This window comes from Pilimelia anulata (genome assembly GCF_014647895.1).
GTDB classification, from domain to species: domain Bacteria; phylum Actinomycetota; class Actinomycetes; order Mycobacteriales; family Micromonosporaceae; genus Pilimelia; species Pilimelia anulata.
This window is the reverse complement of sequence record NZ_BMQB01000007.1, coordinates 169,596-225,509: the sequence shown is the minus strand read 5'-3', so window position 1 is coordinate 225,509 and position 55,914 is coordinate 169,596. Positions and strand designations below refer to the sequence as shown.

Annotated in this window: 55 protein-coding genes (2 of these 55 running past the window's edge); 26 read left to right on the top strand and 29 right to left on the bottom strand. The window is 75.3% G+C overall.

Features of this window, described 5'->3' with window-relative positions:
- From cphA to IEY94_RS17020, 3 genes are all read right to left on the bottom strand, one after another.
- Positions 1-1,874 carry the 5' portion of a cyanophycin synthetase gene (gene cphA / locus IEY94_RS17030; protein WP_189171171.1) on the bottom strand. 856 nt of this gene lie to the left of the window's left edge, so only the first 1,874 of its 2,730 coding nucleotides appear in the window; it begins with the start codon at positions 1,872-1,874; its stop codon lies off the left edge, out of view.
- Positions 1,871-2,737: a cyanophycinase gene (locus IEY94_RS17025; protein ID WP_189171170.1), complete on the bottom strand. Its 867-nt coding sequence runs from the start codon at positions 2,735-2,737 to the stop codon at positions 1,871-1,873. The genes cphA and IEY94_RS17025 overlap by 4 nt, the downstream gene beginning before the upstream one ends.
- Positions 2,738-3,021: 284 nt before the next feature.
- Positions 3,022-6,294, bottom strand: coding sequence for a cyclic nucleotide-binding protein (locus IEY94_RS17020; protein ID WP_189171169.1), 3,273 nt, complete (start codon positions 6,292-6,294; stop codon positions 3,022-3,024).
- A gap of 215 nt (positions 6,295-6,509) precedes the next feature.
- Between IEY94_RS17020 and glpK the strand changes: the two genes are divergently transcribed.
- Positions 6,510-8,006 carry a glycerol kinase GlpK gene (gene glpK / locus IEY94_RS17015; protein WP_189171168.1) on the top strand — a complete coding sequence of 499 codons (1,497 nt, stop codon included), beginning with the start codon at positions 6,510-6,512 and terminating at the stop codon, positions 8,004-8,006.
- 129 nt (positions 8,007-8,135) lie between these two features.
- Here glpK and IEY94_RS24025 read toward each other — a convergent pair whose 3' ends face one another.
- The 5 genes from IEY94_RS24025 to IEY94_RS16985 all read right to left on the bottom strand — a co-directional run bounded on the left by IEY94_RS24025 (position 8,136) and on the right by IEY94_RS16985 (position 13,819).
- Positions 8,136-9,554 carry a S1C family serine protease gene (locus IEY94_RS24025; RefSeq protein WP_268244854.1) on the bottom strand — a complete coding sequence of 473 codons (1,419 nt, stop codon included), beginning with the start codon at positions 9,552-9,554 and terminating at the stop codon, positions 8,136-8,138.
- Positions 9,555-9,621: 67 nt separating this feature from the next.
- Positions 9,622-11,427 (bottom strand): sensor histidine kinase, encoded by a 1,806-nt coding sequence (locus IEY94_RS17000; protein ID WP_229784132.1) that lies wholly within the window; start codon positions 11,425-11,427, stop codon positions 9,622-9,624.
- Complete coding sequence (locus IEY94_RS16995) at positions 11,424-12,137, bottom strand: response regulator transcription factor (RefSeq protein ID WP_189171167.1); 714 nt, start codon at positions 12,135-12,137, stop codon at positions 11,424-11,426. Before IEY94_RS16995 ends, IEY94_RS17000 begins: the two co-directional genes overlap by 4 nt.
- A gap of 81 nt (positions 12,138-12,218) precedes the next feature.
- On the bottom strand, positions 12,219-13,037 hold the full coding sequence (locus IEY94_RS16990) for a lysophospholipid acyltransferase family protein (RefSeq protein WP_229784130.1): 819 nt from the start codon (positions 13,035-13,037) through the stop codon (positions 12,219-12,221).
- Complete coding sequence (locus IEY94_RS16985) at positions 13,034-13,819, bottom strand: GNAT family N-acetyltransferase (RefSeq protein ID WP_189171166.1); 786 nt, start codon at positions 13,817-13,819, stop codon at positions 13,034-13,036. Before IEY94_RS16985 ends, IEY94_RS16990 begins: the two co-directional genes overlap by 4 nt.
- Before the next feature lie 89 nt (positions 13,820-13,908).
- Between IEY94_RS16985 and IEY94_RS16980 the strand changes: the two genes are divergently transcribed.
- From IEY94_RS16980 to IEY94_RS16955, 6 genes are all read left to right on the top strand, one after another.
- On the top strand, positions 13,909-14,580 hold the full coding sequence (locus tag IEY94_RS16980) for a hotdog fold domain-containing protein (RefSeq protein WP_189171165.1): 672 nt from the start codon (positions 13,909-13,911) through the stop codon (positions 14,578-14,580).
- A 76-nt stretch (positions 14,581-14,656) separates the two neighbouring features.
- Positions 14,657-15,877, top strand: coding sequence for a hypothetical protein (locus IEY94_RS16975; protein WP_189171164.1), 1,221 nt, complete (start codon positions 14,657-14,659; stop codon positions 15,875-15,877).
- 131 nt (positions 15,878-16,008) lie between these two features.
- Entirely contained in the window at positions 16,009-16,917 is a 909-nt protein-coding gene (locus IEY94_RS16970; protein ID WP_189171163.1) for an ABC transporter ATP-binding protein, read from the top strand.
- Positions 16,914-17,711: an ABC transporter permease gene (locus IEY94_RS16965; RefSeq protein ID WP_189171162.1), complete on the top strand. Its 798-nt coding sequence runs from the start codon at positions 16,914-16,916 to the stop codon at positions 17,709-17,711. Before IEY94_RS16970 ends, IEY94_RS16965 begins: the two co-directional genes overlap by 4 nt.
- Positions 17,712-17,994: 283 nt before the next feature.
- Positions 17,995-21,735 (top strand): multifunctional oxoglutarate decarboxylase/oxoglutarate dehydrogenase thiamine pyrophosphate-binding subunit/dihydrolipoyllysine-residue succinyltransferase subunit, encoded by a 3,741-nt coding sequence (locus IEY94_RS16960; RefSeq protein WP_189171161.1) that lies wholly within the window; start codon positions 17,995-17,997, stop codon positions 21,733-21,735.
- A gap of 1 nt (position 21,736) precedes the next feature.
- Complete coding sequence (locus tag IEY94_RS16955; RefSeq protein WP_189171160.1) at positions 21,737-21,916, top strand: DUF6104 family protein; 180 nt, start codon at positions 21,737-21,739, stop codon at positions 21,914-21,916.
- Between the two features lie 60 nt (positions 21,917-21,976).
- On the opposite strand, the gene IEY94_RS16950 is transcribed toward IEY94_RS16955, so the two are convergent.
- Both IEY94_RS16950 and IEY94_RS16945 read right to left on the bottom strand, forming a co-directional pair.
- Positions 21,977-22,147, bottom strand: a complete 171-nt coding sequence (locus IEY94_RS16950) for a hypothetical protein (RefSeq protein ID WP_189171228.1) — start codon at positions 22,145-22,147, stop codon at positions 21,977-21,979.
- A gap of 108 nt (positions 22,148-22,255) precedes the next feature.
- The gene (locus IEY94_RS16945; protein ID WP_189171159.1) at positions 22,256-22,690 is read right to left on the bottom strand and encodes an NUDIX hydrolase; all 435 of its coding nucleotides are present in this window, start codon (positions 22,688-22,690) and stop codon (positions 22,256-22,258) included.
- A gap of 40 nt (positions 22,691-22,730) precedes the next feature.
- Here IEY94_RS16945 and IEY94_RS16940 point away from each other — a divergent pair, with 40 nt between their 5' ends.
- Both IEY94_RS16940 and IEY94_RS16935 read left to right on the top strand, forming a co-directional pair.
- Positions 22,731-23,225, top strand: a complete 495-nt coding sequence (locus IEY94_RS16940; protein WP_189171158.1) for a GNAT family N-acetyltransferase — start codon at positions 22,731-22,733, stop codon at positions 23,223-23,225.
- Positions 23,226-23,260: 35 nt separating this feature from the next.
- Positions 23,261-24,190, top strand: coding sequence for an alpha/beta hydrolase family protein (locus IEY94_RS16935; protein WP_189171157.1), 930 nt, complete (start codon positions 23,261-23,263; stop codon positions 24,188-24,190).
- 26 nt (positions 24,191-24,216) lie between these two features.
- Here IEY94_RS16935 and IEY94_RS16930 read toward each other — a convergent pair whose 3' ends face one another.
- Complete coding sequence (locus tag IEY94_RS16930; RefSeq protein ID WP_189171156.1) at positions 24,217-25,404, bottom strand: NAD(P)-dependent malic enzyme; 1,188 nt, start codon at positions 25,402-25,404, stop codon at positions 24,217-24,219.
- A 172-nt stretch (positions 25,405-25,576) separates the two neighbouring features.
- On the opposite strand from IEY94_RS16930, the gene IEY94_RS16925 reads away from it, so the two are divergent.
- Positions 25,577-25,996, top strand: a complete 420-nt coding sequence (locus IEY94_RS16925) for an ATP-binding protein (RefSeq protein ID WP_189171155.1) — start codon at positions 25,577-25,579, stop codon at positions 25,994-25,996.
- Here the strand turns inward: IEY94_RS16925 and IEY94_RS16920 are convergent.
- The gene (locus tag IEY94_RS16920; protein ID WP_189171154.1) at positions 25,965-26,846 is read right to left on the bottom strand and encodes a FadR/GntR family transcriptional regulator; all 882 of its coding nucleotides are present in this window, start codon (positions 26,844-26,846) and stop codon (positions 25,965-25,967) included. The two genes, IEY94_RS16925 and IEY94_RS16920, sit on opposite strands and share 32 nt — an antisense overlap.
- Positions 26,847-26,959: 113 nt before the next feature.
- Positions 26,960-27,403 carry a hypothetical protein gene (locus IEY94_RS16915; RefSeq protein ID WP_189171153.1) on the bottom strand — a complete coding sequence of 148 codons (444 nt, stop codon included), beginning with the start codon at positions 27,401-27,403 and terminating at the stop codon, positions 26,960-26,962.
- 144 nt (positions 27,404-27,547) lie between these two features.
- On the opposite strand from IEY94_RS16915, the gene IEY94_RS16910 reads away from it, so the two are divergent.
- Both IEY94_RS16910 and IEY94_RS16905 read left to right on the top strand, forming a co-directional pair.
- Positions 27,548-28,477 carry a diacylglycerol/lipid kinase family protein gene (locus tag IEY94_RS16910; protein ID WP_189171152.1) on the top strand — a complete coding sequence of 310 codons (930 nt, stop codon included), beginning with the start codon at positions 27,548-27,550 and terminating at the stop codon, positions 28,475-28,477.
- Between the two features lie 477 nt (positions 28,478-28,954).
- Positions 28,955-29,206, top strand: coding sequence for a WhiB family transcriptional regulator (locus tag IEY94_RS16905; protein WP_189171151.1), 252 nt, complete (start codon positions 28,955-28,957; stop codon positions 29,204-29,206).
- Positions 29,207-29,303: 97 nt separating this feature from the next.
- On the opposite strand, the gene IEY94_RS16900 is transcribed toward IEY94_RS16905, so the two are convergent.
- A complete protein-coding gene (locus IEY94_RS16900) occupies positions 29,304-30,884 on the bottom strand; it encodes an MDR family MFS transporter (RefSeq protein ID WP_189171150.1) in 1,581 nt (526 codons plus the stop codon).
- Between the two features lie 232 nt (positions 30,885-31,116).
- Between IEY94_RS16900 and IEY94_RS16895 the strand changes: the two genes are divergently transcribed.
- Positions 31,117-31,671 carry a TetR/AcrR family transcriptional regulator gene (locus IEY94_RS16895; RefSeq protein WP_229784128.1) on the top strand — a complete coding sequence of 185 codons (555 nt, stop codon included), beginning with the start codon at positions 31,117-31,119 and terminating at the stop codon, positions 31,669-31,671.
- Positions 31,672-31,715: 44 nt separating this feature from the next.
- On the opposite strand, the gene IEY94_RS16890 is transcribed toward IEY94_RS16895, so the two are convergent.
- Entirely contained in the window at positions 31,716-31,931 is a 216-nt protein-coding gene (locus tag IEY94_RS16890; protein ID WP_268244853.1) for a biotin/lipoyl-binding carrier protein, read from the bottom strand.
- Here IEY94_RS16890 and IEY94_RS24365 point away from each other — a divergent pair.
- Positions 31,837-32,196 carry a 50S ribosomal protein bL37 gene (locus tag IEY94_RS24365; protein ID WP_373291309.1) on the top strand — a complete coding sequence of 120 codons (360 nt, stop codon included), beginning with the start codon at positions 31,837-31,839 and terminating at the stop codon, positions 32,194-32,196. The genes IEY94_RS16890 and IEY94_RS24365 overlap by 95 nt on opposite strands.
- 19 nt (positions 32,197-32,215) lie before the next feature.
- On the opposite strand, the gene rsrA is transcribed toward IEY94_RS24365, so the two are convergent.
- The 3 genes from rsrA to IEY94_RS16875 all read right to left on the bottom strand — a co-directional run bounded on the left by rsrA (position 32,216) and on the right by IEY94_RS16875 (position 34,146).
- Complete coding sequence (rsrA, locus tag IEY94_RS16885) at positions 32,216-32,503, bottom strand: mycothiol system anti-sigma-R factor (RefSeq protein WP_189171147.1); 288 nt, start codon at positions 32,501-32,503, stop codon at positions 32,216-32,218.
- A gap of 11 nt (positions 32,504-32,514) precedes the next feature.
- On the bottom strand, positions 32,515-33,183 hold the full coding sequence (locus IEY94_RS16880) for a sigma-70 family RNA polymerase sigma factor (protein WP_373291308.1): 669 nt from the start codon (positions 33,181-33,183) through the stop codon (positions 32,515-32,517).
- A 318-nt stretch (positions 33,184-33,501) separates the two neighbouring features.
- A complete protein-coding gene (locus IEY94_RS16875; protein WP_189171146.1) occupies positions 33,502-34,146 on the bottom strand; it encodes an alpha/beta hydrolase family protein in 645 nt (214 codons plus the stop codon).
- A gap of 222 nt (positions 34,147-34,368) precedes the next feature.
- Here IEY94_RS16875 and IEY94_RS16870 point away from each other — a divergent pair, with 222 nt between their 5' ends.
- Positions 34,369-34,569 carry a hypothetical protein gene (locus tag IEY94_RS16870; RefSeq protein WP_189171145.1) on the top strand — a complete coding sequence of 67 codons (201 nt, stop codon included), beginning with the start codon at positions 34,369-34,371 and terminating at the stop codon, positions 34,567-34,569.
- Here the strand turns inward: IEY94_RS16870 and IEY94_RS23655 are convergent.
- Together IEY94_RS23655 and IEY94_RS16860 are read right to left on the bottom strand one after the other, a co-directional pair.
- On the bottom strand, positions 34,566-34,967 hold the full coding sequence (locus tag IEY94_RS23655; RefSeq protein ID WP_189171144.1) for a WhiB family transcriptional regulator: 402 nt from the start codon (positions 34,965-34,967) through the stop codon (positions 34,566-34,568). The genes IEY94_RS16870 and IEY94_RS23655 overlap by 4 nt on opposite strands.
- A gap of 557 nt (positions 34,968-35,524) precedes the next feature.
- On the bottom strand, positions 35,525-36,235 hold the full coding sequence (locus IEY94_RS16860; protein WP_189171143.1) for an SOS response-associated peptidase: 711 nt from the start codon (positions 36,233-36,235) through the stop codon (positions 35,525-35,527).
- A gap of 140 nt (positions 36,236-36,375) precedes the next feature.
- On the opposite strand from IEY94_RS16860, the gene aroA reads away from it, so the two are divergent.
- Together aroA and rsgA are read left to right on the top strand one after the other, a co-directional pair.
- Positions 36,376-37,689 carry a 3-phosphoshikimate 1-carboxyvinyltransferase gene (gene aroA, locus IEY94_RS16855; protein WP_189171142.1) on the top strand — a complete coding sequence of 438 codons (1,314 nt, stop codon included), beginning with the start codon at positions 36,376-36,378 and terminating at the stop codon, positions 37,687-37,689.
- A 31-nt stretch (positions 37,690-37,720) separates the two neighbouring features.
- A complete protein-coding gene (gene rsgA, locus IEY94_RS16850) occupies positions 37,721-38,686 on the top strand; it encodes a ribosome small subunit-dependent GTPase A (protein ID WP_189171141.1) in 966 nt (321 codons plus the stop codon).
- A 99-nt stretch (positions 38,687-38,785) separates the two neighbouring features.
- Here rsgA and IEY94_RS16845 read toward each other — a convergent pair whose 3' ends face one another.
- Positions 38,786-39,316, bottom strand: a complete 531-nt coding sequence (locus IEY94_RS16845) for a DUF2087 domain-containing protein (RefSeq protein WP_229784125.1) — start codon at positions 39,314-39,316, stop codon at positions 38,786-38,788.
- Between the two features lie 193 nt (positions 39,317-39,509).
- Between IEY94_RS16845 and hisN the strand changes: the two genes are divergently transcribed.
- The 6 genes from hisN (at position 39,510) to IEY94_RS16815 (ending at position 44,117) form a co-directional block, all read left to right on the top strand.
- Positions 39,510-40,319: a histidinol-phosphatase gene (gene hisN / locus IEY94_RS16840; RefSeq protein WP_189171139.1), complete on the top strand. Its 810-nt coding sequence runs from the start codon at positions 39,510-39,512 to the stop codon at positions 40,317-40,319.
- Positions 40,320-40,402: 83 nt separating this feature from the next.
- Complete coding sequence (locus tag IEY94_RS16835; RefSeq protein WP_229784177.1) at positions 40,403-41,257, top strand: hypothetical protein; 855 nt, start codon at positions 40,403-40,405, stop codon at positions 41,255-41,257.
- Positions 41,258-41,306: 49 nt separating this feature from the next.
- Positions 41,307-42,299: an SDR family oxidoreductase gene (locus tag IEY94_RS16830; protein WP_189171137.1), complete on the top strand. Its 993-nt coding sequence runs from the start codon at positions 41,307-41,309 to the stop codon at positions 42,297-42,299.
- A 4-nt stretch (positions 42,300-42,303) separates the two neighbouring features.
- Positions 42,304-42,699: an ATP-binding protein gene (locus IEY94_RS16825; protein WP_189171136.1), complete on the top strand. Its 396-nt coding sequence runs from the start codon at positions 42,304-42,306 to the stop codon at positions 42,697-42,699.
- A gap of 327 nt (positions 42,700-43,026) precedes the next feature.
- The gene (locus tag IEY94_RS16820; protein WP_189171135.1) at positions 43,027-43,515 is read left to right on the top strand and encodes a hypothetical protein; all 489 of its coding nucleotides are present in this window, start codon (positions 43,027-43,029) and stop codon (positions 43,513-43,515) included.
- Positions 43,491-44,117 (top strand): trypsin-like serine protease, encoded by a 627-nt coding sequence (locus IEY94_RS16815; protein WP_189171134.1) that lies wholly within the window; start codon positions 43,491-43,493, stop codon positions 44,115-44,117. Before IEY94_RS16820 ends, IEY94_RS16815 begins: the two co-directional genes overlap by 25 nt.
- Before the next feature lie 47 nt (positions 44,118-44,164).
- On the opposite strand, the gene IEY94_RS16810 is transcribed toward IEY94_RS16815, so the two are convergent.
- Complete coding sequence (locus IEY94_RS16810) at positions 44,165-44,743, bottom strand: hypothetical protein (RefSeq protein WP_189171133.1); 579 nt, start codon at positions 44,741-44,743, stop codon at positions 44,165-44,167.
- A gap of 109 nt (positions 44,744-44,852) precedes the next feature.
- Entirely contained in the window at positions 44,853-45,851 is a 999-nt protein-coding gene (locus IEY94_RS16805; protein ID WP_189171132.1) for a prolyl oligopeptidase family serine peptidase, read from the bottom strand.
- Between the two features lie 556 nt (positions 45,852-46,407).
- Between IEY94_RS16805 and IEY94_RS16800 the strand changes: the two genes are divergently transcribed.
- Positions 46,408-48,186 (top strand): S8 family serine peptidase, encoded by a 1,779-nt coding sequence (locus IEY94_RS16800; RefSeq protein WP_189171131.1) that lies wholly within the window; start codon positions 46,408-46,410, stop codon positions 48,184-48,186.
- Between the two features lie 49 nt (positions 48,187-48,235).
- Here the strand turns inward: IEY94_RS16800 and IEY94_RS16795 are convergent, their stop codons facing one another.
- From IEY94_RS16795 to macS, 4 genes are all read right to left on the bottom strand, one after another.
- Complete coding sequence (locus IEY94_RS16795) at positions 48,236-49,666, bottom strand: permease prefix domain 1-containing protein (protein WP_229784124.1); 1,431 nt, start codon at positions 49,664-49,666, stop codon at positions 48,236-48,238.
- Positions 49,663-50,025, bottom strand: coding sequence for a PadR family transcriptional regulator (locus tag IEY94_RS16790; protein WP_189171130.1), 363 nt, complete (start codon positions 50,023-50,025; stop codon positions 49,663-49,665). The genes IEY94_RS16795 and IEY94_RS16790 overlap by 4 nt, the downstream gene beginning before the upstream one ends.
- Positions 50,026-50,306: 281 nt before the next feature.
- Positions 50,307-50,969 (bottom strand): response regulator, encoded by a 663-nt coding sequence (locus IEY94_RS16785; RefSeq protein ID WP_189171129.1) that lies wholly within the window; start codon positions 50,967-50,969, stop codon positions 50,307-50,309.
- A complete protein-coding gene (gene macS / locus IEY94_RS16780; protein ID WP_229784122.1) occupies positions 50,966-52,102 on the bottom strand; it encodes a MacS family sensor histidine kinase in 1,137 nt (378 codons plus the stop codon). The genes IEY94_RS16785 and macS overlap by 4 nt, the downstream gene beginning before the upstream one ends.
- 167 nt (positions 52,103-52,269) lie before the next feature.
- Here macS and IEY94_RS16775 point away from each other — a divergent pair, with 167 nt between their 5' ends.
- Positions 52,270-52,713, top strand: a complete 444-nt coding sequence (locus IEY94_RS16775) for an ATP-binding protein (protein ID WP_268244852.1) — start codon at positions 52,270-52,272, stop codon at positions 52,711-52,713.
- 5 nt (positions 52,714-52,718) lie between these two features.
- Complete coding sequence (locus IEY94_RS16770) at positions 52,719-53,171, top strand: MaoC family dehydratase (RefSeq protein WP_229784120.1); 453 nt, start codon at positions 52,719-52,721, stop codon at positions 53,169-53,171.
- Between the two features lie 306 nt (positions 53,172-53,477).
- Here the strand turns inward: IEY94_RS16770 and IEY94_RS16765 are convergent, their stop codons facing one another.
- Positions 53,478-55,544, bottom strand: coding sequence for a S1 family peptidase (locus IEY94_RS16765; RefSeq protein WP_189171128.1), 2,067 nt, complete (start codon positions 55,542-55,544; stop codon positions 53,478-53,480).
- 231 nt (positions 55,545-55,775) lie between these two features.
- On the bottom strand, positions 55,776-55,914 hold the end of the coding sequence (locus IEY94_RS16760) for an IPT/TIG domain-containing protein (RefSeq protein WP_189171127.1). It continues 2,024 nt past the right edge of the window; only the last 139 of its 2,163 coding nucleotides appear in the window; its start codon lies off the right edge, out of view; the stop codon is at positions 55,776-55,778.

Genomic DNA, 55,914 nt, shown 5'->3' with positions numbered 1-55,914 from the left:
GTGCCGCCGACCCGGACCCGCTCGGCGACCAGCGCCTTGACGTCGGCGATGTCGGCGACGCTGTCCAGCCCGTCCTGGCCGACGTGGTCGCCGGTGATGTTGGTCAGGATGCCCACGTCGGTCAGGTCGTAGCCGAGGCCGCGCCGGACGATGCCGCCGCGGGCGGTCTCCAGCACGGCCGCCTCGACCGTCGGGTCGTCCAGCACCAGCCGGGCCGAGCGCGGGCCGGTGGCGTCGGCCCGCTGGATCAGCCGGCCGCCGACGTACACGCCGTCGGTGGTGGTCGCGCCGACCCGCAGGCCGTGCCCGGCGAGCAGGTGGGCGGTGAGCCGGGTGACGGTGGTCTTGCCGTTGGTCCCGGTGACCGCGACGGTGGGGATCCGGCCGGGCGCGGCGACCGGGGCGCCGGCGGGGCAGCGGTCCGGGTACAGCATGTCCACGACGGCCGCGCCGACATCCCGCGGGCGGCCCTCGCTCGGCTCCAGGTGCATCCGCAGGCCGGGCGCGGCGTTGACCTCGACCACGCCGCCGGACGGGCGGCGGCCCCCGTCGTCGGGCGGCAGCGGCCCGCCGATGTCCGGCAGCCGCAGGTCCACCCCGGCGATGTCCAGGCCGACCAGCCCGGCCACCCGGCGGCACAGCTCGGCCACGTCCGGGTGCACGCGGTCGGTGACGTCGCGGGCGACGCCGCCGGTGGACAGGTTGGCGTTGCGCCGCAGCCACACGGTCTCGCCGGCCGGCGGGACGCTGGCCGGGGTGTACCCGGCGGCGCCGAGCAGGGCCAGCGCGGCGTCGTCCAGGGCCAGCCGGGTGAGCGCGCGGGCGTGGCCGGCGCCGCGGCGGGGGTCGGCGTTGGCCCGGTCGACCAGCGCGGCCACGGTGGCGGCGCCGTCGCCGGTGACGTGCGCGGCGATCCGCTCGGCGGCGGCGATCACCGCGCCGTCCACCACCAGGACCCGGTAGTCGCGGCCGGCGAGCTGCTGCTCCACGACCACGTCCCCGCCGAAGCCGAGGGCGGCGGTGAACGCCGCGCGCAGCTCGGCCGGCGTGGTCACGTCGAGGTGCACCTGCTGCCCCTGCCGGCCGTGCGCCGGCTTCACCACGACCGGCGCGCCGAGCGCGGCGAACAGCTCCCGGGCGGCGACGTACGAGTCGGCCCGCCCGCCGGCCGCCACGGGCACGCCCGCGTCGGCGAGGAGCTGCCGGGTCAGCTCCTTGTCCCCGGCGACGTCGATGCCGATGCCGCTGGTGCCGTCGGTCAGCGCCGCCCACACCCGGCGCCGGTGCACGCCGTGGCCGAGCTGGACCAGGCTCAGCCCGCGGTGCCGCTCGACCGGGATGCCGCGGCGCCGGGCCGCGCCGATGATCGCGGCGGTGCTCGGGCCGACCTCCTCGGCGGCGTACCGGTCGCGCAGGCCGGGCAGCGCCGCGGCGTGCCGGGGCGGGCGGCCGGCGAGCAGGTCGGCCAGCAGCGCCGCCGAGGTGCGCAGGAGGAGTTCGGGCAGGGGCGAGTCCAGCGGCTCGTCCACCGGGCACTCCATGATCACGTCGTACCGGCCGGGCGCCCCGGCGTACGTGGTCCGGCCGAAGTTGACCGGGCGGCCGATCAGGTTGGACAGCTCGATCGCGGCGTGCTCGGCGACGTGCCCGAAGTACGTGCCGCCGTACAGCCGGGTGACGAACCCGCCCGGCCGCCCGGCGGCGCAGTGGTGGTGGCGCAGTCCCGGCAGGGCGGCCAGCAGGGCATCGGCGAAGCCGGCGAAGTCGGTGGTCTCCCGCTCGGTCAGCTCGCCCAGCTCGACCCGGGCGACGGCCACCGGGCGGTACAGGTACTGGTTGGGCCCGCGCAGGGTCCGGACTCGCTCGATCTTCACGCCGATGTTCCCCAATCCTGCGTATTCGCCGGCGCGGCCAGCGGTACCGGCGCGCGGGCGGTGAGGTCGAACCGGTGCCCGGCCGGCAGCACGTGCAGCCCGACGCCGGACAGCGCGATCAGGCCCTCGTCGTCCGCCGGGGTGCGGATCATCGTGGCGTGGCCGGCGTCGATGACGGTGACCGCGCCGGAGCCGATCACGTCGAAGCAGCAGCCGTCGACGACGATGGCGGTGTCCTCGTCGATGCCCAGGCCCAGCTCGTGCGGGTACAGCGCGATGGCCGACAGCAGCCGGTTGAGCCGGCCGCGCTCGGCGAAGTGCATGTCGATGAGGACGCCGGGCAGGAACTCGAGCCCGGGTCCGGTCTGGACGGCCTCGGTGCTCACGCTGTTCAGCCGGCCGCCGCGGACCATCGTGCCGGACATCATCGCCGCGCCCGCGCTGGTCCCGGCGAGGACCACGCCGCCGGCGTCCACCCGCCGGTGCAGCAGCGAGTCGACCTCCGAGCCGCCGATGGTGGAGATGATCTTGCGCTGGTCGCCGCCGGTGAAGAAGACGCCCGTACAGCACTGGAGTGCATCGACAACCGCCGCGCTGTTGGCGTCGGCGCGGCTGCGGATCGGCACGGCGTGCGCCCGGCCGGCGCCGAGCCGGGTGAACGCGTCGACGTACTCGTCCTCGAGCACCTTGGGCTCGGCGCTGGCGGTGGCGACCACGGCCAGGTCGGCGGCCGGGCCGCCGGCGAGCGCGACGAACCGGGCCAGGATGCCGTCCAGGGCGTCGTCGCGGCGCTCGGCCCCGCCGATGATCACGAGCTGGCCGCGGGTGCCGCTCGCCGCCGGTTCGGGACCGCCCTCCGCCACCGTCGCCCCCTCCGCGGGCGCGCGCCGCCGCGCGCCGATCGCGAGGCGATATACCCGGTCCGGATCGGCTCAACCGCGGCCGCCCGCTCCGACGTTCCGCACCGTACGGCCGCCGGCGTCCGACCCCGCGGGCGGGCGGGGCGCGGCCCGGTGCCGCCCGCGGACGGGTGCCGTCCGCGGACGGGGCCGCCCGGTGCGCTACGCCCGCGGGTGCGGGCCGGGCCTCACCGCGCGGGCGGGGCGGTCGGGGTGGCGCTGGGGGTGGCGGTCGGGGTGGGTGTGCTTCAAGTCGGCTTGCAGGGGTTCAGGCTGATGCTCGTCCCGGACCGACCGGTGTTGCCGGCCTTGTCGGTGACCGTGGCGCTGATCGCGATCTTCCCGCCGGTCTTGTGCCCGTCGGCGTACCCGACCTTGAACGACCCGGTCCACCGCCCGCCGTCGCGGGTCAGCGTGACCTCGCCGGCCGCGGCGCTGGTGCTCCACCCCACGGTCACCGCGAGCGCGCCGGCCCCGTCGGTCGCGTCGGCGGCCGAGACGGTGACGGTGGCGGTGTCGGCCATGATCCGCTCCGGCGGCTTGCACGCCTCCGCCGGCGGCGGCCCCTGGTCGATGGCGTCCGGACTGGCCGACAGGCCGGTGATCCGCGGCGCGACCTTGTCCGGCTGCGGCTTGGTCGGCCCGGTGGTGGGCCGCGACGGCGGCGTCGTCGGCGCGGACGTCGGCGACGGCGTCGGACTCGGCGTGGCCGACGGCGTGGGGCTCGGCGACGCGCTCGGCGAGGTGGTCGGCGTCGCGGTGGCGGTCGGCGCGAACGTCGGCGGCAGCGTCGGCGGCGTCTCGGTCGGGAACCCGGTCTCGGCGTCGCAGGCCACCTCGCCCGCGCTCGTCGCCAGCGGGGCGCCGTCGCGCAGCACGCCGCCGCGGACCACCGCGGTCCGGTCGGCGGAGACCGCGTACCGGGCGGCGCCGGCGTTGGTCAGCAGCCCGGCGCTCCCCCGGACGGTCAGCGACAGCGCCGGGTACGCCGTGCTCGTCGCGGCGGTGTCCGCGATCAGCGTGCCCTGGGCCAGCTCCAGCTCCGCCCGCGGCCCGGCGGCCCGCTCGCCGCCCAGCGCGCCGACGACCAGCTCGCCGCCCGCGCAGAGCTGGGTGGTCGCGCCGCCCCGGTACGTGAAGGTGGCGGTCGCCCGGTCCGCGGCGGTGACCCGGTCCCCCGCCGCCAGGTACGCCCGGTCGCCCGCGTCCAGCCGGCGGGGCGCGCCGCCGACGACGGCGTCCACCGCGCCCTTCTCGGCGGTCAGCAGCAGCCGGTCGTCCGGCAGCTCGGACCAGGCCGCGGCCGGCAGCGCCTGGCTGCCGCAGAGCACCAGCGCGGTGACCAGCACCGGCGTCACCAGCCACCAGAGGCCGCGCTGGAAGCCGCGGTCCCGGTCCCGGGCCGGCGCCGGCGGCGGTCCGGGGGGCGCGGCCAGCGGCGGGTACGCGTCCGTCGGGTGCGGTCCGTCCGCCGGGGCGGCGCCGGTCGCGGCGATCACGCCCGCGCCCGCGAACACCCGCACCGGCGGGACCGCGCCGTGCGCGTCGGGCAGGCCCGCACCCAGCACCGACGAGACCAGCAGCGGCGAGCCGGCCTGCGCGGCCAGCGTCCACAGCCGGACCGGCGTCCGGGCGACGCCCACCTCGGTCTCGGCGCCGTCGCCGAGCGGGCCGATCAGCGTGCCGCGGCGCAGCCCGCGCCCGTCCGGCAGGGTGACCTCGCCGGAGGCGATGACGACGGCGTCCCGGTCCGGGGTCAGGGTGACCGGCTGGCCGGGGTTCAGGAAGGTCGGGGTGGCCGCGGCGGCCAGGCCCAGCCGGTCCTCCTCGGGCAGCCACTCCAGCGCCGGCGTGTCCGCGAACAGCAGCTCCGCCTCGCCGCGCTCGGTCGCGCCGGGGTCCGGGATCGGCGGCGACATCGCCGCTACGACGGCGCTCGCCGGGATCGCCAGCAGCTCGGTCTCCCGGCCCACGTACCAGGTCAGCGGCGACGACGTGCCGCGCAGCGCGGGGGCCAGGCCGATGATCCCGCCGGCGCCGATCCGCTGCCGGACCGTACCGGCCACGTCGCCGGGCGCCCGCGCCTCGGCCACCCCGGCGACCACGACCAGCACCCCGGCCGGCACCCGCCCGGCGACCGCGACGACCTCGCCCGCGGCCGGCACCCGCCAGACCGCGTGCCCGGCCAGCCCGGCCAGCGTGCCCTCGGGCAGCCCCGCCAGGATCGTCCGGCGCAGCGCGGTCAGCCGCCGGGACACCTCGCCGGCCGCGCGCCGCGCGCCGGCCCGGCGGCGCAGCAGGCGGGCCACCCAGCGGCCGACCGCGTACAGCAGCGGCGCGGTGAGCGCGCCCAGCGCGACCAGCAGCAGCAGCTTCCCGCCGGGCCCGTCGTCCCACAGCCCGAGCGCGAGGCCGGACGCCCGGTCCCGCCACAGCCGGACGGCGAGGTTGGCGGTGATGACGAGGTGGCCGAGCCCGGCCAGCCCGTACAGCGCGACGAGCCGCCCGTCGCCGTCCAGCTCGCGCCACGGCGTCGCCCGCCCGCGCACCCGCGCCGAGAGCCAGGCCAGCCCGCGCACCCGCAGCCCGGGGATCTCCAGCCAGTCGGCGAGCAGGTAGTGCCCGTCCAGCGGCAGCAGCGGGCACAGGTTGATCAGCGTCTGGAAGTAGCAGACGAACGCCAGCGCGAACGCCACCGGCGCCACCGGCGGCAGCACCAGCCCGACGAGCTGCGCGGCGCCGGCCAGCACCAGGGTGGCCGCCGGCCCGGCCGCGGTGACGGTGAGCCGGGCCCGCCGCCCGGCCAGCCACGCGTCGGTGGTGTCCACGAACACCGAGGGGATGCCGAAGTACAGCAGCACCCCGCCGGCCGGCACCTCCCGCCCGGCGTGCTTGGCGGCGAGCGCGTGCCCCAGCTCGTGCACGGCCAGCGCGAACACGTGCAGCAGGAGCAGGATCAGCAGCCCGGTGCCGTACGAGCCGCCGGTCCGGAACAGCGGGTGCACCCCGGTGCTCCACGCCCACGCGAACAGCACGACCCCGAGGACCGCGACGACCGCCTGGGCGAGCACCGCCGGCTTGCGCAGCAGCCAGCCCAGCCCCCGGTACGCCAGCGTGGCCGCGCCGTCGATGTCGGCCACGGCGATCCGCCGCCCGCCGAGCACGGCCAGCAGCCGCGCGCCGAGCGAGCGGGCGGGGGCCGGCGCGGGCGGGTCGCCGTCGAGCATCCGGTTCGCGGCCAGGTCGGCGATCACGCGGACCACCTGCTCGGACGCGAGCCGCCCGGTGGTCCGGGTGTACTCGGCGATGAGCTGGTTGACCGACCGGCTGCCGTCCATCAGCAGGGTCAGCTCGGCCTCGGCGGCGGTCAGCCGCAGGTAGTGCGCCCGCGCGGTGGGGTCGGGCGAGCGCAGCATGACGTACGGCTCGCCGCGCACGGAGGTGTGCGCGACCCGCTCGACGCCCGCGCGCAGCACCGGCCGCGCGCGGTGCGGGTGCAGCAGGTCGTCCGCTGCGGACACGTCCGGCATATCGGGGCTTCCGGGCGCACGTCCGGCGAGGACCTGCCACACATCGGTTCGGCTCTCCACGACTGACATCGGTCCATGCCTCCCAGCGCCTCGCCCGGAGGCTAACCGACATCGACCGCGACACGCGAGATACGCCGGTCGCATCGACCCGCGCCACTGGCGGAATCGGACGGGTACCGGCCCGGAACTTCCCTGTTTACCGGGCTATGGTCCAGACTGTCCGGGTGACGCGTTACATCGCCGCCATCGATCAGGGCACCACGTCCTCCCGCTGCATGGTGTTCGACGCCGCCGGCGCGATCGTCTCGCAGGCCCAGCGCGAACACGCCCAGCGCTACCCCCGCCCCGGCTGGGTCGAGCACGACCCGGTGGAGATCTGGCACCGGGTCGAGGCCGTCACCCGCGGCGCCCTCGACCGGGTCGGCCTCGCCCCCGCCGACCTCGCCGCCATCGGCATCACCAACCAGCGCGAGACCACCCTGCTCTGGGATGCCCGCACCGGCGAACCCATCGGCAACGCGATCGTCTGGCAGGACACCCGCACCGACAAGCTCGTGGCCGAGCTGGCCGCCGACGGCGGCCAGGACCGGTTCCGCGACCGCTGCGGCCTCCCCCTGGCCACGTACTTCTCCGCCCCGAAGATCCGCTGGCGGCTGGACCGTGACCCCGAGCTGCGGGCCAGGGCCGCCGACGGCGGCGTCCGGTTCGGCACGATGGACACCTGGCTGATCGAACGCCTCACCGGCGAGTACTGCACCGACGTCACCAACGCCAGCCGCACCATGCTGATGAACCTGTCCACCCTCGACTGGGACGACAGCCTGCTGGCCGCCTTCGACATCCCGCGGGCGATGCTGCCCGAGATCAGGTCGTCGGCCGCGGTGTACGGCGAGGCCCGCCCGTTCGGCGGCGTACCGGTGGCGGCGGCCCTCGGCGACCAGCAGGCCGCCCTGTTCGGCCAGGCCTGCTACACCGCCGGCGAGGCGAAATGCACGTACGGCACCGGTTCGTTCCTGCTCCTGCACACCGGCACCGCGCCGACGGTGAGCGAACGCGGCCTGCTGACCACGGTGGCGTACCGGATCGGCGACGAGCCGGCCGCGTACGCGCTGGAGGGCTCCATCGCGGTCACCGGCGCGCTGGTCCAGTGGCTGCGCGACAACCTCGGCATCATCGGCAGCGCCCCCGAGGTCAACACCCTGGCCGGCCGGGTCCCCGACAGCGGCGGCTGCGTGATCGTCCCCGCCTTCTCGGGGCTGTTCGCCCCGCACTGGCGCCCGGACGCCCGCGGCGTCATCGCCGGCCTCACCGGCTTCGTCACCCGCGAACACCTGGCCCGGGCGGCGCTGGAGGCGACGGCCTGGCAGGTGTACGACGTGGTCGAGGCGATGAACGCCGAGGCGGCGACGGACCTCACCGCGCTCAAGGTCGACGGCGGGATGACCGCCAGCGACCTGCTGATGCAGTTCCAGTCCGACGTGCTCGGGGTACCGGTGCTGCGGCCGTCGGTGGCGGAGACGACATGCCTGGGCGCGGCGTACGCGGCCGGGCTGGCGGTGGGGTTCTGGCCGGATCTGGACGCGCTGCGGGCGAATTGGGCGGAGCAGCGGCGGTGGACGCCGACGATGGCGGCGGGGGTGCGGGACGAGGGGCTGCGCCGCTGGCGCAAGGCCGTCGACCGCACCCTCCACTGGCTCGACTGAGGCGTCCCGGCGCCGGTATCGAGGGTCGGCCCGCTCGCCTGACCGGCCCGCGGGACCGGTCAGCGTGCGTCGGCGGGGCGCGACCGCCCCCGTGGTCGCGCCCCGCCGACCGGGGAGGGGATGAAGCGCCTAGTTGGACTCGCCCAGCGTGACCGTCGTCTTCGCGGCCGTCCCGCTGCGCGTGTAGCTCACCGCCAGCTTGTCGCTGACCTTGCCGGCCTGGACCGCCGACACCAGGTCGTCCGCCTTGCCGATCTTCCGGCCGCCGAACTCGGTGATGATGTCGCCCTTCTGCAGCCCCGCCTTGGCCGCCGGGCTGGTCGGCGCGACCGCGGTGATCAGCGCGCCGCCGGACTCGGCGTCGGTCAGGTTCACCCCGATGTACGGGTGGCTGACCTTCTGCCCGGACTTGATCTGCTCGGCGACCGTCTTGGCCCGGTTGCTCGGGATGGCGAAGCCGACGCCGATGTTGCCCTGGCTGCCCGCGGTCGCGATGGCCGTGTTGATGCCGATGACCTCGCCGTTGAGGTTGACCAGCGCGCCGCCGGAGTTGCCGGGGTTGATCGGCGCGTCGGTCTGCATGAGGCCGGACAGCGTCTGGCCCTGGGCCGGCGAGCCGAACGGCGACTCGTTCTCGCCGCCGCCGGCCTGGATGGTCCGGTTCATGAAGCTCACGATGCCGGCGGTCACCGAGCCCTGCAGGCCGAGCGGGCTGCCGATCGCCATGACCGTGTCGCCGACGCGCATGCCGCTGCTGTCGCCGAACTTGGCCGGCTTGAGGTCGGTCGCGGCCACCTTGACCACGCCGAGGTCCGTGCGGGGGTCGGTGCCGACGACCGTACCGGGGAGGGTCCGGCCGTCCTTGAACGCGACGCTGACCCGGCCGTTGGTGCCAGCGGCGGCGATGACGTGGTTGTTGGTGACGACGAAGCCGTCCGCGCTCATCACCACGCCGGAGCCCTCGCCCTGGCCGGTGCTGATCGCGACGACGCTGGGGGTGACGCCGTCGGCGATGCCGGCCAGCGAGTCGCGGTTCAGGACGGCGGCGGGGGCGCCGTTGCCGGCGCGGTCGAGGGTGGTGACCGGGCCGTCGTCGCTCATCGCGTGGGTGATCGCGGCGCCGGCGACGCCGGAGCACAGGGCCAGGGCGATCGCGCCGACGCCGAGACCGACGACCAGGCCGGTGCGGCCGCGCTTGCGGTTCGGGGCCGGCTGCTCGACGGTCGGCTGGGCGCCGGTGCCCTGGAGCCAGGGCGCGGCGCCGGCCGGGTAGCCGCCGGCGGTGCTGATGTGCGGCTCGGTCGGCGCGGCCGGGCGGTCGTACGCCGGCTGGTACCCGGAGGGGGAGGTCCAGGTCGCCTGCGGGTACGCCCCCGGCTGGCCGCCCGGCCGGTCGGCCGGCGTGCCGACGCCCGCGGGCACCGGCGGGGTCTCGGCGGTGACGCCGGCCGGGTGCGGTACCGGCGCCCGGGCCGGCTCCGGCGTCCCCGGCGGGCGGAGCGGCTCGGTGCGGTGGGTCTCGCCGTGCGGAGCGTCGTGATCGGTCATGCCCTTAACTCTCCCCGATGGTTCTTGGCCGCGCCTGAACCGGCCCTGGACGTTGACTGTGAACGAACTACTCGTCGGTAGTATTTCGGGCGACCAGCGGCAGGCGCACCCGGAACGTCGCCCCCGCGCCCGGCGCCGACTCGACCGACACCGCGCCGTCGTGCGCGGCGACGATCGCGGCCACGATCGCCAGGCCGAGGCCCGTGCCGGTGTGCTCGCCGGCGTGCCGGCTGCGCGCGGCGTCGGCCCGGTAGAACCGCTCGAACACCCGCTCGGCCTGCTCCGGCGCCAGGCCGGGGCCGGTGTCGGCGACCTCGACGACCGCGTGCCCGTCGCCGCCGTCGCGCAGCCGCAGCGTGACCGCGGCGCCGGCCGGGGTGTGGGTGAGGGCGTTGGTCATGAGGTTGCCGAGGACCTGGCGCAGCTTCGCGTCGTCGCCGCTGACCGTCAGCCCGGCCGAGCCCGGCGGCAGGTCCAGCGTGACCGAGCGGTCCGGGGCGATCACCCGGGCGGCCTGGACGGCGTCGCTGGCCAGTACCGCCAGCTCGACCGGCTGCCGGGCCACCGGGCGCTGCCGGTCCAGCCGGGCCAGCAGGAGCAGGTCCTCGACCAGCAGGCCCATCCGGGCGGCCTCGTCCTCGATCCGGCGGACCAGCCGGGCGCCCTCGACCGGGTCGGCCGCGGCGGCCTGCCGGTACAGCTCGGCGAAGCCGCGGATCGTGGTCAGCGGGGTGCGCAGCTCGTGCGAGGCGTCGGCGACGAACTGCCGCATCCGCCCCTCGGACCGCTTCGCCCGCGCCTCCGACCCGCGGGCGTCGGACTCGGCCGTCCGGGCCGCCCGCTCCGACTGCGCCCGCGCGGTGAACGCGCTCTCGATCTGGACCAGCATCGCGTTCAGCGCCCGGGACAGCCGGCCCAGCTCGGTCGCCGGCTGGCGCGCGCCGGGCTCGGGGTCGGGCACCCGCTGGCTGAGGTCGCCGGCGGCGATCGCGGCGGCCGTCCGCTCGATCTGGACCAGCGGGCGCAGGCTGGTACGGACCAGCGCGGCGCCGAGCGAGGCGAGCATGATCAGTACGCCGCCGCCGACCAGCACGTCGATCCAGACCAGCAGGCCGACGGCCCGGTCCACGTCGTTCAGGTCGCGGGCGACGACGAGCATCCGCTCATCCTCGTCGTCCTCGTCGTCCCGGTCGGTCGGGAGCAGGACGAGCACCCGCCACCGGGTCGAGGTGCCGACCGCGCTGACGGTGTACGGCTGGTTGACCAGCCGCCGCGCCTCGGCCGGGTCCGGCAGCGGCGGCAGGTCGGTGAGCCGGCGGTTGCCGGCGTGCGTCTGCGTGCGCCGGGTCGGCGGGATGCCGGCGGAGTCGGTGATCGAGATGACGAAGTCGCTGGGCAGCAGCTCCTCGCGGCTCCGGCCGACGTACCGGGGGACGTTCACCGCGGTCGTGCGCAGCTCGTCGTCGATGGCGTCGGTGAGGTACGAGCGCAGGGCGAACACCCCGCCGAAGCTCGTCACCACGAGCGCGGCGAAGACCAGGGCGAGGACGGCGGCGACGAGCTTGACCCGCAGCGGCGTCCGGCGCAGCAGCCCGGCGGCCCGCTCGACGGGCAGCCGGGGTACCGCGCCGACCCGCGGCCCGCGACCGCCGCGCCGGCCGGCCGGGGGCGGCGCGGCGTCGGACCGCGGCGGTACGGCGTTCGCTCCGCCCGGCACATCGGTCGGGGCGGGGCCACCCGGCTGCGCCGGCGGACCGGGGGCGGACGGTGCCGCGCCCGCCGCGGCGGGCGGATGCGGGGGTGGCGGCGCGGGGGCGGGCGGGGTCGCGGGGTCGGGGGGCGGCGCGGACCCCCGGCCGGGGTCGGCGGTCATGCCGCCGGCTTGCGCAGGACGTACCCGACCCCACGCAGCGTGTGGATCAGCCGCGGCTCCACATTGTCGATCTTGCGACGGAGGTACGAGATGTAGGACTCGACGATGTTGTCGTCGCCGCGGAAGTCGTAGTTCCACACGTGGTCGAGGATCTGCGCCTTGGACAGCACCCGATTGGCGTTGAGCAGCAGGTACCGCAGCAGCTTGAACTCCGTCGGCGAGAGCTGCACCTGCCGCCCCGCCCGGTACACCTCGTGCGTTTCCTCGTCCAGCTCCAGGTCGGCGAAGCTGAGCCGCGGCGTGGTCGCCTCGCCGCCGGTCCGGCGCAGCACCGCGCGGATGCGGGCCGTCAGCTCCTCCAGGCTGAACGGCTTGGTCACGTAGTCGTCGCCGCCCAGGGTCAGCCCGCGGATCTTGTCCTCGGTGGCGTCCCGGGCGGTGAGGAAGACGACCGGCGTACGGGCGCCCTCCTCGCGCATGAGCCGGATGACCTCGAAGCCGTCCAGGTCGGGCAGCATGACGTCCAGGACGACCAGGTCGGGCTTGGCCTCGCGGGCGGCGTCGACGGCGTTGCTGCCGTTGCTCGCGGTGGTGACGTCGAACCCGGCATAGCGCAGGCTGGCGGAGAGCAGCTCGAGGATGCTCGGGTCGTCCTCGACGACCAGCAGCCGGGCTTCGGGGTCGGAGCGGGAACCAGCGACGCTAACCATGCGCCCATTCTGTCCCCGCTCCCTGACCCCATCCTGCGCCATCGCTGAAAGAAACCCGGGAGCCGCCGGACCCCGGCGGCGCTACGCGGCGACGGCCAGGTGGACGGCGGCCTCCGCGGTGGCCGAGAGGGCGCGCCGGTCGGCCTCCGGCGTCGGGTACAGGGCGGGCTGGAGCGTCAGTGACACCGCGAGCGCCCGCCCCCCGGCGACCCGGCGCAGCGAGTCGACGAAGCTGTCCTCGCCGATGAACGCCGGCTCCCGGGTGGGCCCGTCGGCGGCCGCGTACCGGACCCGGACCGGCAGCACCGGCACCCCCGCGTCCAGCGCCGCCTGGAACAGCGCCGGCCGGAACCGCCCGCCGACCGGCCCGCACCAGGTCGTCCCCTCGGGGAAGCAGGCGACCGGCGCGCCGGACCGCAGCCGGTCGGCCACCGCCGCGACGACGCCGGGCAGCAGCCGCGGCCGGGACCGGTCCAGGAACAGGGTGCCGCCGCGCACCGCCAGCCAGCCGAGCAGCGGCCAGTCGCGGACCTCCCGCTTGGCGATGAGCCGCGCGGCCGGTACGACGGCGAGCAGCGCGACCACGTCCAGCCAGGAGACGTGGTTGGCCACCAGCAGCGCCGCCCCGCGCGGGGCCCGCCCCCGGACGGTGAGCCGGACGCCGAGCGCCCGCAGCACCGCCCGGGCCCACCGGCCGACCAGCGCCGGCCGCCAGCGCGGCACGGCCATCGGCGCGAGCAGCGGCAGCGTGACCAGCAGGACGCCGGCGAGCGCCAGCAGCCGCCACCCGCCGCGGCCGGGCGCCGGCGCGCTACCGGCCCGGCAGCCGGCGCCGCACGAGGAGCGCGGCAGCCAGAGCGAGCCGCCGCCGGGCGCGTGGCCCGCCGGCGCGACGCTCACCGCGTCGCGCCGAGGAAGTGCCGCCGGTACCGCGGGTCGATGCGGTCGACGGACAGCAGCACGTACAGGTCGGCCACGCCGAACGCCGGGTCGTACGCGGGCTCGCCGCAGACCCACGCGCCGAGCCGCAGGTACCCGCGCAGCAGCGGCGGGATCGCCGCCCGCCCGGCCCGCTCGTCGGCCGCGGCGACCGCCGCGGCGACGCCGGGCTCGGCCAGCCAGGGCCGGCGCGGGGTGACCCGCATGGCCGCCGGCCCGAGGTGCTTGGCGGCGATCGCCTTCCAGACGGCCGCGGCGGCGTCGGTCCCGCCGGGCCCGTTCAGCGGTACGGACGCGCAGCCGCCGAGCCAGCTCAGCCCGTGCAGGTGCAGGTACCGGGCGATGCCGGCCCAGATCAGGTTGATCACCGCGCCGGACCGGTGGTCCGGGTGGACGCAGGAGCGGCCGGCCTCGACCACGTACGGGCGCAGCCCGTCCAGCCGGCTCAACTCGAACTCGGTGTCGGCGTACCGGCCGCCGGCCCGGGCCGCCGCCTGCGGCGGCAGCATCCGGTAGGTGCCGACGATGGCGCCGGTGCTGTCCTCGCGGACGACGAGGTGGTCGCAGTACGCGTCGAACTCGTCGACGTCGATCCCGTCGGCGTCACCGGCCAGCGTGGCGCCCAGCTCGTCGGCGAACACGCGGTGCCGCAGTTGCTGCGCCGCGGTCACGTGGTGCGCGTCGTCGGTGAGCAGCAGGGTGTACCCGCTCGTGCGGGTCGGGGTGGTCAGAAGAACTGCCATACGTCGATGGAAAGCGTCTGACCTGCCGAAACGATGTCGATCGGGATGCGGCCCGGCGACGGCTGGATGAACGGCGGTACCGTGCCGGGGTGCGCATACCCGGACGTTTCAACGGCCCACCCGACTCCGCCAACGGCGGCTGGACCGCGGGCCTGCTGGCCGCCGCCCTGAACCCCGACCCCACGGCCACCGCCACGATCACCCTCCGCCGGCCCCCGCCCCTGGACACCGACCTGACCATCGGCCGCACCGCCGGCGGCGGCCTGACCCTGACCCACGGCGAGACCCTGATCGCCGAGGCCACCCCGGCGGCCGCCGTCACCGACCCGGTACCCCCGGTCGACCCGGTCGCGGCTGCGGAGGCGGCGACCCGGTACCCCGGCAGCACCGACCACCCGTTCCCGACCTGCTGGGTCTGCGGGCCGGGCCGGGCCGCGCGCGACGGCCTCCACCTGACGCCGGGCCCCCTCCCGGACGGGCGCACGGCGACCCCGTTCACCGCCCCGGACGACGTCACGCCGACGCACGTCTGGGCGGCCCTCGACTGCCCCGGCGGCTGGTCGGTCCTCACCCCCGGCCGCCCCTACGTGCTGGGCCGCATGACGACCACCGTCACCGCGGTACCGCGTCCGGGCGAGCAGTGCGTGGTGGTCGGCACCTGCCTCGCCACCGAGGGCCGCAAGGCGCGGGTCAACACCACCCTGTACGACAGCTCGACCACCCCCCTCGCCACCTCCACCGCGGTGTGGATCGCGCTGTGATCCCGGCGGGCACGGGCAGGCGGTTCCGCCGGGGGCGGCGCGCCGTCCGTGGGCCGGGAAAGGTGCGGGAAATCGGATGATCAAGAGCACGGGGTCCGCGGCGGTGGCAGCGGCGGTGGCGCTGGCCGGATGCGCGTCCTGCTCGCTGTCGACCGGGTCGGACTTCTTCGACCGCGCGGTGGTGCCGCACAGCGAGGTGAAGCTGGGCGACGCGGTGATGGCCTTCTTCGTCGGGCCCCAGAACTCCGAGATGTTCACCCCGATCGGGGAGGTGCACGAGCCGGGATACCTGATTCTGGTCAACGGCGACGGCTCGTTCCGCGCCGTGCGGACCAAGCGCATGGACATGATGAGACCGGCGTGGTCGGACCACGGCCTGTACTTCACCGACGAGAGCAGCGACTACCACCTGACGGCGGCCGGGCTGCGGAAGACGGACAACCCCAAGACCACCGCGCAGAACCTGATGTTCGCGCTGCCCGCCGGCGGGGCGGTGGGCGTCCACAACGGCGGGGGCGACAGCGACCGCGGGTACAACAACCAGGTCGCCGCAATCACCGCCGACGGCTCCCGGCTGCACGACGTGCAGGGCAACTACTTCACCGGCGCGCTCTGCGGCGGTGAGATTTTCGGGCTGGCCGACAACACCGGCACCCACGCCGCCGAAGCGTCCGCCTCGCCCGGCACCACGGCCGACCCGGCCGCGCGGCCGCAGATGCTGGCCCGGCTGTACCCGGCGGAGAGCGGCGAGAAGGTCATCGCCTGGCGGCCGTTCTTCAGCGGCAGCACCGTCATCGGACAGGTTCCGTGCCGCAACGGCGTGCTGGAGTTCCTATCCGAGGACGGCAACGGCTCCGGCATCGCGCGACCATCGATCGTCTCCTGGGACACTCGTACGGGCAGGGCGCGGATCCGCCCGTTGACCTTCGCCGACGGCACCGAACCGAGTTCGGACGACTTCGACTACGCCGTACAGGATCTGCGCGGCAACCAGCTGCATTGGGTGAACGGCGACGGCCGGGTCTTCTCCACCGACATCGCCACGGGCCGGACCACCACCCGCTTCAACACCGGCCTCGCCACCGGCGTGCACGACATGCAGACGCTCTACGCCTTCTCCGCCGGTCGGCTGCACACCGTCAGCACGATCCGGGAAGCGAAGGGCAACCTCACGTACACCGTGTTCGACCGCACCGGTGGCGAGATCGTACGCAGGGTCGACATCCCCATTCCCCACACCGAGATCAGCATCTCCTACCTCAGCCTGTCGCACATGGCGGCCCGCCCGGACGCCTGACGGCGGTGCCGGCCGCCGCCCCTCCCCGCCCGAGCACACGAAAGAACACGCAACAAGTCCAATCAACCGAGATCCACCACCAACCCCGACAACCCACCTAGGCTCCACGACAACCCCGCGAGAGGAGCCGGATGTCCGACGGCAGGATCACCGTCACCAACCTCACCAAGCGCTACGGCCAGCTCCCCGCCGTCGACAACCTCTCCTTCACCGTCGAGCCCGGCCGCGTCACCGGCTTCCTCGGCCCCAACGGCGCCGGCAAGAGCACCACCCTGCGCATGATCCTGTCGCTGGCCCGCCCGACCGCCGGCACCGCCACGATCGACGGCCTGCCGTACCACCGCCTGCCCACCCCGATCCGCCGCGTCGGCGCCGTGCTGGAGGCGTCCAGCGCCCACCCCGGCCGCTCCGGCCGCGACCACCTGCGGGTGATCTGCGTGGCCGCCGGCCTGCCGGCGAGCCGCGCCGACGAGGTGCTCGCCACGGTCGGCCTGAGCCCCGCCGCCCGCCGCCGGGTGAAGGGCTACTCGCTCGGCATGCTGCAGCGGCTCGGCATCGCCGCGGCGCTGCTGGGCGACCCGCGGGTGCTGATCCTGGACGAGCCGGCCAACGGGCTGGACCCCGAGGGCATCCACTGGCTCCGGTCGCTGCTGCGGTCGCTGGCCGAGCAGGGCCGGACCGTGCTGGTCTCCAGCCACCTGCTCGCCGAGATGCAGCTCCTCGCCGACGACGTCGTGATCATCGCCGCGGGCAGGCTGGTCCGGCAGGGGCCGGTGGGCGAGGTGGTGACGGCGGCGCAGCGGCCGGCGCTGCTGGTCCGGACGCCGGACGCCGCCGAGCTGTCGGCCGCGCTGCGCGCCGCCGGGGCGACGGTGACCGCGGACGGGGCGGGGGCGCTGCACGTCACCGGCGTGGACGCCCCGATCGTGGCCCGGACCGCGCTCGCCTCGCGCATCGAGGTGCACGAGCTGACCCCGGAGGCGCCGGACCTGGAGCGCGCCTTCCTCGATCTGACGGCCGGACGGGCGGACGTGCGATGAGACTGCTGCGGGCCGAGCTGCTGAAGCTGCGGACCACCCGGCTGTGGCTGGTGCTGTCGGCGGTGGCGCTGGTGATGTGGGCGGTGGCGCTGCTGTTCAACGCGCTGATCGTCCGGGCCGACCGGGACGTCGAGGTGCCGGACCCGAGCGCCGTGCTGGTCGGGTACCTGAACTACTGGACGTCCGGGTACCTGGTCAGCATGACCGTGGCGCTGGTCCTGGGCACCACCGTGATGACCGCGGAGTTCCAGCACCGGACGGCGCTCGCGACGTTCCTGGTCAGCCCGCACCGGACGCCGGTCCTGCTGGCCAAGTCGGCGGCGGCGGCGATCGGCGGGCTGCTGCTCTGGGCCGGTACGACGCTGCTCACGCTGGCGGCGTCGCCGCTGGCGCTGCCGGACGGCGACCCGCGCGCGGTCGGCCCGACCCACCCGGACGTGTGGCCGGCGATCGTGCTGAGCGGGCTGACGTTCGCGCTGTGGGCGATGCTCGGGGTGGGGGTCGGCGCGCTGGTCCGGCACCAGGCGGGCGCGGCGGCGCTGGCCCTGGGCGTGAACTTCGCCGGCACGCTGGCACTGGTCGCGGCGGTCGCCGGGCTGGCCGCGCTGCTCGGCGAGGGGGTGGTGCGGGCGCTGACCGCGGTGCCGGCGGTGGCCTCGGCGATGCTGGTGTTCGGCGGCGGGGGCGACGACGGGCTGCCGCCGCGCTGGGTGCTGGCGCTGGTGCTGGTGGGCTGGGCGGTGCTGGCGACGGTGGTCGGCGCGGTGCTGGTGCGCCGCCGGGACGTGGGCTGACCCGCCCCGGCCGCTGAGCCGGCACGATCGCTGGACCTGCCCGACCGCTGGGCCGCTGCGATCGCTGGACCGCCCCGACCGCCGGGCTGACCGGCGCGGACTGCCCGGTCGGGCAGGACCGCGCCGCGGGGCGGGTGGCGGGTGCCGACGCACCGGCACGGCGCGTGACGCGCAGGCGTAATCTGGTACCGACTTTCCGACAGTGAGCGCCCGGGTGCGGGGTGGCCGGACGCTCGCACCACCGCCACCGGTGGTCGTATCGCGAGGAAGAGGCGTACCGGCTGTGTCGACCCAGCAGAGTTCGCAGGACAATCCACTGGCGGGTTTCGGGACGAATGAGTGGATTGTCGAGGAGATGTACCAGCGGTACCTCACCGACCCCTCCAGCGTCGACCCGGCGTGGCACGACTTCTTCGCCGACTACCGGCCGGTAACGGACGGCCATCGCAGCGCCACCCCGACCGCCGCCAGCGCGGCGACCGCCGCGGTCGCCGCCGCCCGGGCCGGTACGGCCGCGCCCGCCGCCGGCGCCGCGGTGGAGCCCGCCGCCCCGGCCGCCCCCAACGGCGCCGGGACGCCGGGCGCGACGATGCCGACCGCGCCGGCCCCGAAGCCCGCGCCGGCCGCCAAGGCGCCCGCCGGCGCCGGGGCGCCCGCCGCGCCGAGCGGCGCGGCCACGACGCCCCTGCGCGGCGTCGCCGCCAAGATCGTGCAGAACATGGACGCGTCGCTGGCCATCCCGACCGCGACCAGCGTCCGGGCGGTGCCGGCGAAGCTGCTGGTGGACAACCGCGTGGTGATCAACAACCACCTCGCCCGCGGCCGCGGGGGCAAGGTGAGCTTCACCCACCTGATCGGGTACGCGATGATCCGGGCGCTGGCCGCCCACCCCGAGCTGAACAACTCGTACGCCGAGGCCGACGGCAAGCCCGTGCTGGCCCGGCCGGAGCACGTGAACCTCGGCATCGCCATCGACCTGGCCAAGCCGGACGGCTCCCGGATGCTCGTCGTGCCGTCCATCAAGGGCTGCGAGCAGATGGACTTCCGGCAGTTCTGGCAGGCGTACGAGGACGTGGTCCGGCGCGCCCGCAAGGGCGAGCTGACCATGGAGGACTACGCCGGCACCACGATCAGCCTGACCAACCCGGGCGGCATCGGCACCGTGCACTCGATGCCGCGGCTGATGGTCGGCCAGGGCACGATCATCGGCGTCGGCGCGATGGAGTACCCGGCGCCGTACGCCGGCATGTCCGACGAGCGCCTCGCCGAGCTGGGCGTCAGCAAGGTCATCACGCTCACCTCGACGTACGACCACCGGATCATCCAGGGCGCGCAGTCCGGCGAGTTCCTCAAGGTCATGCACGAGCTGCTGCTGGGCGGCGACGAGTTCTACGACCGGATCTTCGCCGCGCTGCGCATCCCGTACGAGCCGATCCGCTGGGTCCGGGACACCCCGGCCGGCGTCGACGGCGAGGTGGACAAGAACGCCCGGGTGCTGGAGATCATCCACGCGTACCGGGTGCGCGGGCACCTGATGGCCGACACCGACCCGCTCGAGTTCCACATGCGCAAGCACCCCGACCTGGACGTGCTCCAGCACTCGCTGACCCTGTGGGACCTGGACCGCTACTTCCCCGTGGGCGGCTTCAACGGCAAGCGCCGGATGAAGCTGCGCGAGGTGCTGGGCGTGCTGCGCGACTCGTACTGCCGCCGGGTCGGCATCGAGTACATGCACATCCAGGACCCGGAGGAGCGGCGCTGGATCCAGGACCGGGTCGAGCGCAAGTACACCAAGCTGGACGGCCCGGCCCAGCAGCACGTGCTGAACCGGCTGAACGCCGCGGAGGCGTTCGAGACGTTCCTCCAGACCAAGTACGTCGGCCAGAAGCGGTTCTCGCTGGAGGGCGGCGAGTCGCTGATCCCGCTGCTCGACGAGGTGCTCCAGGCGTCCGCCGAGACCGAGCTGGACGAGGTCGTCATCGGCATGGCCCACCGCGGCCGGCTCAACGTCCTGGTCAACATCGTCGGCAAGCCGTACGAGAAGGTGTTCTTCGAGTTCGAGGGCCACCTGGACCCGAAGTCGGCGCACGGCTCGGGCGACGTGAAGTACCACCTGGGCCAGTCCGGCAAGTACACGACGCCGGACGGCGACTACGCCACCACCGTCTCGGTGGTGGCCAACCCGTCCCACCTGGAGGCCGTCGACCCGGTCCTGGAGGGCGTGGTCCGGGCCAAGCAGGACCGGCTCAACCTCGGCCCGCAGGGCTTCACCGTGCTGCCGGTGCTGGTGCACGGCGACGCGGCGTTCGCCGGGCAGGGCGTGGTGGCCGAGACGCTGAACCTGTCCCAGCTCCGCGGGTACCGCACCGGCGGCACCGTGCACGTGGTGGTCAACAACCAGGTCGGCTTCACCACCGCGCCGGAGTACAGCCGCTCGTCGCTGTACTGCACCGACGTGGCCCGGATGATCCAGGCGCCGATCTTCCACGTCAACGGCGACGACCCGGAGGCCGTGGTCCGGGTGGCCCGGCTGGCGTTCGAGTACCGGCAGGCGTTCAACAAGGACGTCGTCATCGACCTGGTCTGCTACCGCCGGCGCGGGCACAACGAGGGCGACGACCCGTCGATGACCAACCCGGAGATGTACCAGATCATCGACACCAAGCGCAGCGTCCGGAAGCTGTACACCGAGGAGCTGATCGGCCGCGGCGACATGACCGTCGTCCAGGCCGAGGAGCTGCTGCGCGACTACCAGGCGCAGTTGGAGCAGGTCTTCAAGGCGACCCGGGACGAGCCGGCGGCCGGCGGCCGGCGGGCCGCCCGGCCGGGCCCGGAGCCGGAGCCGGTGGTGCCGACCGCCGCCGACCCCGAGGTGATCGCCGCGGTCGGCCGGGCGCACGTCGAGCTGCCGGACGGCTTCACCCCGCACAAGCGGGTCCAGCAGTTGCTGGTCCGGCGGGCGAAGATGGCCGTCGAGGGCGGCATCGACTGGGGCTTCGGCGAGATCCTCGCCTTCGGCTCGCTGCTGCACCAGGGCGTGACCGTCCGGATGGCCGGGCAGGACTCGCGGCGCGGCACGTTCGTCCAGCGGCACGGCTCGGTCGTCGACGCCCGGACCGGCAACGACCACCTGCCGGTGGCGAAGCTGGCCAGCGGCAACGCCCGGTTCTTCCTGCACGACTCGCTGCTGAGCGAGTTCGCGGCGATGGGCTTCGAGTACGGGTACTCGGTGGAGAACCCCGAGGCGCTCGTGCTGTGGGAGGCGCAGTTCGGCGACTTCGCCAACGGCGCCCAGTCGATCGTGGACGAGTTCGTCTCGGCCGGCGAGGCCAAGTGGGGCCAGCAGAGTTCGATGGCGATCCTGCTGCCGCACGGGCACGAGGGCCAGGGCCCGGACCACACGTCCGGGCGGCCGGAGCGGTACCTACAGCTCTGCGCCGAGGACAACATGCGGGTGTCCATCCCGACCACCCCGGCGAACTACTTCCACCTGCTGCGCCGCCAGGCCCTGTCGCCGAAGCGCAAGCCGCTGGTGGTGTTCACGCCGAAGTCGCTGCTGCGGCACAAGCAGTGCGTGTCGGACGTCCGCGACTTCACCGAGGGTACGTTCCAGCCGGTGCTGGCCGACCCGGCCCTGGCCGACGGCTCGGTGCGCGCGGCCGACGTGCGCCGGGTGGTCCTGTGCACCGGCAAGATCTTCTACGACCTGCTGGCCGCCCGGACCGAGCGGGGCGTCACGGACACCGCGATCCTGCGGATGGAGCAGCTCTACCCGCTGCCGGTCGAGGAGCTGCGGGCGGCGCTGGCGGAGTTCCCGAACGCCGACGACGTCGCCTGGGTGCAGGAGGAGCCGGCCAACCAGGGCGCCTGGTCGTTCGTGGCGCTCAACCTGCTGGAGCACCTGGACGGGGTCCGGCTGCGCCGGATCTCCCGCCCGGCCGCGGCCGCGCCGGCCGGCGGCTCGTCCAAGTCGCACGAAGTGGAGCAGCGGGCGCTGCTCGAAGCCGCGCTGCCGAAGCTCTGACATGTACTTCACCGATCGCGGCATCGAGGAGCTGGCGCAGCGGCGCGGCGAGGAGTCGGTCAGTGTGGAGTGGCTCGCGGAGCGGCTGCGCGACTTCGTGGACCTGAACCCGGAGTTCGAGACGCCCATCGAGCGGTTCGCCACCTGGCTGGCCAGACTGGACGACGACGAGGACGAGTGAGACGCGACGAGGGCGCCCCGGCCGGGGCGCCCTCGGGTGCTTCGTACGGGTGGTCGGCGCTCAGACGAGCGCCCACACGATCAGGCCGATGACCACGACGGCGGCGACGCCGACGCCGACGAACAGGCCGACGGGTGACTTCTTCTCCGGGGCGGGGGCGGGAGTAGCGGCGAACGCCCGGAACTGGGCGGTGTTGCCGCTGGGGTCGTTGTACATGTCCGGCATGGCCACGACCATAGCGTTCGCCGGCCAGCGGGGGTGCGCGACCCGGCGCGCCGCGCCCGGATTAGCGGTGACCCGGCTCACCGCCACGGTGGGGCGGGCGGCGAGTTGGGGCGGTCAGAGCCCGTGCACCGCGAACGGCTCGCCGCGCAGGTACCGGGCGATGGCCTCCGCCGGGTAGGCCAGCGTCTCGGCCGGGATCCGGGCGGCCGGGAACCAGCGCAGCTCGGCGCACTTGTGCGGCTCGGCGTTGACCGGCTCGCCCGTCCAGCGGGTCGCCTCGAAGAAGACGCCGACCCGCGGCTCCTCCCCCGGGTCCGCGTGGTGGACGAGCTGGACGAAGCGCAGGTCCGCCGCCGCCAACCGGAGGCCGATCTCCTCCTCCGCCTCGCGGATGATGCCCGCGAGCAGCGATTCGCCCTTCTCCAGGTGCCCGGACGGCAGGTGCCAGTGCCCGTCGGCGTAGCCGGTGTTCCGGCGCAGGCCCAGCAGGATGCGTCCGTCCCGGACCAGAATGAGATGGACATCAACAATCGAACGGTAACGATCCATCTGCGAACGGTAACGGCTGGCGGGCCGGTACGGTACCGGGATGCCCCCTGCCGCACTGCGCCCGATGACGGCCGCCGACGCGCCCGCGATCCTGGCCCTCAACGCCGCCCACCTGCCCATGGTCTCCGCCCTCGACGCCGGCCGGCTGGCCCGGTTCCGGGACGAGTGGGGCCGGGTCGACGTGCTCGACGCGGGCGGGGCGTTCGCCGGGTTCGTGGTGACCGTCGAGTCGGGGACCACGTACGACTCGGTGAACTACGCGTGGTTCGCGCAGCGGTTCGACCGGTTCCTGTACCTGGACCGGATCGTCGTGCACCCCGACTTCCGCCGGCGCGGGCTCGCCGGGCTCGCGTACGACGGGGTGGAGGCCCGGGCCGCGGCGTACGGGCGGCTGACCCTGGAGGTCAACCTCATCCCCCGCAACGACCCCTCGCTCGCCTTCCACGACGCCCGCGGCTACCGGGAGATCGGCCAGCAGGGCGATTCGGCGTACCGGACGTCGATGCGCGTCCGCGACCTCGACCCCGCCGGCTGAGCCGGCCCGCCGTGCCGGCGCGCCACAATGGCGGGGTGACCCGCCCGCTCGCCGCCCTGCTCGCCGGCCTCCTGGCCGCCGCCGGCCTCGCCGGCTGCACCGACCGGTCCGCCCGACCGGCCCCGCCGGCCGCCGCCGCGCCGCGGCCGTCGCCGACCGCCGCGCCGCTGGCCCCGCGGGCGCTGCCGGCCGGCGGGTACGCCGTGGCCACCCGCGAGCTGACCGTCCGCCGCGGCGAGCGCCGGCTGCCGGTGACGCTGTGGTACCCCGACGGCGCGGCCGACGCGGCGCCGTACCCGGTGGTGCTGTTCAGCCACGGCCTCGGCGGGCTGCCGGCGGACTACCGGCCGCTGCTGCGCCGGTGGGCGGCCGCCGGGCTGGTGGTCGCGGCGCCGACCTATCCGCGCACGTCGCGGGGCGTCGAGCTGTCCCCGCTGGACGTGCTCGCCCAGCCGGCCGACGCGAGCGCCGTGCTGGACCGGGTGCTCGCGCTGAACCGGGCCGGGGGCCACCCGCTGCACCGCCGGCTGGACGCCGACCGGGTCGCCGCCGCCGGGCACTCCGCGGGCGGGATCACCACGATCGGCCTGTTCACGCTGCGCCGGGACGCGCGGCTGCGGGCGGGCGTGGTGCTGGCCGGCGGGACGCTCGGGGTGAACGTGGCGTACGCGGGCAGCCCGGCGCCGATGCTGTTCGTGCACGGGCGCCGGGACCCGATCATCGAGTACGCCGACGGGAAGGCCGCGTTCGACGCCGTCCCGTGGCCGAAGGCGCTGCTGACGCTACCGGACGGTGATCACGGAACCACGCTGCGCACCGGGGAGGGCGCGGCGTTCCGGGCGGTCGCCGACGCGACGCTGGCCTTCCTCCAGTGGTCGCTGTACGGGTCGGACGGGGCCCGGGCGGAGCTGGACCGCGCCGACCGGACGGTCGCCGTGCTCACCGACCGCCTGGGCCGCCCCTGACCCGGGGCGGCTGTCCGGCGGCGCGGTCAGGGCAGGGGCGGGCGGCAGGCGTCGTCGCGGCGGGCCGCCGCGGCCACCGCCGCCGCCACCGCGGGCGCGACCCGCGGGTCGAGCGGGCTCGGCACGATCGCGTCGGCGGTGAGCGAGTCGGCCACCACCGCGGCGATCGCGTCGGCCGCGGCCAGCTTCATCCCGTCGGTGATCCGGCTCGCCCGGGCGTCCAGCGCGCCGCGGAAGACGCCGGGGAAGGCCAGCACGTTGTTGATCTGGTTCGGGAAGTCGCTGCGGCCGGTGGCCACGACCGCGGCGTACCGGGCGGCCACGTCGGGGTGGACCTCCGGGTGCGGGTTGGCCATCGCGAAGATGATCGCGTCCGGGGCGAGGCCGCGCAGCGCCGCCTCGGGGATGGTGCCGCCGGAGACGCCGATCAGCACGTCCGCGCCGCGCAGCGCCTCGGCCACGCCGCCGGTGCGGCCCTCGGCGTTGGTGGCGGCGGCCAGCTCGGCCTTGGCGCCGGGCAGGTCGGCGCGGTCCGGGCCGAGGATGCCGCGGGAGTCCAGCACGATCATGGTCTCGGCCGGGACGCCGCCGGCGATGAGCATCCGGGCGACGGCGTGCCCGGCCGCCCCGGCGCCGCTGATCACCACGCGCAGCTCGCGCAGCTTGCGGCTGAGCAGGCTCGCGGCGTTGCGCAGCGCGGCCAGCGCGACGATCGCCGTGCCGTGCTGGTCGTCGTGGAAGACCGGGATCGGCAGCGCGGCGTCGAGCCGCCGCTCGATCTCGAAGCAGCGGGGGGCGGCGATGTCCTCCAGGTTGATCCCGCCGAACGAGGGGGCGAGCGCGGCGACCGTGGCCACGATGGCGTCGACGTCGGTGGTGTCCAGGCAGATCGGTACCGCGTCCACGCCGGCGAACTGCTTGAACAGGATCGCCTTGCCCTCCATCACCGGCAGCGCCGCCCGCGGGCCGATGGCGCCGAGGCCGAGGACGGCCGAGCCGTCGGTGACGACGGCGACACTGCGCCCCGCCCAGGTGTACCGGTCGGCCAGCTCGGGCTCGGCGGCGATGGCCTCGCAGACCCGGGCGACGCCGGGGGTGTACGCGCGGGCGAGGTCCTCGCGGCTGGTCAGCGGTACGGTCGCGGCGATCGCCATCTTGCCGCCGCGGTGCAGGTCGAACACGGGGTCCAGGGGGTCCACAGTGCCGGTGGCCATGTCGCACTTCCGATCTGTGCGGCGGGTGCCGCGGGTGTGTGGGTGATCCGCCGAGGGTAAGCGCGGGGCGCCAGCGCCGGCCGCCGACGCGCGCCGGGGTCACGCCGACGGGTGCCGTCACCCCGCCCCGCGTCGCGCCGGGCCCAGTAGAGTGCCCGGGGAGGGGGTGCGCGTGAGCCAGTTGACGACGGACGACCAGGCTATCGTCGAGGACGACCTGGTCCTACTGACCGTACCGGCGGATGTCGGCTACCTGGGGGTGCTCCGCACCGCGACCGCCGGCCTCGCCGCCCGGCTGCACTTCGCGCTCGACGAGATCGAGGACCTGCGGATCGCGGTCGACGAGGCGTGCGCCATGCTGCTGGCCATCGCGGCGCCGGGGGCCGAGCTGGAGTGCCAGTTCGCGGTCTCCGAGGACGCCCTGACGGTGGCGGTCAGCGCCCGGACCCGGTCCGGCTCCAGCCTGCCGGCGCACGCCTCGTTCGCCTGGAAGGTCCTGACGGCGCTGACCACCGACGCCGTCGCCGAGTCGGCCGACGGCGTGGCGACGATCCGGCTGGTCAGCCAGCGACAGGGCCCCCGGCCAGCGTGACGTCCGCGCTGCGGCCGCCGGGGTGGCGGTCGTCGGCGCCGCGCCCGCCCGACCCGTGCGTTCCCGACCCGTGCGCGCCCGGACCATGCCCGCCGGGGCCCGGAGCGGCCGGGCCGTGGCCGCCCGCGGCGTGCGGGTCGGACCGGCGGCCGTCGACGCGGCGGCGCAGGTACCGCAGGTGGTCGGCGACCGCCTCCTGAGCACCGGCGACGTCCCGCCCGCGCACCCGCGCGGTCAGGTCCCGGCAGTGGTCGGCGACCCTGGTCCAGACGGCGGGGTCCTCGCCGAGGCAGTCCGCGACGCTGATCCGGTGCAGCGGGCGGACGAGCATCTCGTACAGCGGGTTGTGCACGGCCGCGGCGAGCACGCCGTGGAACTGCTGGTAGTCGTCGAGCCGGGCGGGCAGCGGCGCGAGCGGGTTCACGATCGTCCGGTCGAGCTGGTTGACCTGCCGGTCGGTGCGCCGGCTGGCGGCGAGGCCGGCGCCGGGGACCTCGATGATCTCCCGTACCTCCAGCGACCGCTCGCCGCAGGTCGGCCCGGACGCGCACAGCAGATGCAGCACCCCGGCGAGCGACTCGGCCAGCCGCTCGGGGTTGGGCTCGGCCACGAAGCTGCCGCCGAAGACGCCGCGGGTGGTGATGATGAGGTGCTGGCTGGCCAGCATCCGCAGCGCCTCGCGGACGGTGCTGCGGCTCACTCCGGAGCGGCTGCACAGCTCGGGCTCGGTCGGCAGCCGGTCCCCGGGTCGCAGGATGCCGGAGGTTATCTGGGTACGCAGATCGTCCGCCAGGACCTGATAGGCCGGCGGTCGGCAGTGCGGGTCCTCGGTGTGGGGGCGCTCAGGCATCGGGATAGTTGAATCCACGAGGCGTGAGCCTAGGTCCGGGGTGCTGATCGGACGTTCGGTCACGCCGGAAATATCGCTTTAGGCACATGCCGGATCGCCCGGTTGGGTACCGACTACGACCGTCGATCGAGGCCGAGCGCCCGGGTGGTGGGCGGCAGGCAGAGCAGGACGGCGGCGCTGCCGGCGTACCCGAGGACGGCCGCGCCGACCGCCGGCAGCCCGCCGGTGGACATGTAGTAGCCGATCGAGAGGAACATGAACTGGAGCACCACCGCGAGCCCGCGGCCGCCGCCGCGGCCGGCCGCCAGCGCCCGGGCCAGGTACCACAGCAGCGCCGCGCCGGCGATCGCGAACGCGGTGACGAGCAGCGCCCCGGCGACGCTCGCCGCGGCCCGGGACAGGTCCGCCCAGAGCAGCCAGCCGGCGACCAGGGTCACCGCGACCGCCTCGCCGTACAGCAGCCACACGGCAGCGGTCAGCGTGGCCGTCGGGCGGGCGGGCAGCGGCACCCCGTCGGACGTCGGTGCCCCGTCGGACGTCGGTACCTCGGCGGACATCGGTACCTCCGGGGGCCGGGCGGGCCGGCGCGGGGCCGGCGCGGACGCCGGCACCCTACCGCACGCCGGGCGCGCCGGGCGGGCCCGCGCGGCCGGCCGCGCGCCGCGCGTGGGCACCGACCTCCCCGGGTACAGTCGGTGACCATGCGGGCCCTACTCGTGGTCAACCCGAAGGCCACCACGACCACCGAGCGCACCCGGGACGTGCTGGTCCGGGCGCTGCGCAGCGAGGTCGACCTGACCGTGGCCACCACCCGGCGGCGCGGCCACGGCGGCGAGCTGGCCCGCCAGGGCGCGGCCGACGGCGTCGACCTGGTCGTCACCCTCGGCGGCGACGGCACGGTCAACGAGGTGGTCAACGGGCTGCTGGCCGACGCCGACCCGGCCGGCGGCGGGTCCGACCGGCGGCCGGCGTTGGCGGTGGTCCCCGGCGGCTCGACGAACGTGTTCGCCCGGGCGATCGGGCTGCCCCGGGAGCCGACCGAGGGCACCGGCGCGATCCTGGAGGCGCTGCGGCTGGGCCGCTCCCGGACGGTCGGGCTCGGCCGGGCCGACGACCGGTACTTCGTCTTCTGCGCCGGGCTCGGGCTGGACGCCGCGGTGATCCGCGAGGTGGAGCGGGCCCGGCTGCGCGGCCGGACGGCGACCGCCGGCCGGTACCTGCGGGCGGCGGCCCGGCAGTACCTGGTCGAGCTGGGCGAGGAGCCGGCGCTGGCGCTGGAGCGGCCGGGCGAGGAGCCGGACACCGGCCTGGCGACGGCGTTGGTGCAGAACGGTGCGCCGTGGACGTACCTCGGCGACCGGCCGATCGACCCCAACCCGGATGCATCTTTCGACAAAGGGCTCGACGTCCTGGGGTTCCGCGGCCTACGCTCCCCCGGTTCCGCGTGGGCGGCCCTGCGGATGCTCGCCGGACCGCCGCGCGGGCGCCATGTGCTCCGCCGGCATGACCTATCGGAGTTCGCCGTTACCTCGCACCGACCGGAGCCGTTTCACTTGGACGGGGACTACCTCGGCGAACGACAGAAGGTGCGTTTTCTGAGCGTGCCGGACGCGGTGCGCGTAATCTGCTGAGAGATTGACCACGCTCAACAGCGCCGGTTAGTCGGAATTGGCGGATGCGCACCGAGCGCGCGGCCCGTCACCCGATCGACACGCAAGCGACACGCGATGGAAATGCCAGCAGGCCCGCACGAACGGTACTAGCCTTGTCACTGGCTGTTGCAGCGGACACCTCCCGATCTGCCAGCAAACAGGACATAACCCCGGTGAGTTGGCTCACCGACCGTATTTTTTTCCGAGCATCCCCTTGACATCCGGGGAGTTCGTGAAAGCATTCACAAGCGAACCGGATAGGAGCGCCGTTCCGACTGCGCCGACGCGGGTGGGACCTGACGCGCGCCGACGAACACGATCCACTTCCGCTTCCACAATCTTGCTCACGCGCTGTCGCGCTCCGGCCCCGCTCCGGGCCCGCCGACACGCGGACGCATGCGCACAGCACCACCCGCCTTCACCGCCACCGATCCACGAACAAGGAGTGTTGCCGCCATGGACTGGCGCCACCGTGCCCTGTGCCGCGACGAGGACCCGGAGCTGTTCTTCCCGATCGGGACGTCCGGCCCCGCACTCCTGCAAGTTGACCAGGCGAAAAACGTCTGCCGTCGCTGTTCCGTGACCGACCAGTGCCTGTCCTGGGCTCTGGACAGCGGTCAGGACGCCGGCGTATGGGGCGGCATGAGCGAAGAGGAGCGCCGCGCCCTGAAGCGCCGCGGCGGCCTCCGCGTCACCGCCTCCGCCTGATCCACGCAGGATCCCGTAACCCGATAGTGGTGCCCCCGGCTGAATGGCCGGGGGCACCACTGTGTCCGGCCCGCCACGGGCCGATGACCGATCGGCCTCAGCGGGCCCCGGCGCGGTCCCGGCCCTCCCCCGCGACCGGGCCGCCGGCGGCGGCCTCCGCCGCGGCGGCCGGTGCGCCCGTCGCCTCGGCGAGCGTCTCGCCGGGGGCGTCGTTGTACCCGCGCAGCGGCACCTCGCGGACGAACCAGGCCAGGATCGGCACCGCGATGGCGAACGGGAGCGCCCAGCGGAACACCTGTGAGGTGGCGTCCGCGATGGACCCGAACAGCGCCTCCCGCACCGGGGCCGGCAGCGCGCCCAGGGTGGCCGGGTCGAACGAGCCGCCCCCGCCGTCCAGCGTCGGCGCCGCCGGGCCCAGCCGCGCGACCAGGCCGTCGGCGAGCCGGTGGGCGAAGACCGCGCCGAACAGCGCCACCCCGAACGAGCCGCCGATCGACCGGAAGAACGTGGCGGTGCTGCTGGCCACGCCCAGGTCCCGCTGCTCGGCGCTGTTCTGCGCGATGAGCATCGTGGTCTGCATGAGGCAGCCCAGGCCGATGCCGAGCACCACCATGTACGCCGCGGCGGTGGTCTTGGACGTGTGCACGTCGAGCTGCGCGAGCAGCAGCGACGCGGCGACCATGAACACGCCGCCGAGGATCGGGTAGATCCGGTACCGGCCGGTCTTGGTGATCAGCTTGCCGACCAGCAGCGACGTCACCATCGCGCCGGCCATGATCGGCAGGAGCAGCAGGCCGCTGTTGGTGGCCGAGGCGCCCTGCACGGTCTGCTGGTACAGCGGCAGGAAGCTCAGCGCGCCGAACATCGCGAAGCCGAGCAGGAAGCCGACGAGGGTGATCAGGGCGAAGTTCCGGTTCGCCAGGACGCGCAGCGGCAGGATCGGCTCGGCCACCCGCCGCTCCACGACCACGAACGCCGCCAGCGCCAGCGCCGCCAGCCCGGTGAGGCCGAGGATCTGCGCGGAGCGCCAGGGGTACTCGGTACCGCCCCAGGTGGTGATCAGCACCAGCGCGGTCACGCCCACGGTGAGCAGCGCGGCGCCCAGCCAGTCGATCCGGTGCTCGGTGCGCCGCTTCGGCAGGTGCAGCGTCGCGGCGAGCAGCACCAGGACGGCGCCGCCGAGCGGGATGTTGACGTAGAACGCCCAGCGCCAGGACAGGTGGTCGGTGATCAGGCCGCCGACCAGCGGCCCGCCGACCATGGCCAGGGCCATGATGCCGGCGAACTGGCCCTGGTACTTGCCGCGCTCGCGCGGGGGCACCAGGTCGCCGAGGATCGCCATCACGCCGACGATCAGGCCGCCGGCGCCGAGGCCCTGGACCGCCCGGAAGGCGATCAGCTCGGCCATCCCGTTGCCGGTGCCGCCGAGCAGGTCGGTGCCGGCGACGCCGCACAGCGCCGAGCCGACGAGGAAGAGGACGATCGAGGTCAGGAAGACCGTCTTGCGGCCGTACAGGTCGCCCAGCTTGCCCCAGATCGGGGTGGAGACGGTCGTTCCGAGGATGTACGCGGTGACCACCCAGGAGAGGTGGCTGACGCCGCCCAGCTCGCCCAGGATCCGGGGCAGCGCCGGGGTGACGATCATGTTGTCGAGCATCGCCAGCAGCATCGCCAGCATCAGACCGGGCAGAACGGTACGGATGTTGGGTGCCGGGCCGCTGAGCGACGGCGCGGTGGTACTGGACACGGGGCAGGGCCTCCCATCGCCGGGGTCCCGGGTGATCGGGCTTCGCCCCTACTTTACTTGCCGGCCGGTAAGTAGAGTAGGGGGTGCCGGTAGGCTGCCGGACCAACCCACCCCGCACCAGCCCACCCCGCACCACCCACCCCGAGCCAGCGGAGGAGCCGTCGTGAGGGAGCGCCCGGGCGACACCCGGTCCCGGATCCGGGACGTGGCGCTCGACCTCTTCGCCGAGCAGGGGTACGAGCAGACCGCACTGCGCGAGATCGCCGAGCGGCTCGGCGTGACCAAGGCGGCCCTGTACTACCACTTCAAGAGCAAGGACGAGATCGTCGAGAGCGTGCTCGCCGACCGGCTGCGCTTCCTCGACGAGCTGATCGCGTACGGGCGGCAGCGGGAGCCCGACCGGGAGCTGCGGCGCGACGTCCTGGCCCGGTACGCCGAGGGCCTGCGCCAGCCGGCCAACCGGCGGCTCATGCGCTTCTTCGAGCGCAACCAGCCGGCGCTGCGGTCCAGCCCGTCCGCCGCCCGGCTCAAGGAGCGGATGCGGGACCTCGTCCGGGTGATCTGCGGTCCGGACGCCGGCCCGGAGGCCGAGATGCGCACCGGCCTGGCACTGTTCGCCGCCCACGCCGCCGCCCACTGGCTGAGTACCGAGCTGGACGAGGAGGAGCGGCTGCGGGTGGCCCTCGCGGTCGGCAACGAGCTGCTCGACCGCACCTGAGGGCCGGCGGCTGCGCCGCCGGCCGAGGCCACCCGCCGGGCGGGCTACTCGATGGTGGCGATCAGGTCGCCCTCCTGGACGACGTCGCCCTCGTTCACGGCGACCTCGCGGACCGTGCCGTCGCTCTCGGCGACCACCGGGATCTCCATCTTCATCGACTCGAGGATGACCAGCGTGTCCCCCTCGGCGACCTCGTCGCCGGCGGAGGCGACGACCTTCCAGACGTTGGCCACCATCTCCGCGCGGATCTCTTCGGCCACGGTCCCTACTCCCTCTCGTGGCGTGCGGGTGGGCACGCCGCCGTCCGGCGGCCGGGCGGGCCCGGCCATGCTCCGGTATCCAATCATGCGCGCGCCCGCCGCGTGGCCGGGCCGGCGGGCTGCGCCCGGCCGGCGCGGCGGGCCGCCTACGATGGGCACCGACGTATCCGCCCGGCGAGAGGAGACCGCGATGGCGAAGAAGGCTCGGAGGAAGCGGGCGCGCAAGAAGAGCGCCGCCAACCACGGCAAGCGCCCCAACGCGTGACCGCGCCGGCTCCCGCGGGCTAATCCGGCCCGCGGGGGTCGACCTCGACCTCGACGACCAGCTCGCGCAGCTTCACCCGGAGCCGCTCGCGCAGCTCGTCCGGCGCCCGCTCGGCGCCGCAGCAGCGGGCCACCAGCGCCCGCACCTCCTGCTCGATGCCGTACTCGCGCAGGCACGGCGAGCACTCGTCCAGGTGCCGCCGGATCAGCTCGCGCCGCGTCTCCGCGCACTCCAGGTCGAGGTACAGGTAGACCTCGCCCAGCACCTCGCGGCAGTCCTCGGCGTCGTCGTCGGCACAGCCAGTCACTGTCGCACCTCCTACCGCGCCGGCGCCGGGTCGACCGCGGGGGCGCGGGTGATGCCGCGCTCGGCCGCGTACTGCTCGAGCTGCCGCCGCAGGTTGCGCCGGCCCCGGTGCAGCCGGGACATCACGGTGCCGATCGGCGTGCCCATGATGTCGGCGATCTCCTTGTACGAGAAGCCCTCGACGTCGGCCAGGTACACCGCCAGGCGGAACTCCTCCGGCAGCGCCTGCAGGGCGGTCTTGACGTCGCTGTCGGGCAGCCGCTCCAGCGCCTCGGTCTCGGCGGACTTCAGGCCGCTGGACGTGTGCGACTCGGCCTCGGCCAGCACCCAGTCGCTGATCTCCTCGGTCGGCGCCTGGACGGGCTGGCGCTGGCGCTTGCGGTACGAGTTGATGAACGTGTTCGTGAGGATGCGGTACAGCCACGCCTTCAGGTTCGTGCCCCGCTCGAACTGGTGGAACGCCCCGTACGCCTTCAGGAACGTCTCCTGCACCAGGTCCTCGGCGTCGGCCGGGTTGCGGGTCATCCGCAGCGCCGCGCCGTAGAGCTGGTCGACGAACGGCAGCGCGTCGTGCTCGAACCGGGCGCGCTGCGCCGCGGCATCCTCGCGCCGGTCGCCGGGCGCACCCGCCCGGCCTGTCCTCGCCCCCGCTCGCGGCGGGGTCTGCTCGGGTTCACTCACCCGGACGTCCCCTCTCGGCTGCCGTGCCGAGGATACGCCGTCCGGGCCGGCGGAGCGCCGCGGCGGCGGGACGACGCGGATCAATCGCTGGGCGGCGGCGGCAGTGGTGGCGGGCACGATGGGCTCCTCCCCGAACGCGGTGCGCGTCCGCGGCGTACAACGGCGCCGGGGGCGCCGGCATTCCGGCCCGGACGCGCCCCGGCCCCGACGCGTCGCGCGTCGGGGCCGGGAGGATCTGGGAGATCCGCGGGGGACGCCTCCGGTCCCCCCGCATTGCCAATCTTTGCGTACCGAATAAGTCAACGATAATGGGGCATATTACGCAGTCCTCCGTTCGGGTGGCAGCCAGCTCCATCGATACAGCCAGCTCACGACCGACTCGCCCAGCCCGCTGGTGCTGAGCGCGTGCCGGTCGCCCGGGCGCACCACCAGCTCGACACCGGGCAGGACCGGCGGTACCCCGAACGGGTCGCGGTCGCCGTTGACCACCAGCGCCGGCACCGGTACGGCGGCCAGCTCGTCCACCCGGGACCGCTCGGGCCTGCCCGGCGGGTGGGTCGGGAAGGCCAGCGCCAACACCCCTGCCGCGCCGACCGCGCCGGCGGTCCGGCAGGCCACCCGCGCGCCGCTGGACCGCCCCCCGGCGACCAGCGGCAGCCCGCGCGCGGCCGCCGGCAGCAGCCCGGGCAGGGCGGCGAGGACGGCCGCCCACGCCTCGTCCAGCCGCGGCGCCGGGGCGGGGGCGCGCCGCCCGGCGACCCGGTACGGCTGGGTGATCCTGGCGACCCAGCCGCCGGCGGCGGCGACGGCGGCGGTCACCGCGCGCAGGTCCGGGGCGTCCACGGCGCCGCCGGCGCCGTGGCCGAGGGCGAGCACGCAGTGCCCGGCGCCGGCCCCGGGCGGGGTCAGGTCGAGGCGGGCGGGGCCGCTCGGGGTCGCCACGTCGTACGGTTCGTGCTCCATCCGGCCATCACAGCAGGTCGCGGCGGGTCCGGGCGGGCGGACCGGCACCGCGCGGCCGGGTGAGCGCGACGCGGCCAGCTGGTGGCGGTTGTCCGCCGCCGGTGGCGGCCCTTGCGCGTGGCCGGTGGCGGCGGGTTGCCCGCGGCCGCCGGTGGCGGGTTGTTCGCGGCCGCCGGTGGCGGGTTGCGCGTGGCCGCCGCGCGGCGGCGGGAGGTGCGGCGCGTGCGCCCCGCGTGCGGTGCGGGGCGCACGCTGACCGTGGCGGCCGCGGGTGGCGGCCGGGTGGCGCCGGCGGCCGCGTGGAAGCGGCGGCGTCGGCTCGGGGTGGAGGGCGCGTGCGTCAGCGGCGGCACGCCGACGCCGGGACGGACGGCGGCGGGCGTGACCCGGCGCGGCTCCGGGCCGGCGGGCCCGGTCGGCTAGGCGCCGGCCGGGGTGCGGGCCGGCGGCGGCGGGGCCAGGGTCAGCAGCAGGTCGCGGACCGGCGGGCCGTCGTCCGTCGCGCGGCACCGCCCCGGCCAGATCACGCCCATCGCGCGCCGCTCCTTCGGCGTCGTGCCGCCCCACACGCCGTGGCAGTCGCCGACGTCCAGCGCCCAGGCGAGGCACGACCCCTGTACCGGGCAGGCCCGGCAGACGGCGAGCGCCGCGACCGCGGGTTCGTTGGGGGCCGGGAAGAAGAGATCGGGATCGGCCCGGCGGCAGGCGCCCGCGGCCCGCCAAGCCGGGTCGCCGCGCCGCTCGACGAGGGCTCGTCGCAACCGCGGATCGCCCCGCGCGGCGTCGATCTCCTGCGCCCGTGGTGGCCGTGCCCGAGTCATGTGTTCACCTGCCCCGCTCGCTGTCAACCGCGCGGTTTGTATCGCATTGGCGCAGCCCACACAAGGGTTCAATCGGGTTTCTGCCAGTCATCTGACAACAAGGCGACACATCAGACAAGATTGACGGCTATCCATCGTGGAGGGTGTCACCGAGCGTGGCGCAACCCCCACTACCAGGCATCCCCGGATACGCCTCCGCCGTGGGCGTCCGACGGCCTCCGAACGGCTCGGTACGGGGCGCCGGATGCGCCCGCGCGGGGTCGCGGCGGGAGCAGGCGTTCGGTGCGATCCGCACGCCCGGAGGGCGTCGGGTCGGAGCGCGCAGGGGTCCGGGACCGCAGGGGTCGGGCGGGCGCGGCGGACCGGGTGACAAAGGCGGGGTACTGCCGGATCCGGCGTCCGGGAATGTCGGTTAGCAAGACGCGACCCGTCGCTGTGCGCTACGAGAGCCGGGGCGACCGCGTGGGCACGGCGCACCACAACCCAGCGCCGGCCGGGCCGCCGGTGACCGTCGCCGGTGGCCACGGTCCGGGACCTCCGCCGGCCTCCGGCCCGCGTCAGAACAGGGTTGCCGGCGGGTCGTCCGACTCGTGGTCGGGGACCCGGGCGATCAGGTCCGGACCGTCGTTGCGGACGTCGCCGACGGCCGGGCCGACCGGCCGGACCTCGAGCGCGGCGACCGTCGCCGGGGCGGGCGGCGCGAGCAGGTCCGGTCCGGCGGGGCCGGTGAGCCAGTCGGACCAGCGGTCGCGGTCGAGCAGCAGCGGCATCCGGTCGTGCACGTCGACCAGGTCGCCCACCGCGGCGGTGGTGAGGATCGTGCAGGTGTACCGGCCGGGGACCGCCGCGCTGGCCGCCCAGAGGCCGGCGAACACGAGCGGCCCGCCGCCGGTGCCGGTCATGAAGTAGGGGCGCCCGCGCCCCTTCCACTCGTACCAGCCCTCGGCCGGGACGAGGCAGCGGTGCGTGCCGAAGTACCGCCCGTACGTGCTGGACTCCGCCACCCCCTCCGCCCGCGCGTTGATCATGCGGGCGCCGGCCCGCGGATTCTTCGCCCAGTGCGGGACCAAGCCCCACCGGGCCACGGTCAGCACCCGCCGCTCGACCTCGCGGTCGCCGTCGGGGCGCCGGGTCACCCGGACGATCGGTACCGGGTCGGTGGGCGCCACGTTGTAGTCGACGAGGAGCCCGCCCTCGCTCTCGTCGACGGCGTCGAACGCCGCGCTGAGCGCGTCCGCCTGCCGCACGGTCGCATACCGCCCACACATCCCGCCAACCTAACGCCCCCACCCACCGACCGCAGCTCACCCCGACGCGACGGCCGGCTGCTCGGGGCCGCCGGGCGCGCCGGGTGGCAGAAGCGGTGGGTGGGGACGTGCGGGGGTGGGGCAGCGGGCAGGATGGGGGTGTGGCTACCCAGACCCCGACCGGGCCCCCCGTGCCCTGGTCCGCTCCCCCGGCCCCCGCCCCCGTGGCCGGCAGTGTCACGCTGCCCGGCTCCAAGTCGATGACCGCCCGGGCGCTCGTCCTCAGCGCGCTCGGCGCCGGCCCGTCCACGCTGCACGCCCCGCTGCGCGCCCGGGACACCACGCTCATGGCGGCGGCGCTGCGGGCGCTCGGCTGCCACGTCTCCACCGTCGACGACGACCGGTGGATGATCCGGCCCGAGCCGCTGCACGGGCCGGCGCGGATCGACGTGGGCCTCGCCGGTACGGTCATGCGCTTCCTGCCCCCGCTGGCCGCGCTGGCCGACGGGCCGGTGGCGTTCGACGGCGACCCGGCGGCCCGGCGGCGGCCGCTCGGGCCGCTGCTGGACGGGCTGCGCCAGCTCGGCGTGCGGGTGGACACCGCGGACGGCGGACTGCCGATCACCGTGCACGGGACCGGGAAGGTCGCCGGCGGGACCGTGACCATCGACGCGTCGGCGTCGAGCCAGTTCGTGTCGGGGCTGCTGCTGGCGGGGGCGGCGTTCGGCGAGGGGTTGACGATCCGGCACGACGGGCCGCCGGTGCCGTCCGCGCCGCACCTGCGGATGACCGTCCACATGCTGCGCAGCGCCGGCGCCGGGGTGGACGCCGCCGGGGCGGACACCTGGGTGGTCCAGCCGGGGCGGCTGACCGGGCGGAGCTGGGAGATCGAGCCGGACCTGTCCGGGGCCGCGCCGTTCTTCGCCGCCGCGCTGGTCACCGGCGGCCGGGTGACGCTGCGCCAGTGGCCGCGCAGCAGCGCCCAGCCGGTCGACGAGGTGCGCGACCTGCTGACCCGGATGGGCGGTGCGGTCACGCTGGACCACGACGGGCTGACGGTCGCCGGCACCGGTACCGTGCACGGCCTCGACGTCGACCTCGGCGACATCAGCGAGCTGACGCCCGTGGTCGCGGCGCTGGCGGCGCTGGCCGACGGGCCGTCGCGGCTGCGCGGCATCCGGCACATCCGCGGCCACGAGACCGACCGGCTGGCGGCGCTGGCCACCGAGCTGGGCCGGCTCGGTGCCGACGTGCGGGAGAGCGAGGACGGGCTGGCCATCGTCCCGCGCCCGCTGCGCGGCGGGGTGTTCGCCACGTACGACGACCACCGGCTCGCGCACGCGGCGGCGGTGCTCGGGCTGGCCGTGCCGGGGGTCAGCGTGGACGACATCGGCTGTACCGCGAAAACCCTGCCGGAGTTCCCCCGACTATGGTCGACGCTGGTGACCGGAGCGGCGGAGGGCAACCCTGGCTAAGCAGCGGGAGTACGACGAGGACGACGTCCGGGTGCGGCCGGGGCGCGCGTCCCGGCCGCGTACCCGGACCCGGCCGCGGCACGACCACGCCGCGGACGGGCTGGTGATCGCCGTGGACCGGGGCCGGTACTCGTGCGTGGTCGACGAGGACGTGACGCCGGTGACCGCGATGCGCGCCCGTGAGCTGGGCCGCAAGTCCGTGGTCGTCGGGGACCGGGTGGCGCTCGTCGGCGACGTCAGCGGCGACGCCGGGAGCCTGGCGCGGATCGTCCGGATCGCGCCGCGCCGCTCGGTGCTGCGCCGGACCGCGGACGACGACGACAGCACGCCCGAGGGCCGGTTGGAGCGGGTCGTGGTGGCCAACGCCGACCAGCTCGTGATCGTCAGCGCGCTGCGCGACCCGGAGCCGCGGCCGGGGTTCATCGACCGGTGCCTGGTGGCGGCGTACGACGCGGACATCACCCCGCTGCTCTGCCTGACGAAAGCCGACCTGGCCGGGCCGGCGGGGGTGCTGGACTACTACGCCGAACTGGACCTGCCGCACGTGCTGTGCCGCCCGGACGAGCACCCGGCGGCCCTGGTCGCCGCGCTCGCCGGCCGGGTGTCGGTGCTGGTCGGGCACTCCGGCGTGGGCAAGTCCACGCTGGTGAACCGGCTGGTCCCGGACGCCGACCGGGCGGTCGGCGTGGTCAGCGCGATCGGCAAGGGGCGGCACACGTCCACGTCGGCGGTGGCGCTGCGGCTGCCGGACGCGGCCGGCTGGATCATCGACACGCCCGGCGTGCGCAGCTTCGGGCTGGCCCACGTGTCCGCGAACGACGTGCTGCACGGCTTCCCGGACCTGGTCGACGGGACGCTGACCTGCCCGCCGAACTGCGGCCACGCGGCCGCGGACCCGGACTGCGCCCTGCCGGGCTGGGTGGCCGGCGGCAAGGCGGACCAGCGCCGGCTGGCGTCGTACCACCGGCTGCTGGCCTCGCGCGACTCGCTCACCTGAGCCGGCCGGCCCCCCGGGTCGCCGCGACCGCGGATCGGTGCGGGCCCGCGACCGCGGTGCGGCCCGGCGAACGCGGTGCGGGCCGGGCCGGCGGTCCCGTCAGAGGTCGACCGGGCCGCCGGTGCGCCAGTACACGCCCTGGTCCCGGCCGAGCAGGCCCTCGTCGATCAGGCTGCGGCGCAGCGTGGCGTAGTCGTCCATGAACGCGCGCAGCAGCGCGTCCACCGCCGGCTCCGGGTACCGCACGCCCGGCTCGAACGTCACCACCACGTGCTCCAGCACGACCCGGCGCTTGGCCCGGACCACCGGCAGCGCGGCGATCCGGCCGTCCCGGAGGAAGTGGCGCAGGACCGCGGCCCGGCTCGGGTCGTCGTCCAGCGGCTCGGGCGGCGCGGCCCCGGCCGAGCGGACCGCCTCGCGGAACGGCTCCTCGCCGGCGCGCAGCCCGCCGTCGGCGAGGCTGACCAGGCCGCCCTGCTCCAGCCGCCCGAGCGCGACGACGACGGTGCGGCCGGGCAGGCCGGTGGCCCTGGCCACCTCGCCCGGCGAGCGCGCCCCGAGCACCACGGCGGCGAACACCGCCAGCCGGTCGGACTCCGCCAGCAATCCGCACAGCGCCTCGGGCTTCACGCCCGCGAACCTACCGCGAATCCGCCCGCCGCGCCCCGCCCGGAGCACCGCGCGCCGGCCCGGGCACCGCACCACCCCGGACACCGCACCACCACCCCGCCCGCCCCGGACACCGCACCACCGCCACGCCCGCGCGCCGACACCCACCCCGCGCGCGCCCGGCGGCGGGCGGGGATCGGCTAGGTTTCCGGCCATGACGCGGTACGCCGACGACCTTGCCCTCACGCACATCCTGGCGGACACCGCCGACTCCCTGTCCATGGCGCGGTTCCGGGCGCTGGACCTGCACGTGACGGCCAAGCCGGACCTCACCCCGGTCTCGGACGCCGACACCGCCGTGGAGAAGGCCGTCCGGGCGATCCTGGGCCGCAGCCGCCCGCGGGACGCCGTGGTCGGCGAGGAGTTCGGCGCCACCGGGGGCGCGGGGGCGCGGCGCTGGGTGATCGACCCGATCGACGGGACCAAGAACTTCATCCGCGGCGTACCGGTCTGGGCCACCCTGATCGCGCTGCTGGACCACGACGAGCCGGTCGTCGGGATGGTCTCGGCGCCGGCCCTGGGGCGGCGCTGGTGGGCGGCGACCGGTCACGGAGCGTATGCGGGGCGGCACCCGGCGGGGGCGGCGACGCTGCGGGTGTCCGCGGTGTCCCGGCTGGCCGACGCGAGCCTGTGCTACTCGTCGCTGACCGGCTGGGAGCAGGAGGGCCGGCTGCCGGCGATGCTCGGCCTGATGCGGGACGTCTGGCGGACCCGGGCGTACGGCGACTTCTACGGGTACATGCTGCTCGCCGAGGGCGCCCTGGACGCCATGGTCGAGCCGGAGCTGTCGCTGTGGGACCTGGCGGCGCTGATCCCGATCGTGCGCGAGGCCGGCGGTACGTTCACCGACCTGGCCGGCGACGGGGGCACCCGGGGCGGCAGCGCGGTGGCCACCAACGGCCCGCTGCACGCCGCCGTCCTGGACCGCCTGTCCGGGCCCCGGCCGGGGGCCGAGGGGGCCTGACCCGGGCGACCCCGCCCGGCGGCGGCCCCCGCAACGACTATCCTCGCCTGGTGATGTCGTCCGGTTGGATCTTCCTTGCCGCCATGATCGTGGCGTACGGGGTGGCCAACCTGCTCCAATCCATCGCCGCCGCGCGGACGACCGTGCACCACACGCTCGACCCCGGCCTGCTGCTGCGGCTGGCGGTGCACCGGACGTACCTGTTCGGCGTCGGCTGCCAGACGCTCGGCTTCGTGCTCGCCTTCCTGGCCCGCCGCGACCTGCCGTTGTTCCTGGTCCAGGCCAGTGTGGCGGCCGGGCTGGGGGTGACGGCGATCCTCGGCGTACTGGTGGTCAAGTGGCGGCTGCCGCGGGCCGAGGTGTGGCTGCTGGTGCTGCTGTTCCTCGGCGTCGGCGGGCTGGTCGCCGCGGCCCAGCCGGCGCCCGCGCTGCCGATCGGGCTGAGCGGCGTGGTCTGGCTGGCCGCGGTACTGGCGCTGATCGCGCTGCTGTCGGGGTTCGCCGTGCGGCTGCGCGGGGCCCCCGGATCGGTGGCCCTGGGGTCACTCGCGGGGCTGGCGTTCTCGGCCGCGGCCGTGGCCGCGCGGCCGCTGGCCTCGTTGCACGACCCGGCGGCGGTGCTGACCGACCCGCTGCTGTACCTGCTCGTCGCCCACTCGATAGTCGGACAATTGCTGCTCGGCCTCGCCATGCAGCGCGGCTCGACGACCGCGGCGGTGGCGGCGATGGACGCGGCCGGGGCGGTCCCGGCGGCGGTGGTCGGCCTGCTGTTCCTGGGCGACCAGGTGCGGCCGGGCTTCGAGTGGCTGGCCGGCATCGGCTTTCTGGTGACGCTCGCCGCGGTGATCGGCATGACCCGGTACGCCGAGCCGCAGCACCACCACGAGATCGCCGAGCTGCCGGACCGGACACCGGCGCTCACCTCACGCGCGGCGTGACACGCCGGTACGGGTGTTTCGGGGAGGGGTCATCGGGTATTCGCGCCTCATGGCGCTACCGCGTGTAACCGACCCCGTGGTCGTGGTGACCGGTGCCGGAAGTGGCATCGGCGCCGCCACGGCGATCGCGCTCGCCCGCCGCGGGGCGCGGCCGGTGCTGGCCGGGCGCCGCGAGGACGCCCTGCGGGCCGTCGCCGCCGAGTGCGCGCGGGTCGGCACCCCGGCGCTGGTGGTCCCGACCGACGTCACCGACCCCGCGGCCGTCGACCGGCTCGGCGACGCGGCCGTGGACCGGTACGGCCGGCTCGACGTCTGGATCAACAACGCGGGCGTGACCGCGTACGGCAGCTTCGCCGAGCTGCCCGCCGAGGAGTTCGCCCGGGTGCTGGACGTGAACCTGCTCGGCGTCGCCAACGGCATGCGCGCGGCGCTGGGCCACCTGCGCCGGACGGGCCGCGGGATGATCATCAACAACGCGTCGGTGCTGGCGACCGTCGCGGCGCCGTACCAGAGCGCCTATGCCGCGGCCAAGCACGGGGTGCGGGCGCTGGGGTCGAGCGTGCGGCAGGAGCTGCGGCTGTCCGGCGAGCGGGGCATCGCGGTGTGCACGGTGCTGCCGTACAGCATCGACACCCCGCTGTTCCGGCACGCGGCCAACCACGCGGGCCGGGCGGCGCGGCCGGTCCCGCCGGTATACCCGGCGTCGACCGCGGCCCGGGCCATCGTCGGGCTGCTGCGCAAGCCACGCCGCGAGGTGTACGTCGGCACGGCCGCCCGGCTGAGCGTCTGGCCGGTCCGGCTGGCGCCGGCGCTGGCGGAGCGGATCGTCGGCCGGTACGCCGGCTGGACCGCGCTCGGGCGGGCGCACGCACCCGCCGGGCCGGGGAACCTGTTCACCGAGAGCGGCGACGACGCCCGGATCCCCGGCGGGTTCCACGGGCTCGCGCGCACCGCGTTCCGTGCCTCAACGGTCGTGGGCCTCGCCGCCGGAACGGCCGCGCTGGTCGCCCGCCGGGCGCTGGCCCGGCAGGGTGGGTGTTGACGAGATGAGCACGACGCCGGACACGGAACTGCGGATCCGCCTGCTGCCGGCGGTGGGCGCCGCCCGGCGGGCCCGCGAACTGATCACCGAGGCGTGCGCGCGCAACGAGCTGGCGGCGCTGGCCGGGCCGGCGTGCACGGTCGCCACCGAACTGGTCAACAACGCGGTGGTGCACGCGCAGACGCCGTTGGAGCTGGTGGTGGAGCTGCGCACGGACGGGCTGAACATCGCCGTCCACGACGGCTCGCCCCAGCTCCCCAAGCCCCGACTGGCCCAGACGCCGGCCATCCCCGGCGGCCGGGGAATGATCATGGTGGAGGCCCTGTCCGCCCGCTGGGGCGTCGACCCGACCCCCACGGGCAAGGTCGTCTGGGCCCTCCTCTCCACCGGCCTCCCCTGATCACGGAGTCGACCGAGCGCATCCTTCAGCGGACCACCGCCATGAGCGAATCGACCGCCGGCGATAGCCGGAGTCGGGCTTCCGACTGAACGGTACCGACCTCCGTCCGCCACCGACATGATGCACCCACACAGTGCATCTACATCGGATGGTGCGCACAGTGACGGGGATTATTCGTATCGTGGCGGCAGCGACCCTACTGGCGGCCATCGGGGTTCCGCTCCAAGCGGCCACAGCCCCCGCCGAGGCGACAGCCGTGTCGGTGGCAACTCTCGATCCCGCCGAACGGCAGCGGATGCTGAGCGAGGTCGTGGAAGAACAACGGCTATGCCAGCTCGTATCTCGACGCCGATGCCGGCCGACTCACGCTGTATTGGAGAGGTGAACTGCCATCGCACGCGCAAACGCCTTGTTGAATCGGTGAAGCCGAACGGGTTGGTAGTCGACGTGACGTCGGCTCCCTTCACGGAAAAGGAATTGCTGGCCGAGGTCGACCGCATCGCCGACTCCCACATGGGGCCATCGCGTGATCGCACCCAGCCTCACGTATCGGCGGTGGGGCCGACGATCGACGGAACCGGGTTGTTCGTCGAACTCGACAGCACGGGAGACCCGCGGCCCACCGGGACACCCGACCGGAAATGGCGGTCGAGTATTCCGCTCACATACCGGCCGCACACCACCATCGTTCCGGTGGCCGGCAACAACAACATGAACGAGAGCCGCGCCCACGACCGCGAACCTCACTCCGGCGGAGCGCTCATGAAGCGCAACTCCAGCGGCGGATACTCATGTGCTCCTCGGCCTTCTCGCTGACCGTTTCCTCGCCCGCCGCAGAGGTACTGCTGACAGCCGGCCACTGTGGTCAGGGCCACTGGTACAACGATAGCTCCGGCTACGGCAATACCTGGAGCAAGGAGGCGCGCAGCTTCGACGCCATGGTTTTGAGCGCGAAGGTGGACAACCAGGTGTGGGACGGCGGCTGGTACGGCACCGGCGGTCAGTTCCAGAAGAAGGTCAAGGGCGCGCTGGGAACCGTGGCCGGTGCACAACTCTGCCCATCCGGAGCTCCTTCCGGAATCCGGTGCGGCGGACGCGCTGGCGAGGTCAACGTCTCCATTGATCTTCCGGGGTACGGCCGAACCACTCGCAACATCCAGATCGATGGCACGAGCGGGGCCGTACTCGCCGGGAACGGCGACAGCGGCGGTCCGGTGTTCAGCTTGAACGGCGACGGCGTGGACGCCAGGGGAATTATCTCCGGCATGGCCACGGGATCACACGAGAAGCCGCGTGCCGGCGAGCCGGGGAGCGCCAGCCGGAAGTGCAGCAGTCGAATTTTTGCTCCCGACATCACGCACGCGCTCGGGGGCCTCAAGACCGCGAACTCCAACCGCACCTTCAGCGTCAGGCGATAACGCGAGGAGCCGACAAACGCGACAGACGCTCGCGTTTGTCGGCTCGCTCATCGATTCGGTGAGGCGGACGGCGACACGAACCGCAGCGGCGGTACGATCGGATCACCCCCGACGACCCGGACGCGCCCGCGGTACTGCGCGTCCAATAAGTTCTGCTTGTCGCTCGAGTAGTTGAAAATCGCGATCTCCACGGCGCTGCCGTCCACGAGCGGGGTCGCAGATATCACCTTGACGCCGCGCTGCGACCACTGCTCGCGATCGCCCATCACCCCCGCGGCCACCGTTCGGAGTTCTCGCAGGCTGTGCTTCGCGTCCCGAAACTCCATCGCCACTCCACCGGCCCGCTGCCGCGCGGCGGCGTCGAAGCCCGCGGCGGGCCGCCGGTACAGGACCAGGCTCGGGGGGTCGTCCCGAATCCACACGCCAGCGAAGCTGTCGGCGTAGCTGTCGGTCGCCCAGTCGGCGATTCTTGCACTTGCCCTGGTCAGTGCCAGGTCCGTGGTGGGTGTGGGCGTGGCCGTCGGTGCGCCGACGGCGTCCTCCCGGGGTCTGTCGACCACGCTGCCGCAACCCGTCGCACCGGCCATGACTGCGGTAACCGCGGCCACGGTGGGCAACCAGCCCACGGCGACTCTCCCCGTCTGCCTCATGCCGATCCGACGAGCCGCCCCGCCCAGTGGTTCCGGACTTCGGGTTCAGTTCATGATCATTCGGACCTGACTCGCGCCTGACCCGTCATGACGATCTTGCATGGTCAGCAGGTTCGATGGCAGCGCCGAGGGAGGCGTCGAGGAAGGTGGCGATGGTGTCCCAGGTGGGGTTGGGGGTGCCGTTGGTGACGGTTTCCTTGCAATCGGTCACCGTGTAGACCGTCTGCGTGCCGTGGCGGGACGGGCTCATCACATCGTTCATGTTGTGGTTGGCGCCCGGTACCGAGATGAACCGGGTCTCCCGGCAGGCCGCCTTCAGGGCGTCGTACAGCAGGACCGTCTGCTCGTGCGGCACCACCGCGTCGGCCCGGCCGTGCAGGAGCAGCAGCGGCGGGTCGGCCCGGTCGACGTGCGTGATCGGGCTCGCCTGCGCCGCCTTCTCCGGGCACTCCTTGATCGAGCAGCCGATCAGCTTCTCGTGCGGCGCCCCGCCCTGCGCGCTGCCCAGCTTCCGCAGGTCGCTGACGCCGTAGAAGGAGATGCCGGCCTGGACGTCGCTGCGCACCCCGGTGGTGCCGATGCCGCCCTCGAGCGCCTCGACGCCGCCGGTCAGGGTGGCCATGTCGGCCGTCCAGCCGCCGGAGGAGTCGCCGAGGTACGCGAACCGCTTCGGGTCGAGCCGGTACGTCGCCGCGTTGGCCCGCAGGAACCGGATCGCGGCCTTGAGGTCGTGCACCTGCGCCGGGAACGTCGCCTGCGAGCTGGACCGGATGCTGACCCCGGCGACGGCGTACCCCTTCGGGTTGAGGGCGTTGGCGACCGCCCCGGCCCGCTCCTTGCCGTCGTCGCGCTGCCAGGCCGAGCCGCCGGTCCAGATGACCAGCGGCCGGGCAGCGGTGCCCTCGGGCAGGTACAGGTCGAGCAGGTGGCCCTTGCTGCCGGCGGGCTCGGCGGGGGCGTAGGCGACGTTCTTGATCACCTCGGGCGGGCGGGTGGCGGCCGCCGCCGGGTCGGACGGGCCGACCGCGGCGAGCGTCGCCAGCGCCGCGGCACCGGCCAGGGCGGCGCGGGTACGCAGGTGCATGTCGTCTCCTCTGGGGTCCACCTCGGGGGCGAGGTGCCGGCGTGGGGGCGCCGGGGGACGCACCGGAACCATCCGGGCACATCGATGGGCCGAGGCCGACCGTAGGCCACCCCGCGGAAGCCGTCAATGCCCGATGGAATAGCACGATTCCCGGACCGCCGAATTCGACAAGGTCCAGCCATCAATGGAATCGAACACGTCCGCCATGACTCGACCGGGAGCAGCATAATCCCAGCTCACAGGCGCTCATCGGGGCCGGGCGCGCATTCGATCACCCCGCGCAGTGCGGTGAAATTTCACCCGGACCGCACCGGGCTGCACTATTGATTGTTCTCGCTGTCCGCGGACCATTCTTCCGGCGTCCGCGGGCGGCTTTCGGTGTGGCGGGCGCCGGCCGGCGGCGGGAGCGCGGGGTGCCGGCAGCCGGGGGTTTGCGGGGTCCGGCGGCGGCGAGGTCGGTCCGCGGCCTCAGGTCCGGGGCGCGGCGGCCGATCCTGCGCTCCGCCACGGCCGGCCCCTCCCCCCGCCGCGCCGGGCACGGCTGCGGGAGCGGTATATGCGTCGTACGACATGGGTGTGGGCCCGGCGGGCCGCGGTGGGCCTCGCGGGCGCACTGGCGACGGCCGGACTGACCGGTACCGCCCCCGCAGCCGCCACCCCCGCCGCGGACCTGGACGTGATCGTGCGGACCGCCGCCCCGGCGGACGCCGCCGCGGCCGGGGCCGCCGTGCGCCGCCTCGGCGGCGCGGTCGGTCGGCCGCTGGACGTGATCTCCGGCTTCACCGCGCGGGTGCCGCGGGCGGCCGTGCCGGCGCTGCGGGCGGCGCCCGGCGTCGCGGCGGTGACCGCGGACGCGCCCGTGCGACTCAAGGCCGCCGCGCCCCCGGCGCCGACCGGCGAGAAGTGGCGCGACGACGGCGGGAAGGGCGCCCACCCGGCGGCCATCAAGAAGGCGGCGACCAAGCCGGGGCCCAGGGGCGGCCCGGACGCCGGGGCGCTGACCGGCGCCGGGATCGGGGTCGCGATGATCGACTCGGGGGTCACGCCGGTCGCCGGGCTGGACGGCCCGGGCAAGGTCGTCCAGGGCCCGGACCTGTCGTTCGAGTCGCAGGCGCCCGACCTGGCCGGCCTGGACACGTACGGGCACGGCACCCACATGGCCGGCATCATCGCCGGCAGCGACGCGGCCACCCCGGCCGGCGCGGCGCGCTTCGACGGGGTCGCGCCGGGCGCCCGGATCGTCAGCCTCAAGGTGGCGGCGGCGGACGGCGCCAGCGACGTGTCCCAGGTGCTCGCGGCGATCGACTGGGTGGTCGCGCACCGGGACGACAAGGACCTCAACATCCGGGTGCTGAACCTGTCCTTCGGCACCGACACCACCCAGGACCCCCGGCTGGACCCGCTGTCGTACGCCGTGGAGTCCGCCTGGCGCAAGGGCATCGTGGTGGTCGTGTCGGTCGGCAACGACGGCGCCGAGGCGCCGCGGGTGACGATGCCGGCGGCGAACCCGTACGTCATCGCCGTCGGCGCGGTCGACGGCCGCGGCACCGACGACCGGGCCGACGACCGGGTGGCGGCGTTCAGCAGCCGCGGCAGCGCCACCCGGCACGCCGACGTGGTCGCCGCCGGCACCTCGGTGGTGTCGCTGCGCACGCCCGGCTCGTACATCGACAACGCGTACCCGAGCGCCCGGCTGGCGGACGCCGCGGGCGAGCCGCGGCTGTTCCGCGGCAGCGGCACGTCGCAGGCCGCCGCGGTGGTCTCCGGCACGGTGGCGCTGCTGCTCCAGCAGCGGCCCGCGCTCACCCCGGACCAGGTCAAGCGGCTGCTGGTGGACTCGGCCGACCCGATCGCCGGCGCCGATTCGGTCGCCGCGGGCGCCGGGCAGGTCGACCTCGGCGGGGCGGCCGCGCTGGCGGTGCCGGGGCCGAAGGAGGCGACCCAGGCGTACCCGGCCGCAACCGGCCTCGGCTCGCTGGACGCCTCCCGCGGCACCGCCCGGGTGGCCGACGAGTCCGGCGCCGAGCTGACCGGCGAGCGGGACATCTTCGGCAGCCCGTGGGACGCGCGGAGGTGGGCGCCGCAGGCGCGCGAGGGCAAGTCCTGGAAGGACGGCACCTGGAACGGCAACACCTGGACCGGCAGGGACTTCACCGGGCCGCCGGGGAACAGGCGGTGGGCGACCGGCGAGTGGACCGGCCGGTCCTGGACCGGGCGCTCGTGGACCAGCGACAACTGGACCGGGCGCTCGTGGACGGGCCGGAGCTGGACCGGCCGCTCCTGGACGACCGGCACGTGGTTCGGCCGCTCCTGGACGGGCCGCTCCTGGTCCTAGCCCGCCCCGCGGCCGACCCGGCCCGCGAGCGCGGGCCGCCGCGCCCGGGCTAGGCGAAGGAGAACAGCGGCGGGAAGGCCAGCACCACCAGCCACGCCCAGGCCGCGTACACGGCGACGTACCGGGTCTGCCAGCGCTCGGCCCGGGCGAACGGCAGCCGGCCGCGGACGAAGCCGAGGAACAGCCGGGCCGACCAGGTGAGGTTGGCGGCCAGGATGACGTTCTCGCCCAGCGCCGCGGTCTTGTTCGGGCTGAACCCCCACACGGTGATCCGCCCGGCGAGCGCCAGCAGCACGAGGACGTCGATGGCCAGCGCGCTGACCACCAGCCCGAGCTGCAACCGGTCGAACGGTCCGGGCGGCGCGGCGGGGTCGCGGGCCGAGATGGCGTACAGCAGCAGGCCCAGCACGACGGCCAGCAGCAGGTCGAACAGGATCAGCGCGTCCCGTTCGACGTCGATGCCGCGGGCCGTCCAGATCACCGCGCCGAGGAAGGCCAGCAGCGCCGCGGCGAACAGCGGCGTGAACACCCGGGTCAGGACGGGCGCCATGTTCTCGATCACGCTCTGCTTGGCCTCGACCAGCCAGGCGGCCACGACGACGCCGGCCATCCCGCCGCAGGGCAGCAGCCACTGGGAGGCGACGCTCTCGGCGTCGATCCCGATCGCCCGGAACGTGCCCAGCGTGAACGCGGTCAGCACGCCGCCGCCGAGCGCCAGCAGCACGAAGTAGATGAACCACTCGCCGGTGAACCGGATGAAGTCCATCCGGCGCCGGCCGGAGCGCCAGTCGCCGCCGGTGTAGGCGACGCCGACGGCCAGCCACAGCGCCAGCGGCAGGTGGATCGCGCTGAGCACGACGCTCTGCGAGTCGGCGGCCGACGGGTACGCGTTCGCGGCGGCCGCGCCGACGGCGAACAGCAGCGCCAGCGCGCCGAGCACCCGCGGGCCGACCCGGCGCCGCCAGGCGAAGTACGCGGCCAGCGGCGCCAGCGCGAACAGGCCGAGGTTGCGGGCGAGGAAGTCGCCGTCGGCGCCGAACGTGTCCACCCCGAACAGGCCCGGCACCTGGACCGCCAGCGCCGCGCCGGCGGCGCACAGCACCATGGCCAGCAGCTCGCGGCGCGGGCGGCCGCCGGCGGGCCGGTCCGCCCCGGCGGGCAGGACGAGCTGCTTCCACAGCCGCTCGGAGTGCTCCCGGGCGAACTCGCGGGCCAGCGCGTCGAGGTCGCCCATCCGCTTGACGGCGATGAGGAACGCCTCGTCCGCGGCCAGCCCGGCCTCGGTCAGCTCGGCGATCCGGCTGCGGAGGTGGTCCTCCAGCTCGTCGGCGTCGGGGTCGTGCAGCTCGCGGCGGCGCTCCACGTACGCCCGCCACTGGGCGATCCGGGCCTCCTGCCGGGCGTCGGCACCCGTCCCGGCGTCGTCGGCGGTCGTCCCGGCGTCGTCGGCGGTCGTCCCGGCGGGGTCGTCGGCGGTCATCCCGCCACCGCCGGGATCGGCAGGACGGCCGGCGCCGCGCGCCAGACGCCGCGCAGGGCGTCGACGACGGCGGCCCACTGGCGGCGCTGCTCGGCCAGCTCGGCCCGGCCCTGCTCGGTGATCCGGTAGTACTTGCGCCGGCGCCCGCCCTCGGGGGTCCGCCAGGTCGCCTCGACGTGGCCATGCCGCTCGAGCCGGTGCAGCAGCGGGTACAGCAGCCCGTCGGTCCACTCCAGCCGCCCGCCGGAGAGGTCGTTGACGTGCTTGAGGATCGCGTACCCGTAGCTCTCGCCGTCGGCGAGGATGCCGAGCACGAGCGGGGTCGCCGAGGCCGCGACCAGGTCCTTGGTGATGTGCACGGACCCTCCCTAGAACTGCAATGCATAGTACTGCTAGGTATCGCCGCTCGGCAAGTCCGGCGCGCCGGGCGGACAACGGCTCTCCGGACGGCGTTCCGCCCGCGCGGACGACACCCACCGCGTAAGGACACGGCCGTGACACGCATCCCCGGTGCTGTCCTCGCCGGCGCGCTCGGCGCCGCCGGCCGCCGCGGCGACCCGGGCCGGTCCCGCGTCGTCGACGGCGGGGGCGCCGGGAGCGCCCCGTGGGCGGTCCGGGTCAACCGCGGCGACGGCGGCGCTCAGTCGGCGGCCAGGCCGCGCTCGATCGCGTATCGGGTGAGCTGCACCCGGTTGTGCAGGTGCAGCTTGCTCAGCGTGTTCTGCACGTGGTTCTGCACCGTCCGGTGGCTGAGCGTCAGCCGGTCGGCGATCTGCTTGTACGACAGGCCCTTGGCCACCAGCCGCAGCACCTCGGTCTCCCGGTCGGTGAGCCGCGGCGCCGGCAGCCCGCCGGGCGCGCCGCCGGCCAGCCGGCGGTACTCCCCCAGCACCAGCCCGGCCAGGCCCGGCGTGAACACCGCCCGCCCGGCGGCGGTGGCCCGCACCGCCTCGACGAACTCCGCGGTGCTCGCCGACTTGAGCAGGTACCCGGTGGCGCCGGCCTTCACCGCGTCCAGCACGTCCTGCTGCTCGCCGCTGGCCGACAGCATCAGCACCCGGGCGGCCGGCGCGGCGGTGGCCAGGCCGCGGATCACCTCGACGCCGCCGATGTCCGGCAACTGCAGGTCCAGCACGACCACGTCCGGGCGGGCGGCCGGGGCGAGCCGGACGGCCTGCCCGCCCTCCCCGCTCGCGGCGACCACGGCGAAGCCGGCCTCGGCCAGGTCGCGGGCCACGCCCTCGCGCCACATCGGATGGTCGTCGACGACCATCACCCGGATCGGCTCGGTGGGATCGGTCATCCCCGCAGCGTACGCGGCACCCGCAGCTCCACCTCGGTACCCTCGTCCGGCTCGGAGTGGATCGTCGCGGTGCCGCCCAGGTCGGCGAGCCGGCCGAGGATCGACTGGGCGACGCCCAGCCGGCCGTCCGCGGCGGCCTCGTCCAGCCGGCCCGGCACGATGCCCGGCCCGTCGTCGCGGACGGTGACGGTCACCGCCGCCGGCTCGTCCTCGACCAGCACCCACGCCCGGGTGGCCGGGCCGCCGTGCCGGGCCACGTTCGCCAGCGCCGCGCCGACCGCCCGGGCCAGCTCCGCGGCCACCGGCTCCGGCAGCGGCACCGGGGCGGCGGGCGCGGCCACCGAGATCGACCGGCCGGCGTACGGGCGCAGCAGCGCGCGCAGGTCCGCCTCGCCGCCGGCCGGCTCGGGCGGGGCGGCGCCGATCAGCGCCCGCAGCGCCGCCTCCTGCTCGCCGGCCAGCCGGGCCAGCTCGCCGGCCTCGCCGTCCAGCCGGGCGCCGCGCCGGGCGACCATCGCCAGCACCTGGAGGACGGAGTCGTGGATGCCCCGGGCCAGCCGCTCCCGCTCGGCGGCGGCGGCCTCCCGCTGGGCGGCCTCGCGCAGCCGCCGCTCGACGTCGGCGGCCAGCCTGGCGACGTGGCCGGTGGACAGGCCGGCGAGCAGCATCAGGATGATCCCGGTCGCGGCGGCCTGGCCGGCGCTGCCCCGGACCACCCCCTCGACCGCGCCGAGCACGACCGCGGCGGCCAGCCCGCGCCGCCGCCCGCCGGCCACCGCCCAGGCCAGCACGACCCCGCCGATCCAGGCCGGCGCCAGGGTGGGCAACTGGTGCCGCAGCGGGTCCAGCCCCACCACCCACAGGGTGCTCAGCTCCACCGCGGCGGTCACCGCCAGGTCGGCGCCCAGCAGCGGCCAGCGGCGGCGGGCCGGGTCGGCGTACCCCCACCCGGTCGCCGCCGTCCAGGCGGCCATCACCGCCAGGGCCAGCCAGGCGTACGGCGGGTGGGCGTACCCGGCGCTGTTGACCGCGGTCAGGTAGGCGACGAAGACCAGGGCCAGGACCCGGTACACGGCGACGGCCCGCCAGAGCGCCTCGCGCAGGCCGTCCGGGTGGGTCGGGGTGAAGCGCACCGGACCAGCCTACGGACCGGGACGGTACGCTGCTGGTGCGCGGGCGCCGGGGGCGTCGTAGGGTGGGCGGAGCGCCCGCCCCGCGGGTGGCCCGCCGCACCGGCCCGCGCCGGCCGCCGGGCCGGCCCGCCCGATCGTCCCGTCCGCCTCCGCCGCCGAAGGATGCCGTGGTCAGCTCTGGTTCCGCGTCGACCGATCCGGTCCCCGCGCCGCTGCCTGGCGAGGAGCTGCTGGACCGCGAGTTCGCGCACGCCGACGTCACCTCCATCCGGCACCTGCTGAGCACCGCCGCCGGGTCCGCGGGGCTGGCCAACCAGTCGCTCGACGACTTCGTGCTGGCGGTCAACGAGCTGGTCACCAACGCCGTCCGGCACGGCGGCGGGACCGGCCGGCTGCGACTGTGGCGGGCCAGCGAGGGGCTGTGCTGCGAGGTGGCCGACGCCGGTACCGGGCTGCCCGGCGACCACCCGGTCGGCCGGGAGCGCCCGCGCACGGACGTGGCCGGCGGCTGGGGCATGTGGCTCGCCCGCCGGCTGAGCACCGCGATGTCGGTGACCACGGGCGCCGCGGGCACGACGGTACGGATCATGGTCCAGCTCTCGGAGGTCTGACACCCGTGCGTACGTTCGCCGCGCCCGACGAGCTGCGCGCCGCCGTCGGCGAGCACCTGGGGTACAGCGCCTGGCGCGCCGTCGACCAGGCCCGGATCGACGGGTTCGCCGACGCCACCGACGACCACCAGTGGATCCACACCGACCCGGCCCGGGCGGCCGCCGGCCCGTACGGCGGGACCATCGCCCACGGGTACCTGGTCCTGGCGCTGCTGCCGACGCTGGTCACCGAGGTGTTCGCCGTCGAGGGGGCCCGGCTGCGGGTCAACTACGGGCTGGACCGGGTCCGCTTCCCGGCCCCGCTGCGCACCGGCGACGAGATCCGGGCCGGCGTCGAGGTGGCCGGGGTGGGCGAGGTGCCCGGCGGGCTGCACCTGGAGCTGGCGGTGACGGTGGAGCCGCGCTCCGGCGGCAAGCCCTGCTGCGTGGCCCGCACGTTGACCCGCCTGTACGTCTGACGCCCGTACGCCCGACGCCGACCCGCCCGTACGCCCGACGGCCCGGCGTCCGGGCCCGGACGTGGCCGGAAAACCGTGTCGGCGCCCCTTCCCGGCCCGCAACTACCGGAAAGGAGCGCCGACACCTCTATGGGTTCCGGCCGGCCGGCGCGGCGTCTCCCTCACCAAGACGCGTTGCCGGTCGACCGGTGCCTTGACCACAACCGGCCGAGGGGGACGACCGACCGGCACTGTCAAGGACGCCGGGATGTGTGGAGTTGTGTCGCGGTGTCCGCGAATATCGACGATCCTCGCTGGTGATCGTGCCTATCCGACGGACACGGTGTACGCGCCGGTTCCCTGTCTCGTCGCGATCCGGACCCGGTACAGGCCGGCGTCGCCGGTGTACCGGAGCACCTCGGTGGAGCCGTCGGCGACGCCGCTGGCCACCGTGTTCCAGGTCAGGCCGCTCCACTTCTCCAGGGAGAGGTCGAAGTCGGCGTCGCCGGGGCCGGTCAGGCAGACCGTCTGCGGGCCGGCGTCGGCCCGGAAGGACCCGCCGTCCGGCTGGACCACCTCGTCGCCGGTGCCCAGCTCGCCGGTGAACGCGGCGTCCGCGTTCCGGCAGGCCACCGGCCGGTTGACCGCGCCGCTGTCACCGCCGCCGTTGCTGTTTCCGTTGCTGTTTCCGTTGCCGTTGCCGTTCCCGTTGCTGCTGCCGTTCCCGCCGTTGCTGCTGCCGCGGTTGCCGCCGCCGGTACCGGTGTTGCTGCTGCCGCCGCCGGGGTTCGGGGCGGCGCCGCTGCCCGGGTCGACGGCCGGCGGGCCGATCTGCTGGCCCGCCCCGGCGACCGCGCCGCCGGCCCGGGCCACGGCCACGGCGCCGCCGCCGGCACTCGCGTTGGCCTCGGCGTTCGCCCCACCGCGCAGGACCAGCAGGTTCAGGCCGACCCGGTCGAGCACCTCGGTGACGGGCTGGAAGAACGTCGTGCCGCCGACCACGCAGTCGCCCGAGCCGCCGGAGGTCATGCCCTGGGCCTGGGTACCGGAGAAGAACGGCCCGCCGGAGTCGCCGGGCTCGGCGCAGACGCTGGTCCGGGTCAGCCCCGGCACCGCGCCCTCGGCGTAGTTGACCGTCGCGTCCTTGGACTGGATCACCCCGCACCGGGTGCCGGTGGTCGAGCCGGACCGGCAGACGGTCGTGCCGACGGGCGCCTCCGCGGCGCCGGTCACCGGGATCAGGCCGCGCTCGGTCGCCACCGCCGGGATCGGCGTGAACGTGGACGCGGTCCGGATGAAGCTGAAGTCGTCGCCGGGGAAGGACGACACCCCGAACAGGCCCTGGAACTGCTCGTCGGCGCCGGCCGTGGTCCGCTGGCCCGCGGTGCCGCAGTGCCCGGCGCTGACGAACCCGCCCTGCACGGCGAAGCCGACCGAGCAGCGGGCGGCGCTGTTGATCAGGTACGGGTCCGCGCCGCGCACGTCGATCAGCGGCCGGGGCCGCTCGGCCGAGCGGACCACCCGGATGCTCGGGCCGGGGGCGCCGTTGCGGTACGCCCACGAGCTGGCCCGCTGCTCCTGGCCGGGCGCGGCCAGCACCACGACGCTGTTGCTGGCCGGGTCGACGTACCAGCCGGCGGCGCTGCGCGAGCCGATGTTGCGGGCCCGGCTGTCCAGGTCCGCCTTGACCGTGGCGAGCTGCGCCGCGTTGTACCGGACCAGCTTCGGCGTGCCGCCGGCCCGGCGGACGGCGTTGGCCGTGCGCCGGTCGGTGACGCCGACGTTCAGGGTGCGGCCGTTGCCGGTGGCCCAGGTACCGGAGAACAGGCCGGCGGGTCCGGCGGCGCCACCCGCACCGCCGAGCGCGCCGATCAGGCCGGCGATGCCGGCCGCGCCGTCGGCGATCTGCCCGGCGTCGACGTTCCCGCCGCCGCCGTTGTTCGCCGCGCCGTCGGCCGCGCCCGCGCCGGCCGCGGCGCCGAGCTGGATGAGCTGGGCGATGAGCGCCGGGTCGAAGCCGCCGGCACCGCCGCCGCCCGCGTTCCCGCCGCCGTCGTTGCCGCCGCCCCGTTTGGCGGCGCCGGCGATCAGGCCCGCGATCTGCCCGATGTCGACCTTGCCGCCGCCGCCCGCGGCGGACCTGCCGCCGGCCGCGCCGGCCAGGTCGCCGAGCCCGGCGTCGACCCGGTTGCCGGTGTCGGCGAGCGTGGCCTCGCGCTGGACCCGGGCGGCCGCCGCGCGCGGCGAGAGCTTCAGGTCGCGGGCGACGAACTGGACGTACGGGGAGCCGGCCCCGTCGTCGTCCTGCTCGGCGAGCGCCGGGACGGTCACCGCGGCCGCCGCAACGACGGCCACCCCGACCACCGCCGCGACCCGCACACGCCCGGTGTCCATCGGTCTCCTCTCCGGCGCAACCCCGGGGAGGAGGGGATCGCCTGTGCCGGGGAGTACGCGGGACCACGGGGTCCGGATGAACGGGTCCTGTGTGACGTAGATCACATTCACGAACCGGGGTCGGAGGTGAGCCGTGCGGCCGACAGACAAAACGCGCAGGGGCCCCGGCACGTCGCGTACCGGGGCCCTGCGCTGACCATCGGGGGATTCGGACGGGTACGTCCGGGTGAGCTAGACGTACCGGAAGGCGCTGCCGCCGTACGTTGTCGTCACCCCGCCCGGCGTGGTCACCTGCACGTGGTACGTGCCCGCGGTCCGCTTGCCGAGCGTCGCCACGACCCGGCTGTCCGACTGCCGGCTGAACGACACC

Excerpts from the sequence above, each read along its gene's own strand:
- IEY94_RS16915 (WP_189171153.1), bottom strand. The coding sequence starts at position 27,403 with ATGTCCGCCGAGGTACCGACGTCCGACGGGGCACCGACGTCCGACGGG.
- IEY94_RS16900 (WP_189171150.1), bottom strand. The coding sequence starts at position 30,884 with ATGCTGGCGATGCTGCTGGCGATGCTCGACAACATGATCGTCACCCCG.
- glpK (WP_189171168.1), top strand. The coding sequence starts at position 6,510 with ATGGTCCAGACTGTCCGGGTGACGCGTTACATCGCCGCCATCGATCAG.
- IEY94_RS16975 (WP_189171164.1), top strand. The coding sequence starts at position 14,657 with ATGATCAAGAGCACGGGGTCCGCGGCGGTGGCAGCGGCGGTGGCGCTG.
- IEY94_RS24365 (WP_373291309.1), top strand. The coding sequence starts at position 31,837 with ATGACCAGCGTGTCCCCCTCGGCGACCTCGTCGCCGGCGGAGGCGACG.
- IEY94_RS16830 (WP_189171137.1), top strand. The coding sequence starts at position 41,307 with ATGGCGCTACCGCGTGTAACCGACCCCGTGGTCGTGGTGACCGGTGCC.
- IEY94_RS16965 (WP_189171162.1), top strand. The coding sequence starts at position 16,914 with ATGAGACTGCTGCGGGCCGAGCTGCTGAAGCTGCGGACCACCCGGCTG.
- IEY94_RS16910 (WP_189171152.1), top strand. The coding sequence starts at position 27,548 with ATGCGGGCCCTACTCGTGGTCAACCCGAAGGCCACCACGACCACCGAG.
- IEY94_RS24025 (WP_268244854.1), bottom strand. The coding sequence starts at position 9,554 with ATGACCGATCACGACGCTCCGCACGGCGAGACCCACCGCACCGAGCCG.
- IEY94_RS16835 (WP_229784177.1), top strand. The coding sequence starts at position 40,403 with ATGATCGTGGCGTACGGGGTGGCCAACCTGCTCCAATCCATCGCCGCC.
- IEY94_RS16765 (WP_189171128.1), bottom strand. The coding sequence starts at position 55,544 with ATGGACACCGGGCGTGTGCGGGTCGCGGCGGTGGTCGGGGTGGCCGTC.
- IEY94_RS16785 (WP_189171129.1), bottom strand. The coding sequence starts at position 50,969 with ATGACCGATCCCACCGAGCCGATCCGGGTGATGGTCGTCGACGACCAT.
- IEY94_RS16970 (WP_189171163.1), top strand. The coding sequence starts at position 16,009 with ATGTCCGACGGCAGGATCACCGTCACCAACCTCACCAAGCGCTACGGC.
- IEY94_RS23655 (WP_189171144.1), bottom strand. The coding sequence starts at position 34,967 with ATGACTCGGGCACGGCCACCACGGGCGCAGGAGATCGACGCCGCGCGG.
- IEY94_RS17000 (WP_229784132.1), bottom strand. The coding sequence starts at position 11,427 with ATGACCGCCGACCCCGGCCGGGGGTCCGCGCCGCCCCCCGACCCCGCG.
- hisN (WP_189171139.1), top strand. The coding sequence starts at position 39,510 with ATGACGCGGTACGCCGACGACCTTGCCCTCACGCACATCCTGGCGGAC.
- IEY94_RS16805 (WP_189171132.1), bottom strand. The coding sequence starts at position 45,851 with ATGCACCTGCGTACCCGCGCCGCCCTGGCCGGTGCCGCGGCGCTGGCG.
- IEY94_RS16815 (WP_189171134.1), top strand. The coding sequence starts at position 43,491 with ATGTGCTCCTCGGCCTTCTCGCTGACCGTTTCCTCGCCCGCCGCAGAG.
- IEY94_RS16985 (WP_189171166.1), bottom strand. The coding sequence starts at position 13,819 with ATGGCAGTTCTTCTGACCACCCCGACCCGCACGAGCGGGTACACCCTG.
- IEY94_RS16955 (WP_189171160.1), top strand. The coding sequence starts at position 21,737 with ATGTACTTCACCGATCGCGGCATCGAGGAGCTGGCGCAGCGGCGCGGC.
- IEY94_RS16875 (WP_189171146.1), bottom strand. The coding sequence starts at position 34,146 with ATGGAGCACGAACCGTACGACGTGGCGACCCCGAGCGGCCCCGCCCGC.
- IEY94_RS16905 (WP_189171151.1), top strand. The coding sequence starts at position 28,955 with ATGGACTGGCGCCACCGTGCCCTGTGCCGCGACGAGGACCCGGAGCTG.
- IEY94_RS16795 (WP_229784124.1), bottom strand. The coding sequence starts at position 49,666 with ATGACCGCCGACGACCCCGCCGGGACGACCGCCGACGACGCCGGGACG.
- IEY94_RS16820 (WP_189171135.1), top strand. The coding sequence starts at position 43,027 with ATGCCAGCTCGTATCTCGACGCCGATGCCGGCCGACTCACGCTGTATT.
- IEY94_RS16800 (WP_189171131.1), top strand. The coding sequence starts at position 46,408 with ATGCGTCGTACGACATGGGTGTGGGCCCGGCGGGCCGCGGTGGGCCTC.
- IEY94_RS16930 (WP_189171156.1), bottom strand. The coding sequence starts at position 25,404 with ATGGCCACCGGCACTGTGGACCCCCTGGACCCCGTGTTCGACCTGCAC.
- IEY94_RS16995 (WP_189171167.1), bottom strand. The coding sequence starts at position 12,137 with ATGGTTAGCGTCGCTGGTTCCCGCTCCGACCCCGAAGCCCGGCTGCTG.
- IEY94_RS16940 (WP_189171158.1), top strand. The coding sequence starts at position 22,731 with ATGCCCCCTGCCGCACTGCGCCCGATGACGGCCGCCGACGCGCCCGCG.
- IEY94_RS16825 (WP_189171136.1), top strand. The coding sequence starts at position 42,304 with ATGAGCACGACGCCGGACACGGAACTGCGGATCCGCCTGCTGCCGGCG.
- IEY94_RS16920 (WP_189171154.1), bottom strand. The coding sequence starts at position 26,846 with ATGCCTGAGCGCCCCCACACCGAGGACCCGCACTGCCGACCGCCGGCC.
- IEY94_RS16945 (WP_189171159.1), bottom strand. The coding sequence starts at position 22,690 with ATGGATCGTTACCGTTCGATTGTTGATGTCCATCTCATTCTGGTCCGG.
- IEY94_RS16860 (WP_189171143.1), bottom strand. The coding sequence starts at position 36,235 with ATGTGTGGGCGGTATGCGACCGTGCGGCAGGCGGACGCGCTCAGCGCG.